Origin of the sequence: Pseudomonas sp. Pseusp3 (assembly GCF_047304225.1) — a bacterium.
GTDB lineage: Bacteria > Pseudomonadota > Gammaproteobacteria > Pseudomonadales > Pseudomonadaceae > Aquipseudomonas > Aquipseudomonas fluorescens_CD.
On sequence record NZ_JBGLYV010000051.1, the window covers coordinates 1 to 48,787 of the forward strand.

Below are 48,787 nucleotides of genomic sequence, written 5' to 3' on the forward strand. Positions count from 1 at the left end.
TCGCCAAGGCCGTCGGCGTCGCCCAAGGCGTGCGCCCGCGGGTGCTGGATGCCACGGCGGGGCTGGGCAAGGACGCGTTCGTGCTGGCCAGCCTCGGTTGCGAGATGAGCCTGATCGAGCGTCAGCCGCTGATTGGCGCCTTGCTGGAGGATGGCCTGGCCCGTGGTGCGGAAGATTTCGACGTGGCGCCGATCGTGGCGCGCATGCGCTTGCTCAAGGGCAATTCGATCGAGGTGATGCGCAACTGGGAGGGTGAACCACCGCAGGTGATCTACCTTGATCCGATGTTCCCGCACCGTGAGAAAACCGCGCTGGTGAAGAAGGAAATGCGTCTGTTCCGGCCGCTGGTCGGCGATGACCCGGATGCACCGGCATTGCTCGAAGCCGCGTTGGCCCTGGCCAGCCACCGGGTGGTGGTCAAGCGTCCGCGCAAGGCGCCGTGCATCGACGGGCCGAAGCCGAGCCATGCGCTGGATGGCAAGTCCAGTCGGTATGACATTTATCCGAAGAAGGCATTAAAGCCCTAAGACCGCAGCGCCTGCTTCGCGAGCAAGCCCGCTCCCACAAGGGGTCTTGTGATCACCATAGATCCAATGTGGAAGCGGGCTTGCTCGCGAAAGCGTCAGTACAATCACTGCAACTTCATCTGCCTCAGTCAGGCCGATAAGCCCGCATAAACAACCCCACCACTTCCCGTACATGGCTCTCCGCCGCCTCGCCAACCGGTGGCTCGCCGCAGCCATACAGCAAGCGGAAATTCCCGGCGCCCTTGAGCAGGCAGAAGAAGTGCTCGGCGGCGTTGTGCGGCTTGTCGATGCGCAGCACACCACTTTCATCGATCTTGCTCAGCAAGCGTTCCATGCCTTGCAGCATGCGCTGCGGCCCGGCCTCGAAGAATATTTGCGCGAGTTTCGGGTCCTGGCTGCCCAGGGTCATCATCAACCGGTGCAGGTTCACCGATTCATCACTGTTGATCAGTTGATGAAAACCGCGCGCGATATTCAGCAGCACGGTTTCCACTGCCACGCCTTCCGGCAATTCGAAGAACAGCGGGGGCAACTGCTCCTCGCACTTGGCCATCACGGCGGCGGAGAACAGTGTCTCCTTGTCGTTGAAGTGGCTATAGACCGTCAGCTTCGACACTCCGGCCTCGGCTGCGACAGCATCCATGCTGGTATTGGCATACCCCTTACTCAGAAACAGCACTTTCGCTGCATCGAGAATTGCCTGGCGCTTGACCAAGTCCTTGGGTCTGCCTGGGCCATTGGGTGCTGAAAGATTGTTTGGCATATTCGTTTTTATTACTGGACTGGTGAGTTTGCTATTAATAACATACTGCTCAGTATAATTATTCAAAGCACCATTAGCGAAAGGTCCTTCACCATGTTCCGCTATGCCTTGCCCCTCGCGTTGCCAGTCACCCTGGCTTTTTTATTGTCTGCGTGTGGTCACGAAGAGGCACCGCAAGTCAGCGTGCGCCCGGCCATGGTGGTCCAGCCAGAGCCCTCGGGGCAGTCCATGGAAAGCTATCCTGGTGAAGTTCGCGCGCGTTACGAGCCGGATCTGGCGTTCCGTATCGGCGGCAAAGTCAGCCGACGACTGGTCGAGGAAGGGCAGCGGGTCAAGGCCGATCAACCCTTGGCGGAGCTCGACCCCCAGGACGTGCGTCTGCAGCTGGAGGCCACCCGGGCCCAGGTTGCCGCCGCTGAAGCGAATCTGAACCTGGTGCGCTCCGAGCGTGATCGCTACAAGACCCTGATGGAGCGTCAACTGGTCAGTCGCTCGCAGTACGACAACGCCGAAAACCTCTACCGCTCCGGTGAAGCCCGCCTCAAGCAAATCAAAGCCGAATTCAACGTTTCCAATAACCAAGCCAGCTACGCCGTGTTGCGTGCGCCGCAGGACGGTGTCGTGGCCAAGCGTCTGGTGGAAGTCGGGCAAGTCGTGGCCGCCGGGCAAACCGTGTTCACCCTGGCCACCGATGGTGAGCGTGAAGTGTCGATCAGCCTGCCGGAGCAGAATTTCGGCCGTTTCAAGGTCGGTGAGCCGGTGTCGGTGGAGCTCTGGACTCAACCCGATCAGCGCTTCGAAGGGCGTATCCGTGAACTGTCGCCGGCGGCTGACCCCAAGTCGCGCACCTTTGCGGCGCGCATCGCGTTCAACGCCGGCAAGGTTCCTGTCGAGCTTGGCCAGAGTGCCCGAGTGTTCGTGCAGGCTGCCGACGCGATCCCTCTGTCCGTTCCGCTCTCAGCGCTGACGGCCGAAAACGGCGTGACCTATGTCTGGGTCGTCAGCGCCAACAACACCTTGAAGAAGACTCCGGTGCGCGTTGGTGCCTTCGGCGAGAAAAGCGTACCGGTGCTTGAAGGGCTCAACGCCAGCGACTGGGTGGTGGCTGCTGGTGTTCATGTGCTTCTCGAAGGGCAGCAGGTACGCCCGGTGGATCGTTCGAACCGCGTGGTCAATCTGGCAAACAAGGAGTAAGCCCCGATGCGCTTCAACGTTTCCGAATGGGCGCTGCGTAATCGCCAGATCGTCCTGTTCCTGATGCTGTTGCTGGCCATTGTCGGCGCACTTTCCTACACCAAGCTCGGCCAGAGCGAAGACCCGCCGTTCACCTTCAAGGCCATGGTGATTCGCACCAACTGGCCGGGAGCGACCGCTCAGGAAGTCTCGCGCCAGGTCACCGAACGCATCGAAAAGAAACTGATGGAAACCGGCGAGTACGAGCGCATCGTGTCGTTCTCCCGACCAGGCGAATCCCAGGTGACCTTCATCGCCCGCGACTCCATGCACTCGGTGGAGATCCCGGAGCTCTGGTATCAGGTACGCAAGAAGATCAGTGATATCCGTCATACCCTGCCGCCGGGAATTCAGGGGCCGTTCTTCAACGATGAATTCGGCACCACGTTCGGCAATATCTACGCCCTGACCGGCGAGGGTTTCGACTACGCGGTGCTCAAGGATTACGCGGACCGCATCCAGATCCAGCTGCAACGGGTCAAGGATGTGGGCAAGGTCGAGCTGCTGGGATTGCAGGACGAGAAAATCTGGATCGAGCTCTCCAACGTCAAGCTCGCCACGCTCGGTTTGCCGCTGGCTGCCGTCCAGCAAGCCCTTGAAGAACAGAACGCGGTGTCCACGGCAGGCTTCTTCGAAACCAGCAGCGAACGATTGCAGCTACGGGTGACAGGGAATTTTCAGACGGTCGACGAGATCAAGAACTTCCCGATCCGCGTCGCTGATCGTACCTTCCGCATTTCCGATGTGGCCGACGTGCGGCGTGGTTTCAATGACCCACCGGCGCCGCGCATGCGCTTCATGGCGCAGGACGCCATCGGCCTGGCGGTGGCGATGAAGGACGGCGGTGACATCCTGGTGCTGGGCAAGGCTCTGGAAATCGAATTCGCCCGCATTCAGAAAAACCTCCCGGCCGGCATGCAGCTGCGCAAGGTCTCCGACCAACCGGCTGCGGTAAAAACCGGTGTTGGCGAGTTTGTGCAAGTGCTGGTCGAGGCGCTGGCCATTGTGTTGCTGGTGAGCTTCTTCTCCCTCGGCGTGCGTACCGGCATGGTGGTGGCCCTGGCGATTCCGCTGGTGTTGGCGATGACCTTCGCCTGCATGTATTACCTGGGCATCGGCCTGCACAAGATCTCCCTCGGCGCGCTGGTACTGGCGTTGGGCTTGCTGGTGGACGACGCGATCATCGCCGTGGAAATGATGGCGATCAAAATGGAGCAGGGCTTCGACCGGGTCAAAGCGGCGAGTTATGCCTGGACCAGTACTGCGTTCCCGATGCTCACCGGTACGCTGATCACCGCGGCCGGCTTCCTGCCGATTGCCACGGCGCAATCGGGCACTGGCGAATACACCCGTTCGATCTTCGAGGTGGTCACCATCGCGCTGCTGGCGTCGTGGGTCGCCGCCGTGGTCTTCGTGCCGTACCTCGGGGAAAAACTCCTGCCGGACCTGGCGAAAATTCATGCAGCCAAGCACGGTGCCGGCCAGCCCGATCCGTATGGCACGCCGTTTTATCAGCGCGTCCGGCGGCTGGTGGAGTGGTGTGTGCGCTGGCGTAAAACCGTGATCGTGGCGACCGTGCTGTTGTTCATCGCCTCCATCGTGCTGTTCCGTTTTGTACCGCAGCAATTCTTCCCGGCATCGGGTCGTCTGGAGTTGATGGTCGATCTGAAACTGGCCGAAGGCGCTTCGCTGAGCAACACCGCGGACGAGGTCAAACGCCTCGAAGCGCTGCTCAAGGACAAGGCGGGGATCGACAATTACGTGGCCTACGTCGGCACCGGTTCGCCGCGTTTTTACCTGCCGCTGGATCAGCAACTACCGGCGGCGAGCTTCGCCCAGTTTGTCGTCCTGGCGAAAACCATCGAGGAACGCGAAGCCCTGCGCACCTGGTTGATCGCAACGCTCAATGAGCAATTCCCGGCCTTGCGTTCGCGGGTCACGCGTCTGGAAAACGGTCCGCCGGTTGGCTACCCGGTACAGTTCCGCGTGACCGGGGAGCACATCGAAGAGGTGCGGGCGCTGGCGCGTAAAGTCGCGGCCAAGGTTCGCGAGAACCCGCATGTGGTCAACGTCCACCTGGATTGGGAAGAGCCGAGCAAGGTGGTGTACCTGAACATCGATCAGGACCGCGCGCGGGCGCTGGGCGTGAGCACGGCGAACCTGTCGAGGTTCCTGCAAAGCTCCCTGACCGGTTCCAGCGTGAGCCAGTACCGTGAAGACAACGAGTTGATCGAGATCCTGTTGCGCGGCACCGTGCATGAGCGCACCGAGTTGTCATTGCTGCCGAGCCTGGCGGTGCCGACCGATAACGGTCGCAGCGTCGCGCTGTCGCAGATCGCGACCCTGGAGTACGGTTTCGAAGAAGGCATCATCTGGCACCGCAACCGTCTGCCCAATGTGACGGTTCGTGCCGACATCTATGGCAAGGAGCAACCTGCGACGCTGGTGCAGCAGATCATGCCGACCCTCGATCCGATCCGCGCCGAACTGCCCGATGGCTACTTGCTGGATGTCGGCGGCACGGTGGAAGACTCCGCGCGCGGACAGAATTCGGTGAAGGCTGGCGTGCCTCTGTTCATCGTGGTGGTGCTGACCTTGCTGATGCTGCAACTGCGAAGTTTCTCGCGCACGGCGATGGTGTTTCTGACGGCGCCGCTGGGGTTGATCGGGGTGACGCTGTTCCTGTTGGTATTCCGTCAGCCGTTCGGTTTCGTGGCCATGCTGGGGACCATCGCCTTGTCCGGGATGATCATGCGCAACTCGGTGATTCTGGTGGATCAGATCGAGCAGGATATCGCGGCGGGGCTCAAGCCTTGGCAGGCGATCATCGAGGCGACGGTGCGGCGGTTCCGGCCGATTGTGTTGACGGCGCTCGCGGCGGTGTTGGCGATGATTCCGCTCTCGCGCAGTGTGTTCTTTGGGCCGATGGCGGTGGCGATCATGGGGGGGTTGATTGTTGCCACGGCGTTGACGCTTTTGTTTTTGCCCGCGTTGTATGCGGCGTGGTTTCGGGTCAGGAAGGAGTCCGTTTGACCGGGGGGGATTCATTTTTTGGGTAATGGCGGCTGGCGGTTTCGCCTTTACGGCGACTCATTTTTTTTACAAGCGCCTAAAAAAAGTAAGCAAAAAAGCGCTCGCCCCGAACGTCCGGCCCCTCGCCAAGGCTCGGGGTTCCTTCGCTCCGGTATTCATCCGGGGGCATTGCCCTCCGGTCGGCTTCGCGCGACCTACATGCAATGAGTTCGACTGCGTCGAACGGCGCTGCGCGCCCATCCCCGGATGAACACCTCCACTCAGCCTCCCGAGGGGGCGGGTGGATCAAGATCAAGAGCGGCAGGCGAGCTAACGCTCGGCCTGTTGAGTGGTGAGGAGCAGAGCGGGTGTTCGCCGATCTGCTTTTGCTCTGCTCTTCTGTGGGAGCGGGCTTGCTCGCGAAGGCTGCTTATCAGTCAAAAGTGTTTATCGCCCAGTAAAACATTCAGACCATTCCCACAAGATTTTCAGGTTGCCCGTCGGAAGGACGATCTCTAGCCTTCGCCCGTCGCTGCCAATTCAGCGGCCGGGACTGCAAGCCCGCCAATTGTTTGTTGGGTGCCAGCTTTGGGAGCTTCGCAATGATTAAAGACAGTCCAGATTCCTTCGCCTCAAAATCCGAAAAACCAATGAGAACCTCCTGCCGCCCCTGCCCAATTTTCACCATCCGCCCAGGCGTCGACTCCGAAACCCTGCTGGTCCATGCCTATGAAACTCTCGCCTCGGCGAATGTGATGGCAACCGAATTGTCATCCATCCTGACCGGCCCCACCTGCAATCTGGCACTCGGCATTCAGCAGATGATCGTATTGGCGCAGCTATCGGTGAATCGCGTGCTGGATAAACTCGACTCACCTCAATAGCACAACGAAAAAGCCCGCTGAACCTGTGACGGTCAGCGGGCTTTCTGGTGTTGCCGTCAGCTAAGAATCACAACGTACCAAACACCTTCTTCGCCAAACTGGTCGCCGCAGCCGCCGGGTTCTGGCGGATGGTTTCTTCCTGTTTGCCGATCATCTCGAACAAGCCGTTCAACGCTTGCTCGGTGACGTAGTTTTCGACGTTGGCGTTTTTCGCATCCACTACGCCCATGGTCGCCGCTTGCCCGGCGAACGAGTTGTACTGCTGGGCCAGGCCAACCTTGTCGGTGGCTTGCTTGACGATGGGCAGGAACTTGGCGCGGATCTGTTCGCGGCTGGTCTTGTTCAGGTATTGGGTGGCCGAGTCGTTGCCGCCGCTGAGGATGCCCTTGGCGTCTTCCACGGTCATTTTCTTCACGGCATCGACGAGGATTGGCTGGGCCTGGGTGACGGCGGTTTCCGCCGCTTTGTTCATGCTGGCTTCCAGCTCATCGACCTGATCACCCATGCCGAACTGTTTCATCTTGCTCGCGACTTTGCCCAGTTTGCCCGGCAGTTCGATTTTCACGTCCGGGTTGTTGCTGAAGCCGCCCGGGGTGCCGAGTTGTTTTACAGCCAGTTGCGCACCCTGGGTCAGGGCGTCCTTGAGGCCGCCGGTGGCGTCTTTCTGCGACAGGTCGCTGAGGGACAGTGCGAGTGCGCTTGCGGAAATCATCAAGCCTGCGCACAGGCCGGCAAAGCGAAGGGTAGGGCGGAGCATGGCAGCTTCCTTGTTAAAAAATGAATTAGCGAGCGGCGTCGACGCGGATTTTCAGTGGCTGCGGATCGCTGCCATCAAGCTGTACAGCGTGGTGTTCGGTGGTGATGAACAGCAACTTGCCGTCAACTTCGATGCGCGCGCTCACCGAGTAGCGATGACCCGGTTTGACCTGGGCCGGATCGTAACTCAGATGGAATGGCAGAGGCACCTGTCCTGTGATCTGGCCCTTCTGTTCGTCAAGGACCAAGGCTGGCGCGTCGGCCACCGATACATCCTGCAAGCTGACACTCAGCGTGGCAGTGGGTGGCAGCGCAATGCGTTGCAAGTAAAAAACATCTCCATCGAGTGATATTTCAGGCGCGGGCGAAGGCGTTTGGCAGGCTGTCAGCAAGGCAAGCGAGGCGAGCAGAGTCAATTTTTTCAAAAGTATTTCCGTGTAGAAAGCGCCAGTAGAGTACTGGCGCCTGTGCGATGACGTAAGCGGCGTTTACGCTAAGCGTCGATCTGTACGTTGAATTCAGCCACCGAAAACCGGGGGCTGAACAATTTCAGGCATTAGTATCAATTTCGCCGGTTTAAGACCCAGCGACAGTCGGTGCTGACGATGGCTCTCGAATGAGCCGGTCAGTGCGTAAAGTTGGCCTGGCTTGATCATGGACGGGTCATATTTCACGTAGATGGGGGTGATTTGCGCGGTCAGGCCTACACCCTCACTAATAGTGATCTCAGCCTGGTCATCAGTAGTCATTTCAATCAACTTAACAAACAGCTTTGAGTCAGCAGGGTAACCAATTCGGGGCATCCAGAACTTTTCCACAGCGATGTAGCCCACAGGGCTCAAGTGAATGTCCGTATCGTGATCGCCTCCCGCCCACCAGAAATTCTGCTCCAGATCCAGGAGCAGTGCGGTCCCTTGATGGGAGATTTTTACATTGATGGAGAAGTGGCTTCCGATTTTGTTCAACTCAGAATCGACCATAACCGGGAAGCTGATCGGACGCGTCGATGGAAGTTGGTTGCTCCCCCACCGGCTGTGAAGTCTGGGCGCATCTATGTTGGTAATGTCTTGTACTCGAATGCTTATTTCGCAGGCCTCCGGTAGTTCAAAGTCTGGAGGAAAGTGCAGGTAGGTATTGATTGTATGTTGGGGCATGATGATTTCCTTATCAATGGACTCGTCGGAAATGACGAGCGCTGAGCTTATCTCCCGAGTATTCGAGCGTTATGTAGGAGGCGTTCGCTAGACGAAAGCGAATTGATGACGGGAAGGGTCGGCAAGCGTCCTTGCTTCTGACATTTTAATGGGTCATGCCCGCTCGACAAGGTCGGCCGCATCTTCACTACGATGCAACGCCACCTGCCGGATCGACAGTCGAATCTCCGCCGGCAACACCCGCTTGGCCGCGCCTTCGGCCAGTTCGCCGAGCAGTTCGTGATAGCCCAGCTTGCCGGCCTCGTCGCGCTTGAGCACCTCGAGGTCGAGCAGGGTCTGGATGAAGTGGCGGAACAGGCTCTTGTCGAAGAATTCCGGGGCGTTCAGGCCATGCAGGATCGACAGGCGCTGGGCCATGACCGTGCACAGGTCTTCCAGCTCTTCGGCGCTGATGCTGTTCTGGCCGCTGTTGAGCAGCAGGGACACGGTCATGTAGAAGCGCTGCAGGGTCTGGGCGATGCTTTTCGACAGCAGCGTCAGCAGCACGAAATGCCGTGAGCTTGGCGCCGGGCGCAGGTACACGGCGTTCTCGAAACGCAGCAGGCCTTGTTCGACGAACGCTTCCAGCCACTGGCCGATCACCGCATCCAGTTCGTCGAGCGTCCAGCGGATGAACAGCTCCGCTTGCAGGTACGGATACAACGCGCGGGTGTAGCGCAGGATCTGTTCGCGGTTCATGCGCGAGGCGCTCTGGAAGAAGCTCGCCAGCAACGCCGGCAGCGCGAAGATGTGCAGCACGTTGTTGCGGTAGTAGGTCATCAGGACCGCGTTCTGCTCGTCCAGATACAGAATCTTGCCAAGGGCGTCGCTCTGCTCGGACAGCAGGTCCATGTCCTTCACGTGCTTGATCAACGCTCGGCCATCACCGTCCGGCAGGGTGGTGTGCGGCGAGTACGGAACCTTGCGCAACAGCGCCAGATACAAGTCGAGGACCCGCGCCATGGCGCGATCGTCCAGTGCCAGACGGCTGGTGGACAGCAGCGCCAGCGCCACCAGGTTGACCGGGTTGATCGCTGCTGCCTCGTTCAGATGCTGCGCGACTTTCTCGCCGAGACGGTTGGTGGTTTCGTTGAGCCAGGCAGGTCTGAATTGCGGGCCGAGTTCCTGTTTGCGCCAGTCGGGCTGTTCGCTGTCGAGGAATTCCGCCAGTTTGATCGGCTCGCCGAAGTTCACCGCCACCTGGCCGAAGCGCTGCTTGAGGGCGCCGATGACTTTGAAGATGTCGAAGATCGACTCTTTCTTCTTGCTCGCGCCGCGCAGTTCGCCGAGGTAGGTGCGGCCTTCCAGCACGCGCTCGTAACCGATGTACACCGGCACGAAGACGATGGGCATGCGCGACGAACGCAGGAAGCTGCGCAGGGTGATCGCCAGCATTCCGGTCTTCGGTTGCAGCATGCGCCCGGTGCGCGAACGGCCGCCTTCGACGAAGTACTCCACCGGGAAACCTTTGGTGAATAGCGTGTGCAGGTATTCGTTGAACACCGAGGTGTACAGCGGGTTGCCCTTGAACGTGCGACGCATGAAAAACGCACCGCCGCGACGCAGCAGGCCGCCAATCCCCGGCATGTTGAGGTTGATCCCGGCGGCGATGTGCGGCGGGGTCAGGCCATTGCGGAACAGCAGGTAGGACAGCAGCAGGTAGTCGATGTGGCTGCGGTGGCAGGGCACGTAGATCACTTCGTAACCCGGGGCGACCTTCTGCACGCCTTCGATGTTGTTGACCTTGATGCCGTCGTAGATCTTGTTCCAGAACCAGCTCAGCACCACTTCCATGAAGCGGATCGCGGTGTAGGTGTAGTCCGAGGCGATTTCGTTGCCGTAGCGCAAGGCCTGGGCCTTGGCTTTTTCCGGGGAGATGTTTTCGCGCTCGGCTTCGTCGAGGATCGCTTGCTTGACCAGCGGCTGGTTGACCAGGCCCTTGACCAGGTTGCGCCGGTGGGAAATGTCCGGGCCGATGACGGCAGCTTTGAGGTTGCGAAAGTGTACCCGCAGGATGCGTTGGGCCATGCGCACGGTGCGTTCGTGGCCCTTGTCGTGCTCGATCAGTTCGCGCAGGTGGATCGGCGCGGAGAACTGCACGCGGGTCTTGCGTCCCAGCACAATGATGCTCAGCAGGCGACGCAGGCGCCCGGTGACCGCCCAGCTATCGGCGAACAGGAGTTTCCAGGGGCTGTTTTCGCTGTCCGGCGACTGGCCCCAGAACACGCTGACCGGAATGATCTGCGCATCTTCGGCGGCATTCTGGCTCAGGGCGCTGACCAGGCGGGTCAACGTCGGCGGCGCGCCGCGTTTGTCCTGGCGGCCGAGCCAGTCCGGGTCCGGCGTCAGGTAGAAGAACGCGGCAGGTTCCAGCAGGTTGCCCACCGATACCGGCAGCACCGGGCGCGGCAGACCGGCCTTGCTGCACTCGGTGTCGACCACGGCGAGGTCGGTCAGCGAAGGGTTTTGCAGGACGTAGAACACCGGACGACTGCGGTCGAGGTTAAGGGTGAACGACGACTGGTTGATCGTCTCCGAGCGAACCCAGAGGTACAACAGTCGGCGCAGGGTGCCAAACACAAGACGGCGGAACGGGGAACGGGTCATACGGCTTCTGCGTGAGTGAATAAAACCAAGCGTTTGCTCGGGCGGACGATAGTGTGCCGGATTCACTGAAAATCGGCAAAAAAGCGGCAATCAAAGTGCTATTGAGAGATTAAATGTCTGACATATACTCGGCGCACTGTCGCCGTTGCCCTCATGGGACCGGTATGCGCAGGCTGACGTTCCCGAGGCTTTCCTGCGAAAAGCCCGATCAATAATAAAAAGGGAGTATGAACAAATGGCAACACGCGAAACCGGCAACGTGAAGTGGTTCAACGACGCCAAGGGCTACGGCTTCATTCAGCGCGAAGACGGGGTGGACGTGTTCGTGCATTACCGCACGATTCGTGGCGAAGGCCATCGTTCGCTGACTGAAGGCCAGCAGGTCGAGTACGCGGTGGTGCAAGGGGAGAAGGGCTTGCAGGCTGAGGATGTGGTGGGGCTGTAAACCCACTCCTCAGTTCACCCAAAAACCACTGTAGGAGCGAGCTTGCTCGCGAAGAACTCAAGGACGCCGCGCTTTCCCGGAGTTGGCGCGTTATCGTTGACAACCATCGCGAGCAAGCTCGCTCCTACAGGGGGCGGTGTTCAGGCTTCAGGCCGTCTTCCAGGTGATTTCTTCTTCACCGTCGGCGCTGATGCGAATCCAGCGATCAGCCGTCTCTTCACCTTCCTCCTCGACCCAGCTACCCGGTGCGCAGCGCACTTCGACGTTGAGCGCGGCAAAGGCTGCACGGGCGCAGGCGATGTCGTCGTCCCATGGGGTCTGGTCGCTTTCCAGGTACAGGCTGTTCCACTTGCCGACCGCTTTTGGCAGCCAGGTCACTGGCACGTTGCCGGCCTTGCACTTGTAGGTCTGGCCCTTCTGGACCCAATCCGTGCAGGGGCCCAATGCCGCACCGAGCCAGGTGGAAATGGCCTTGTGGTCGACGTCGGCGTCTTTCAGGTAAATCTCGATATCGGGCTGGCGCATGGATGTCCTCACTGCGGGTCTGAAAAATCCATTCGCGGATTTAGCCGGTCTTGAGCCGTTGCCCAAGACCAAAAATTAAAGTTGCTCTCTGATGACTACTGCAGAACGAAATAATCGTAGCGCATCGACACGGTGACCTCGAACGGCTCAGCCTGCTCGATCACAGCTGCACGGCGCTCGGCACTGGCGCGCCAGCCGTGAGGCGTCATGGCCAGCAGATTCGCCCGGTCCTGACCGCTTGCCAGCGTCAGTTTGTATTCCAGGGTTTCGCTGTGCTCAAGCACCATGCCTTCGGGCACCAGGGCCAGATGCTTGTCGTCGGTGTATTCGCGAACTTCGTCGTACAGCCGTTCACGCAGTTCCATCAGGTGGCCGCTGGTCGGCCCGACTTTCATCAGGCCGCCGCCGACGCTGAGCAGGCGTTTGGCCTCTTCCCAATCCAGCGGGCTGAAGACGCTCGCCAGGAATTGGCAGCTGCCGGAAGCCAACGGCACCCGCGCCATGCTGGCGATCAACCAGGTGAGCTTCGGGTTGCGTTTGCAGGCGCGCTTGACCGCTTCGCGGGAAATGTCCAGCGCGTAGCCGTCAGCATCCGGCAAGGCCTCGGCGATCTGCGCGGTGTAGTAACCCTCGCCACAACCGATATCGACCCAACGTTGCGGCGCATAACCTGCCGCCAGCTCCGCCAGGCGCCTGGCCACCGGGGCATAGTGCCCGGCGTTGAGGAAGTCGCGGCGGGCTTCGACCATCGCCTGGTTATCCCCAGGGTCGCGGCTGTTCTTGTGTTGCACCGGCAACAGGTTCAAGTAACCCTGGCGCGCACGGTCGAAGCGATGCCCGGCGGGGCAGACCACGCCGTTGTCCACCGCGTTCAGCGGTTCACTGCAGATCGGACACGCCAGCATCAGGCGAGCAACTTGATCAGGGTCTGGTAGTAGATCTCGGTCAACACGTCGAGATCGGCCGCCAGCACACGTTCGTTGACCTGGTGGATGGTCGCGTTGACCGGGCCCAGTTCAACAACCTGGGTGCCCATGGTTGCGATGAAGCGGCCGTCGGAGGTGCCACCGCTGGTGGACGCCTTGGTTTCACGACCGGTGATGTCCTTGATGCTCGACGACACCGCGTCCAGCAGTGCGCCCGGTTCGGTGAGGAACGGCAGGCCGGACAGGGCCCAGTCGATGTGCCAGTCCAGGTCATGCTTGTCGAGGATGTCGGCCACGCGCTTTTGCAGGCCTTCAACGGTGGACTCGGTGGAGAAGCGGAAGTTGAACACCGCCACCAGGTCGCCCGGGATCACGTTGGTCGCCCCGGTGCCGGAGTTGACGTTGGAGATCTGGAAACTGGTCGGCGGGAAGAAGTCGTTACCGTGGTCCCAGTGCTCGGCAGCCAGTTCGGCCAGGGCCGGGGCCGCGAGGTGGATCGGGTTCTTCGCTAGGTGCGGGTAGGCCACGTGGCCTTGCACGCCGCGCACGGTCAGCTTGGCGCCGAGGGAGCCGCGACGGCCGTTCTTGACCACGTCACCCACCAGGGTGGTGCTCGACGGTTCGCCGACGATGCACCAGTCCAGGCGTTCCTTGCGCGCGGCGAGGCGTTCGACCACTGCCTTGGTGCCGTGATGCGCCGGGCCTTCTTCGTCGCTGGTGATCAGGAACGCGACTTTGCCCTTGTGATTTGGGTAGTCGGCGACAAAACGCTCGGAGGCGACGGTCATGGCGGCGAGGCTGCCTTTCATGTCGGCGGCGCCACGGCCGCAGAGCATGCCGTGTTCGTCGATCAGCGCGTTGAACGGTTCGATCTGCCAGGCCGACACCGGGCCGGTCGGAACCACGTCGGTGTGGCCGGCGAAGCACAGCACCGGACCGTCGTCCTGGCCGTGGGTGGCCCAGAAGTTATCCACATCTTCGATGCGCATCGGTTCCAGAGTGAAACCGGCATCGCCCAGGCGTTGCATCATCTGCTTCTGGCAATCGGCGTCGATCGGCGTCACGGACGGACGGCGGATCAGGTCGATGGCGAGTTGAAGGGTCGGCGAAAGGTCGGCGTGGGCCGTCATGGAAAACTCCGGAAATCATGAATGTGGGCGCGGACTAACTGTGGGAGCGGGCTTGCTCGCGAATGCGGTGTGTCAGCAAACATAAATGTTGATTGTTACAACGCATTCGCGAGCAAGCCCGCTCCCACAGGAGATTGACCGTCAATAAGACCGTACATCACGCCAAGCCCCGCAAAATGGCGGTTATCTTAAAGCAAAACGGCGACCATTGGCCGCCGTTTAGTGCATCCGCAGAGATTTAGACGACAGGTGCCGTTTCAGGTTCGGCGATCGGTTTCGGCAGCGACGACAGGAACGCCATGATCAGTGCCGCGACGTACGGCAGCGACTGTACCAGCAACATGGTGACCCAGAAGCGCATGTCGTTGCTCGGCAGGCCCTGCACCAGGAAGATCCCCAGCGCCGCGCCCCACAACAGCAGCATGATGAACATCTCTTCCCGAGCTTCCGAAATCGCTACCCAGAAACCGTGGTTATCGGCGTTTTTCGGCGTGCGGAAGAACGGAATGCTGCTGGTGAAGAAACCGTACAGCACCGCTTTGGCGATGGTATGGGACAACGCCAGACCGGCCAGTGCCGCGCAGAAGGCATCCTTCAGGTTGACCCCGACCGCACGACGGTAGAGGAAGATGATTTTGGCGACCTTGAACACAAACAGTGCCAACGGCGGGATCGCGAAAATCAGCAGCGGTGGATCGACCCGGTGCGGCACGATGATCATGGCCGCCGACCACAACAGTGCGCCGACGGTGAAGAAGATGTTCATGCCGTCCGCCACCCACGGCAACCAGCCCGCGAGGAAGTGATAACGCTGGCCACGGGTCAGCTCGGTGTCCTTGCCGCGCAGCAGGGCGGCGGTATGGCGCTTGATGATCTGAATCGCTCCGTAGGCCCAGCGGAAACGCTGTTTCTTGAAGTCGATAAAGGTATCGGGCATCAGGCCCTTGCCGTAGCTGGAGTGGTAATACGCCGCCGACAGGCCTTTCTCGAATACCCGCAGTCCCAGTTCGGCGTCTTCACAGATGCACCAGTCGGCCCAGCCCAGTTCCTCGAGCACCGAGCGGCGGGTCATGGTCATGGTGCCGTGCTGGATGATCGCGTCGCGGTCGTTGCGGGTGACCATGCCGATATGGAAGAAGCCTTTGTATTCTGCGTAGCAGAGCTTCTTGAAGGTGCTTTCGTTCTGGTCGCGGTAATCCTGCGGCGACTGCACCACGGCGATTTTCGGGTCGGCGAAGTGCGGCACCATGTGCTTGAGCCAGTTGCGGTCGACGCAGTAGTCCGAGTCGATCACGGCAATGACTTCGGCATCCTTGGCGGTGTGCGGAATCAGGTAGTTCAGCGCGCCGCCCTTGAAGCCGGCCAGCGGTGCCACGTGGAAGAACTTGAAACGCGGGCCGAGGGTTGCGCAGTAGTCACGCACCGGTTCCCACACCGCCGGGTCCTTGGTGTTGTTGTCGATGATCAGGACTTCGAAGTCCGGATAGTCGAGGTTGGCCAGGGCGTTGAGGGTCTGTTTGACCATCTCCGGCGGCTCGTTGTAGCAGGGAACGTGAATCGACACTTTCGGGCGATAGCTGGAATCGCCCACCACCGGCAGGAATTCACGACGACGCTTGTGCACCCACACGGCTTCAGCCAGTTCGTGGGCTTCGGTCAGCAGCACGATAAACACCCCGAGCGCACCGAGGGCGAGCAAGAAGCCCACCGTCAAGCTGAACCAGGTGCTGTATTGCTGGCTGTAGTCGTAACCGATCCACACCAGCACCGAACCGCACAGGAACGCGATGAAGGTCAGGAAGGTACGGCCACGCTGACGCAGGGCCGAGCCGTCGATCATCAGCAGGGTCAGCGACAACAGCGCCAATACCACCGAACCAATGGCCAATACGCGCCACTGCGGAATCGCCACTACCGGGCCTTCGAAGTTGAACTTCTGCTGGCGTGCGGCGTTGAACACACCCCAGTAGGCGCCGACGGAACCTTCGTCACTGGCTTTCCACGGCTGGTCGAACGCTTCGATCACGAAGTAGTTGAAGCCCTGGCGGTTGAGCTTGTTGACCAGGGTTCGCAGGTAAATCGCCTGGTCCGCCGGTGAGGCATCGGCGCCACCGCGCATGCGGCCGTTGCTCGGCCAGCCCACTTCGGACAGCAGCAGCGGCTTTTTCGGGAACATCTTTTTCAGATCGCGGGCGCGGTCGAGGACGAACTGTCCGGCCTTGTCCATCGGGATGAATTCCCAGTAAGGCAGGATGTGCGCGGCGATCAGGTCGACGTGTTTGGCCAGTTCCGGGTGTTCTTCCCAGACGTGCCACTGCTCGGACGTCGTCACTGGCACTTTCACGGCGGCGCGCACGCGATCCAGCATGACGCTGAGTTCCTTGGCGGTAATTTCCTTGCGGAAGATCGCTTCGTTGCCGACCACCACACGAACCACGCTGCGTGAGGAGTTGGCGATTTCGATGGCACGGGTAATTTCCCGTTCGTTGCGTTCCTGGTCCGGGCTGATCCAGATCCCCAGGGTCACCCGCAAGCCGAATTCTTCCGCCAGTTTCGGGATGTCTTGCAGGGTGCCATCGACCGAGTAGATGCGGATGTTGTCCGTCAGCTTGCTCATGATTTCCAGGTCGCGACGCATCTCATCGTCGGTCGGATACTGTTCCTTCTGTGGGAATTGTCCTTGCTGGAACGGTGAGTAGGAGAAACCGGAGATCTGCTCCGGCCAGTTGGGGGCGGTGACCGGGCGATTGATCAGCGCCCAGAAGCCGGTAAACAAGGCTGCGATGGCGAGCACCACGACCAGGTTGAGTCCAAATTTACGCGATGACATGGTTATTTCGGGTTCCAAAGGCTGTGGAACGAGGGGACGGTCGGCGGCCGTAAAGGGGCGCGCATCCTACACCGGCAGTTCACTGAACGTATATCGGACAGGGAAATGCCTGACGTTGGGCAGTTAACTTTCACATAAGTTCTTACACTTGTAGCTTGAAGCTTAAAACTTAGTGCTGCGAAGCCCTATACTGCGCGCCGGTTTTTGGGGTAATGGTCATGAGTACAGAAGATCCGCGGTTTGCAGGCATCGCCCGTTTGTATGGCATCGAAGGCCTTGAGCGCCTGCGTGCGGCCCATGTGGCGATCGTTGGCGTCGGTGGTGTCGGTTCCTGGGCGGCGGAAGCCATGGCGCGCTGTGGCGTGGGCGAGATTTCGCTGTTCGACCTGGACGACGTCTGCGTCAGCAACGCCAACCGTCAACTGCATGCGCTGGACAGCACGGTGGGCAAGCCCAAGGTCGAGGTGATGGCCGAGCGTCTGCGTGGGATCAACCCGGACTGTACGGTGCACGCGGTGCCTGACTTCGTTACCCGCGACACCATGGCCGAGTACATCACGCCGAACATCGACTGCGTGATCGACTGCATCGATAGCGTCAACGCCAAGGCTGCGCTGATCGCCTGGTGCAAACGTCGCAAGATCCAGATCATCACCACTGGCGGCGCGGGCGGGCAGATCGACCCGACGTTGATCCAGGTCTGCGACCTGAACCGCACGTTCAACGACCCGCTGGCGTCGAAAGTGCGCTCCACGCTACGCCGTGATTACGGCTTCTCCCGCACCGTGACCCGCCACTACAGCGTGCCGTGCGTGTTTTCCACCGAGCAACTGCGCTACCCGAAACCGGACGGCAGCATTTGCCTGCAGAAGAGTTTTGTCGGCGATGGCGTGAAACTCGACTGCGCGGGCGGGTTTGGCGCAGTGATGATGGTGACGGCGACCTTCGGCATGGTCGCGGCAACCAAGGCGGTGGACAAGATCGTGGCCGGCGTGCGGCGGCCAGCGGATCGGGTCAAGCCTCAGGTTTGAGTGTTGCTGTTGATGGCCCCTTCGCGAGCAAGCCCGCTCCCACATTGGATTTCGGTCGTACACAAAAACTGTATTCACTGAAGATCAAATGTGGGAGCGGGCTTGCTCGCGAAGGCGATCAACCTGCCAGCTCATTCATCCGCTGAAGCACCGCATTCAAGCCATTGCTGCGGGATTCGGACAACTGGCGCCCCAACCCCAACTGATTGAACCAGTCCGCCAGATCCACCTGCTGCAACTCAGCCGCCGACAGCCCGTTGACCCGCGCCAGCAGCAACGCCACCAACCCGCGAATCAGGCGTGCATCGCTGTTGGCGCTGAATTGCCAATGGCCATCACGCAATTCGCCCACCAGCCACACCTGGCTTTCACAGCCGTGCACCCGGTTGGCGTCGCACATCTGCGCGTCACTCAACGCTGGCAGACGCTCGCCCCATTGCATCAGCAGGCGTGCGCGTTGTTCCCAGCCGGCGGCTTTCTGAAAGGTGTCGAGTGCCGTCACGGCATCGGCAGGCAGGTTCATCGCAGCAACTCCAGTGCCTGATCCAGGGCTTCAAAGAACCGCTCAATGTCTTCGGAATCGTTGTACAGCGCTAACGACACCCGAATCGCCCCGGCCAGTTCGAAGCGTTTGAGCAGCGGCATCGCGCAGTGATGGCCGGCGCGCACCGCGATCCCTTGTTCGGTCAGCAAATGCGCGAGATCGGAGTTATGCACACCCTCGACGGTAAAACTGGCCAGTGCCACTTGCGGCCTGGCCAACAGGCGAATGCCATTGCGCGCCTCAAGGCCCTTGAGCAGGCAGGCATGCAGCGCCGCTTCATGGGCGGACACGGCGTCCTGATCGAGCCCGGCGAGGTAATCCAGGGTCGCTCCGAGGCCGATCACACTGGCGATCGGTGGCGTCCCGGCCTCGAAACCCAGCGGTGCCGGGCGAAAACGAGCGTCGTGATAATTGGCATCCAGCACCATTTCGCCGCCGAACTGCCAGGGGCGCAGCTGTTGCAGCGCTGTATGACGCCCGAACAGCACGCCCAGGCCATCGGGGCCGTAGAGCTTGTGGCTGGAGAACACATAAAAATCGCAGCCCAGCGCTTGTACGTCGTGGCGGCCATGGACCACGCCCTGGGCGCCGTCGATCACGGTCAGTGCGTTGTGCGCCTTGGCCAGCGCCAGCAATTGCGGCAGCGGCTGCCACGCGCCAATCACGTTGGACAGTTGACTGACCGCCAACAGCCGTGTGCGCGAGCCGATCAGGCCAGCAGCGGCTTCAAGGTCGATCACACCGTCGACATCCAGCGGCAGGATCACCAGTTTCAGGTCGCGGCGGTGCGCCAGTTGCTGCCAGGGCAAGAGGTTGGCGTGATGCTCCAGGGCGCTGACGACAATCTCGTCGCCCGGATTGAAAAGATGTTCCAGGCCGTAGGCCAGGAGATTCAGCGCGGACGTCGCACCGTGGGTAAAGATGATCTGACCGCAATCGCCCGTATTGAGCCATTGCGCGACTTTGCGGCGGCTGTCCTCGAAGGCCTGGGTGGCGTGAGCGCCGGGCAAGTGCTGCGCCCGATGCACGTTGGCCGCGCCGTTGGCGTAGTAATGCGCCAGGGCATCCAGCAGGGCTTGGGGTTTTTGCGTGGTGGCGGCGTTGTCCAGATAGGTCTGGCCTTGCCGTTGCAGGGCGGCGATGGCCGGAAAATCGGCACGCCAGGGAGAGAGAATCATCATGTTGTTCGCCTGTACGCCTGACCCCTGTAGGAGCGAGCTTGCTCGCGATGGACGCCTGGACGACACGGGCTGTCTGATGCCGCGCGTTATCGTTGACGTCCATCGCGAGCAAGCTCGCTCCTACAGAGGTGCGGGTGGTCGTGTGGCTTAGTTGTGAGCGTGCAGCGCTTCGTTCAGTTCGATGGCCGATTTGTGGGTTTTGCATTCCACGGCGCCGGTCTCCGAATTGCGACGGAACAGCAGGTCTGGCTGGCCGGCCAGTTCACGGGCCTTGACCACTTTGACCAGCTGATTGTTTTCGTCCAGCAGCGCCACTTTGGTGCCGGCGGTCACGTACAGGCCCGACTCGACGGTGTTGCGGTCGCCCAACGGGATACCGATACCGGCGTTGGCGCCGATCAGGCAGCCTTCGCCGACCTTGATCACGATGTTGCCGCCACCCGACAGGGTGCCCATGGTCGAGCAGCCGCCGCCCAGGTCCGAACCCTTGCCGACGAATACGCCGGCGGATACGCGGCCTTCGATCATGCCAGGGCCTTCGGTGCCAGCGTTGAAGTTGATGAAACCTTCGTGCATCACGGTGGTGCCTTCACCCACGTAAGCGCCCAGGCGCAGACGCGCGGCGTCAGCGATACGCACGCCGGCCGGAACCACGTAGTCGGTCATTTTCGGGAACTTGTCCACCGAGAACACTTCCAGCAGCTCGCCGCGCAGGCGGGCTTCGAGTTGCAGCTCGGCCAGTTCGCTCAGGTCGACGGCGCCCTGGCTGGTCCAGGCCACGTTTGGCAGCAGCGGGAAGATCCCGGCCAGGTTCAGGCCGTGCGGCTTGACCAGGCGATGGCTCAGCAGGTGCAGCTTGAGGTAGGCCTCCGGGGTGGACGACAACTGGGCGTCTTCAGCCAGCAAGGTGGCAACCAGCGGCTTGTGGCTTTCGGCCAGACGGGTCAGCAGCTTGCCTTGTACCGCGTCGATGCCTTTCACGGCTTCAGCCAGTTGCGCGGCCTGCGCGGTGGTGAAGGTGATGGCCTGGTTGCCTTCGCTGTAACCGAGGATCGGCGCAATGGCAGCGACCAGTTCGGCGGACGGGTTGAGCAGCGGCTGGGCGTAGAACACTTCCAGCCACGCGCCTTGACGGTTTTGAGTGCCGACACCAAAGGCCAGGCTGAACAGGGTCGTAGACATGTTGATACCTCTAGCAAATTGAAACGGGCTGCTTACTTGAGCGCGGCCGCGTAGATATCTGGCTTGAAGCCAATCAGGGTTCGTTCACCGAGATCAAGCACCGGGCGCTTGATCATCGAGGGTTGTGCGAGCATCAGTTCGATGGCTTTCGTCTGGTCGAGATCGGCTTTGCGTTCGTCGTCGAGCTTGCGAAAGGTCGTGCCTGCACGGTTCAACACCACTTCCCAGCCGTGCTCGTTGCACCATTGGGTCAGGTGTTCACGGTCGATACCGACCGCTTTGTAATCATGAAAGTCATAACTGACAGCGTGTTCATCGAGCCAGGTGCGCGCCTTTTTCATGGTGTCGCAGGCTTTGATGCCGAAAAGGTGCAACGTTTTGCTTGAAACGGTCAAGGAATTGCCCCCTTTGCAGGTGCCGTAAATAAAAGGTGACGGATTATGCCATGGCCGGACGGTTTCGCGGCGGCTGTGGTCGGGTTTGTATTTGTGTCATGCCATTAAACCTTTGTAGGAGCGAGCTCGCTCGCGATGGTCGTTAACGATATCGCTAAGTACCTGTCACCCCGCGTTGCTCTCGGGTTCATCGCGAGCAAGCTCGCTCCTACAGGGATTGTGGTGTTTCTGGATGTTCAGGCGTGCGACATTGGTGCAAGGGTCAGCAGACAGTCTAAGCGTCTAATATGGCACTTCAATGCTGTCGACTGTCCGGGAACCACGCTTTATGCAAACCGCTTACACCGTCCTGATTCTGTTGATGCTGGTCGGCGTTTCGCGCCTGATTGGACGGGTGATTCCGCTGCCATTGCCTTTGGTGCAAATTGCCGCGGGGGCCTTGCTTGCCTGGCCAACGCTCGGGCTGCATGTGGCGCTGGACCCCGAACTGTTCCTGTTCCTGTTCCTGCCGCCGCTGTTGTTCTCCGACGGCTGGCGCATGCCCAAGCGCGAATTCTGGCGTCTGCGCGGACCGATCCTGACCCTGGCGGTGGGGCTGGTGCTGTTTACCGTGGTCGGCGCCGGGTATTTCATTCACTGGCTGCTGCCCGGTGTGCCGTTGCCGGTGGCGTTTGCCCTGGCGGCCGTGCTGTCGCCGACAGATGCGGTGGCGGTGTCGGCCATCTCCCGCAACAGACTGCCCACACCCTTGATGCACATCTTGCAGGGTGAGGCGCTGATGAACGATGCCTCGGGCCTGGTGACGTTCAAGTTTGCGCTGGTGGCAGCGGTGACCGGTGTGTTCTCGCTGGCCAATGCCAGCCTGACATTCATGCTGGTCGCCGTCGGTGGTCTGGCCGTCGGGGTGGCCTTGAGCTGGCTGGTCGGCCGCCTGCGGGCGTGGATGATCGCGCGCGGCTGGGATGATCCGGCGACGCACGTGGTGTTCATGTTGCTGCTGCCGTTTGCGGCCTACGTGCTGGCCGAGCGCATGGAAGTGTCGGGCATCCTGTCGGCGGTGGCGGCGGGGATGATGCAGAGCTGGCTCGATCTGCTGCCGCGCCAGACCAACACCCGCTTGCTCAATCGCAGCGTCTGGTCATTGCTGGAGTTTGCCTTTAATGGCTTGATTTTTCTGCTGTTGGGCCTGCAGTTGCCGGATATCATCAAGGCTGTGGCCAGTCACGAACCTTCGTTGTGGCCGACACTGCTCTATCGCTGCTTCGACGTTCTGGCGATTTTTCTGGTGCTGCTGGTGTTGCGGTTTGTCTGGGTACAAAGCATCTGGCGTCTGTCCATTTTTGTGCGGCGCTGGCGCGGCAAGGATGAAATAACACGGGTGCCGAGCGCGCGTTCATGCTGGCTGCTGACTGTCGCAGGCGTGCGTGGCGCCGTGACCTTGGCCGGTGTGATGTCGGTACCGATGCTCATGGGGGGCAGCGCCTTTCCCGAACGCGACCTGCTGATATTCATTGCCGCCGGGGTGATTTTGTTGTCGTTGATTGCCGCGTGCATTGCCTTGCCGTTGCTGCTGCGTGGTATCGAGAAAAGCCCGGACGACAAACGCCGCAATGAAGTGCGCGACGCCTGGCGCAAGACCGCCGAAGCGGCCATTCATGCGCTCGAGGCAGAAGAGGCCAACCCACAGGACGCCGCCCAATCCGCGCTGGCCGCCGAACTCAAGGCGCGGATCATGTCGGAGTACAGGCATCAGCTGGAGGTGTTCAACGATTCTGCTGAAGCCCAGGCCCTGGCCTTTCAGATGGACTTGCTGGAGCGGCGTTTGCGCTTGAAGGCGCTGCGGGCGCAGCGCCTGGAGTTGTATAGCCTCAGTCGTCAGCACCAGATAGGTGATGACGTGTTGCGTGAAGTGCTGGGTGAGCTTGATTTGAGTGAGGCCAAGCTGGGCCAGGTGAAGTAAACCTGGCCGTCACCGGACGGGGGGTTATTTGCGGCGCTGGATGAAATCGCGAATCCGCTCGGCGGCTTCAACGCACTCCGCCAACGGCGCAACCAATGCCATCCGCACACGCCCGGCCCCCGGATTGACGCCATCGACATCACGCGAGAGGTAAGAGCCCGGCACCACGGTCACATGCTCCTGTTCGAACAGATCGCGGCAGAACGCTGCGTCGTCACCGGCCACATTCGGCCACAGGTAGAAGCTGCCATCCGGACGCTGCACGTCCAGCACCGGGCTGAGGATCTCCAGTACTGCATCGAACTTCTCTCGGTACAACGCACGGTTGGCGCGCACATGCACTTCGTCGTTCCACGCGGCAACACTGGCCAGTTGCGTCTGAACCGGCATCGCGCAGCCGTGGTAGGTGCGATAGAGCAGGAAGCCCTTGAGGATGTCGGCGTCACCGGCGACAAAACCCGAACGCAGGCCTGGCAGGTTCGAACGCTTGGACAGGCTGTGGAACACCACGCAGCGCTTGAAGTCCTTGCGGCCCAGCTCCGCGCAGGCGCTGAGCAGGCCTGGTGGCGGGGTTTGCTCGTCGAAGTAGAGTTCGCTGTAGCACTCATCGGCGGCGATCACGAAGTCGTACTCGTCGGCCAGTGCGATCAGCTTTTTCAGGGTTTCCACCGGAATCAATGCGCCGGTCGGGTTGCCTGGCGAGCAAAGGAACAGGATCTGGCAGCGTTTCCAGATGTCCGGCGACACGGCGTCGAAATCCGGGTTGAAACCGTTTTCGTCCAGGCACGGCAGATAGTGCGGCTTGGCGCCGGCGAGGAACGCCGCGCCTTCGTAGATCTGGTAGAACGGGTTCGGGCTGACCACCAGAGCGTCATCGCCACGGTTGACCACGGTCTGGGTAAAGGCGAACAGCGCTTCGCGGGTGCCGTTGACCGGCAGCACGTTGCGCGCCGGGTCGATCCAGCCTTTGGGGACATCGAAGCGCCGCTCGCACCATGCCGCGATGGCTTCACGCAGGGCCGGAATGCCGAGGGTGGTCGGGTACACCGCCATCTGATCCAGGTTGCTGGCCAGGGCTTCGGCGACGAAGCTTGGCGAACGGTGTTTCGGCTCGCCGATGGACAGGGCGATAGGGCGTTTGTCCGGATTGGGCGTGACACTGCCGAGCAGGGCGCGGAGTTTCTCGAACGGGTAGGGCTGCAGCTGGGTCAGAGCGTTGTTCATCGATAAATCTCGTTCGGTGTTGGAGCGGCGCTGGTCCCTGTAGGAGCGAGCTTGCTCGCGATGGTCGTCAACGATAACGCGTTCTTGCCAGGATAACGCGGTGTATTTGAGTTCATCGCGGGCAGGCTCGCCCCTACATAAGGGCGGGCCGTTGTTGATTCAGATGCTGATGCGCGACAGTTTGATATCCGGTTCCTGGTTGACGCTCAGTTGTTCGACGATCGCATCCTGCAGGCGGCTACACAGCAGCGGGTCGGACAACGGCAGATTGTTGGCGTCGGTGATGAAGAACACGTCTTCCACGCGCTCGCCGAGGGTGGCGATCTTGGCATTTTGCAGTGACAGATCGAACTCCAGGAAAATCGTCCCAATCCGCGCCAGCAGGCCCGGGCGGTCAGGCGCCGTGAGTTCCAGCACCGTCACCTGGCGCTGGGCGTCGTTGTGGATCGTCACTTGTGGCGCAAAGGCGAAATGCTTGAGCTGACGGGGCACCCGGCGCTGGATGATGGTCGGGTAGTCGTCCGGGTTGCGCAGGGCTTCGGTCAGGCCGTCGCGGATTTGCTTGATCCGTGCCGGGTTATCGCCAATCGAGTCGCCGTCGGTGTCGAGCACGATATAGGTGTCGAGGGTGAACTGGCTGCTGGAGGTGATGACCCGGGCGTCGTGAATGTTCAGGTTGAGCTGGTCCATCGCAGCCACGGTCACGGCAAAGAAGTCGTGCTGGTCGGGGGCGTAGATGAAGATCTGTGTTCCGCCTTCGAACTCGCGCTGGGTGGTTTCCTTGATCAGTACCAGTGGCCCGCCGTCGGCCGGTTGCTGGAGGATCGCGTCGCTGTGCCAGGCCACATCGCCGGCGGTGTGACGCAGGAAATAGTCGTCACCCAATTGCGCCCACAGTTGCTCGACATCGTCCGGGTCGGTGCCGCCGCGCACCAGGATATCCAGGGCCGCGCTTTGGGTCTGGCGGATCTGCTCTTCGCGATCCACCGGGTTCTCCAGGCCACGACGCAGCGCGCGCTTGGTCTCGGTGTAGAGCTGGCGCAGCAGGCTGGCGCGCCAGGAGTTCCACAGCGTCGGGTTGGTGGCGTTGATGTCGGCGACGGTCAGCACATACAGGTAGTCGAGGCGGGTTTCGTCGCCGACGATCTGTGCGAAATCGTGGATCACCTGCGGGTCGGACAGGTCCTTGCGCTGGGCAGTTGTCGACATCACAAGGTGGTTTTGCACCAGCCACACGATCAGGCGGCTGTCCCATGTGGGCAGTTGATGGCGCTGGCAAAAGGCCTCGGCATCCACGGCGCCGATGTCCGAGTGATCGCCATGCCGGCCCTTGCCGATGTCGTGGTACAGGCCGGCCATGTAAATCAGCTCTGGCTTGGGCAGCTTGCCCATGAGCTTGCTGGCCAGCGGGAATTTTTCCGACACCTTGGTGTACTGCAACTTACGCAGGTGCTTGATCAGGTTCAGGGTGTGGGCATCGACCGTATAGATGTGGAACAGGTCATGTTGCATTTGTCCGACGATAAAGCCGAATTCGGGCAGGTAACGCCCAAGGATGCCGTAACGGTTCATCCGCCGCAGATTGCGGTGGATGCCGATCTTGCACTTGAACAGCTCGATGAACAGGCTGGTGTTGCGAATATCGTTGCGGAAGTCGTCGTCGATCAGGTGGCGGTTTTCCCGCAGCAGACGAATGGTGTCGGCGCGCACGCCCTTGATTTCCGGCTGCTGGGCCATCAGCACGAATATTTCGAGCATGGCGAACGGCGTGCGGCGGAAGACGTTGTCGTTGCGTGCTTCGATGTAGCCGTCATGCAACTGGAAGCGCGAGTTGATCGGTTGTGGTGGCGCTTCGTCTTCCGGTGCGAGGATGACTTCCTCGAAGTGCTGGATGATCAGGTCGCTGAGCTGGGCGATGCTCATCACCACCCGGTAATACTGCTGCATGAAGTTTTCGACGGCTTGCTTGGCGTCGTCGCCCTTGAAGCCCAGCAGCCCGGCAATGGTGCGCTGGTGATCGAACAGCAGGCGGTCTTCGGCACGACCGGCGAGCATGTGCAGGGCATAACGAACCTTCCACAGGAACTCCTGGGAAGAGGCGAGCAGGGCGTTTTCACTCTCGACCAGGAATCCTTCACCAGCCAGTGCCCGCAGGTTCAGGGTGCCGTACTCGCGACGGGCCACCCAGAGAATCGTCTGGATATCCCGCAAGCCGCCGGGAGAGCCTTTGACGTTGGGTTCCAGGTTGTATTCGGTGTCGTTGTACTTGTGGTGGCGGGCCTTTTGTTCGGCACGCTTGGCCAGGAAGAAGTCCTTGCTCGGCCACATGTGCGCGGTGCTGGTGACGTCCAGCATGCGCTGGCGCAAATGCTCGGGGCCGGCGATGGTGCGGCTTTCCATCAGGTTGGTGACGACCGTCAGGTCGGCGCGGGCCTCGACGGCGCACTCGTCGACCGAGCGAACGCTCTGGCCGACCTCCAGGCCGATGTCCCACAACAGCGTCAGAAAACGCTCTATGGAATCGCGGAAAACTTCGTGGTCGGCGCTGTCCAGCAGGATCAGCAAGTCGATATCGGAATAAGGGTGCAATTCGCCGCGGCCGTAGCCACCGACCGCGACCAGTGCAATGCCGGCTTCGGAACTCAAGCTGAACTGGTTCCACGCCTTTTGCAGGATGTTATCGACAAACCAGGCGCGATCCTCAATCAGCCGGCGAATGTCCCGGCCGCTGCGAAAACGCTCGTCGAGCACCTCGCGGGCCTGGCGGATCGCCTTCTTGAAGGCCGCGATCGGGCTTGCCTTCAGGGCCAGTTCAGCTTGGAACTGGCCGCGATCGAAGAGTTCGGGATCCACCTGCGGCATCGATTGGCTTTCCTTTCTATAGGCGATGTACGGTAACGGGATCAGGCCGAAACGCGAGGGATGGTGTCATCGCTGCGCAGGGTGAAGATCTCGTAACCGGTTTCGGTCACCAGCAGGGTGTGTTCCCACTGTGCCGAGAGCTTGCGGTCCTTGGTGATCGCGGTCCAGCCGTCGCCCAGTACCTTGGTGTCGGCCTTGCCCTGGTTGATCATCGGCTCGATGGTGAAGGTCATGCCGGCCTTGAGTTCCATGCCGGTGCCAGCGCGGCCGTAGTGCAGGATCTGCGGCTCTTCGTGGAACACCTTGCCGATGCCGTGACCGCAGAATTCGCGAACCACCGAGAAACCGTTCTTTTCAGCGTGCTTCTGGATGATTTCGCCGATGTCGCCCAGGCGGCAGCCAGGCTTGACGATTTCAATCGCCTTGTACATGCATTCCTGGGTCACCTGGGACAGGCGCTCGGCCCAGACCGGCACGTTGCCGACATGGAACATGCGGCTGGTATCGCCGTGGTAGCCGTCCTTGATGACGGTGACGTCGATGTTCAGGGTGTCGCCATCCTTCAACGGCTTGTCGTTCGGGATGCCGTGGCAGACCACATGGTTGATCGACGTGCAGATCGACTTTGGATAGCCCTTGTAGTTGAGCGGGGCAGGGATGGCTTTCTGCTCATTGACGATATAGTCGTGACAGATCTGGTTCAGTTGATCGGTGGTAACGCCCGGCTTGACATATTCGGCAATCATTTCCAGCACATCGGCGGCCAGTTTGCCGGCGATACGCATCTTGGCGATATCCTCGGGGGTTTTGAGGGTGACGGTCATACAGGCTCTCTCTGCGCTCGATGGCGCTTTCCAAACGAAAAGGGCATTGCGCGATCGATCTTCGCAGCCCTGAAAAATGCGATTCTACCAGACGATCAGCGCAAATCTGCGCCTGTGTGCATCGCTTCTCTTTATAGAATGGTGCATTCTTGGCGGATTCCAAGGGGTGGAGCAAAGTGCCCGCCAGGATTTCAGAATCCGGGTTCCGTTTTGCCCTGCCTTGTGGTATAAAATGCGCCGCTTTCCGGGGATGTCCCGAAAAGCCTAAATCCACACACGTGTCGACACGATGACCTGGGTGCCTTCAGCTGATGCTGCTGGTTGGTCATTGGGATACGTGGAGGCCAAACCCGACTTATTAAGGAACTATCATGTCCCAAGTCAACATGCGCGATATGCTGAAGGCCGGTGTGCACTTCGGTCACCAGACCCGTTACTGGAACCCGAAAATGGGCAAGTACATTTTCGGCGCGCGTAACAAGATCCACATCATCAACCTTGAAAAAACCCTGCCAATGTTCAACGAAGCTCTGACTTTCGTAGAGCGTCTGGCCCAGGGCAAAAACAAGATTCTGTTCGTCGGCACCAAGCGTTCCGCTGGCAAGATCGTTGCTGAAGAAGCAGCACGTTGCGGTTCGCCGTACGTCGATCACCGCTGGTTGGGCGGCATGCTGACCAACTTCAAAACCATCCGTGCTTCCATCAAGCGTCTGCGTGACCTTGAAGTTCAAGCCGAAGACGGTACTTTCGCCAAGCTGACCAAGAAAGAAGCGCTGATGCGCACTCGTGACCTGGAAAAGCTGGATCGTTCCCTGGGTGGTATCAAGGACATGGGCGGTCTGCCAGACGCTCTGTTCGTTATCGACGTTGATCACGAGCGCATCGCGATCACCGAAGCCAACAAGCTGGGCATCCCGGTTATCGGCGTAGTCGATACCAACAGCAGCCCGGAAGGCGTTGACTACATCATCCCAGGCAACGATGACGCAATCCGCGCTATCCAGCTGTACATGGGTTCGATGGCTGACGCTGTAATCCGCGGTCGCAACAACGTTGCCGGCGGCACCGAAGTATTCGTTGACGAAGCTCCGGTAGCAGCAGCTGAGTAATTGACGCCTTGGCGTTGACTCAGTAAGCAAAAAGGGGGCTTGGCCCCCTTTTTGCCACCTCGAAAACCATTTGTCGGCGCCCACTGCTCTATCTGTAACGTGCGGCAGCTAACAAGGGTGGTTCGGGAAGAATTGATCGCCCGTTCGATCGGGTGGAATGGTTGAAAACCTATCCAAGAGGATTTTGAAATGGCAGAGATTACTGCAGCGTTGGTCAAAGAACTGCGCGAGCGTACCGGCGAAGGCATGATGGACTGCAAAAAGGCCTTGACCAAGGCTGGCGGCGACATCGAGAAAGCCATTGATGACATGCGTGCTTCGGGCGCCATCAAGGCTGCCAAGAAAGCCGGCAACGTTGCCGCTGAAGGCGCAATCGCCATCAAGGCCGACGACAAGTCCGCCGTACTGCTGGAAGTGAACTCGCAGACCGACTTCCTGGCCCTGCAAGACGACTTCAAAAACTTCGTAGCTGAAAGCGTTGAGCAAGCCTTCGCCGAGAAGCTGACTGACGCAGCTCCGCTGATCGCTTCTCGTGAATCGGCTCGTGAAGCCCTGGTGGCCAAAGTTGGCGAAAACGTCAACATCCGTCGCCTGGTTCGCGTTGAAGGTGACGTCGTTGGTACCTACCTGCACGGTAACAAGATCGGCGTTGCTGTTGTCCTGAAGGGCGGCGACGTCCAACTGGCCAAAGAAATCGCCATGCACGTAGCAGCCAGCAACCCTGAGTTCCTGCTGCCATCGCAGGTTTCTGCCGAAGCCATCGAGCGCGAGAAAGCTGTATTCCTGCAGCTGAACGAAGACAAGATGAAAGGCAAGCCTGCTGAAATCGTCGAGAAGATGATTGCCGGCCGTATCACCAAGTTCCTGGCTGAAGCCAGCCTGGTTGAGCAAGCTTTCGTGATGAACCCGGAACTCACCGTGGGTGCCCTGGCCAAGAAAGCCGGCGCTGAAATCGTTTCCTTCACCTACTTCAAAGTCGGCGAAGGCATCGAGAAGCCAGTGGACAACTTCGCAGAAGAAGTTGCTGCCCAGCTGGCTGCCGCCAAGCAATAAGACGGTTTTTAACTGTCGCCCAGAAGAGGCTGCCCGCTCACGCGCGCAGCCTCTTTTCAGATGGGGCACCAATTTTTAATTGGTTTCCTTTTGGAACTGGCTTACAAAGCCATGTTCCGATGGCGCTGAAGCAGCGCCAAGCTAGATTGAACAGCCAGCTGTAAACAGCTCGCAAAGAATTTTTAAAATACGCCGCAGGAGAGATTCGCAATGGCTCAGCAGGGCAGTGGTTATCAGGCTCGCTATAAACGCATTCTACTCAAGCTTAGCGGCGAGGCCCTGATGGGCTCGGAGGAGTTCGGGATCGACCCGAAAGTTCTGGATCGCATGGCATTGGAAGTTGGCCAGCTGGTCGGCATCGGTGTTCAGGTCGGTCTGGTTATCGGTGGTGGCAACCTGTTCCGCGGTGAAGCGCTGAGCAAGGCTGGCATGGACCGGGTCACGGGCGACCACATGGGCATGCTGGCCACTGTGATGAATGCCCTGGCCATGCGCGACGCCCTTGAGCGCGCCAACATCTCGGCCATCGTGATGTCCGCTATTTCCATGGTTGGCGTGACCGATCACTATGATCGCCGCAAGGCCATGCGCCACTTGAACTCCAAGGACGTGGTGATTTTCGCGGCCGGTACCGGCAACCCGTTCTTTACGACGGATTCGGCTGCCTGCCTGCGTGCAATCGAAATCGATGCCGATGTCGTGCTCAAGGCGACCAAGGTCGATGGCGTCTACACCGCTGACCCATTCAAAGACCCGCATGCCGAGAAGTTCGATCATCTGACCTACGATGAAGTGCTGGATCGCAAGCTGGGTGTGATGGATCTGACGGCCATTTGCCTGTGCCGCGACCATAAAATGCCGCTACGCGTATTTAACATGAACAAGCCCGGCGCCCTGCTGAACATCGTGCATGGCGGCGCTGAAGGAACCCTGATCGAGGAAGGCGAACAATGATCAACGAAATCAAGAAAGACGCTAAAGAGCGCATGCAGAAGTCTGTGGAGTCCCTGTCGCACAACTTCGGCCGCATTCGTACCGGCCAGGCGCACCCGAGCATCCTGGAAGGCGTGATGGTGCCGTACTACGGCGCTGACACCCCGATCAAGCAAGTGGCCAACATCACCGTCAAGGACGCCCGTACCCTGCAAGTCGTTGCCTTCGAGCGCAACATGCTCGGCGCAGTCGACAAGGCTATCGGCAGTGCGGGTCTGAACTTGAACCCGACCAACCTCGGCGAGCTGCTGTTGATCAGCATGCCGGCCCTGACCGAAGAAACCCGCCGTGGTTTCACCAAGCAGGCCCGTGACGTGGCAGAAGACGCTCGTGTTGCCGTGCGCAACATCCGTCGCGATGCCAACAGCTCGTTGAAAGATCTGGTCAAGGAAAAAGAGATCAGTGAAGACGAAGAGCGTCGCGCCACTGGCGAGATCGACGATCTGACCAAGAAGTTCGTGGCTGAAATCGACGCGAAGCTGGCAGAGAAAGAAAAAGACCTGATGGCCGTATAAGGGTCGCGTTTTCATGGAAAAGACTAAGCAGACTGCACCGTCCGCGGTGCCGCGCCATGTCGCGATCATCATGGATGGTAACAATCGCTGGGCGAAAAAGCGCTTTATGCCGGGTGTCGCCGGGCATAAAGCGGGTGTGGATGCGGTACGTGCGGTCATTGAAGTCTGCGCCGAGGCCAAGGTCGAAGTGCTGACCCTGTTCGCCTTTTCCAGCGAGAACTGGCAGCGTCCGGCCGATGAGGTCAGCGCCTTGATGGATCTGTTCTTCAAGGCGCTACGTCGTGAGGCCAAGCGCCTCAACGACAACAACATCAGCCTGCGCATCATTGGTGACCGCTCGCGCTTTCATCCCGAGCTGCAGGCTGCCATGCGCGAAGCTGAAGCCATGACCGTTGGCGCCAATCGTTTTATCCTGCAGATCGCCGCCAATTACGGCGGTCAGTGGGATATCGCACAAGCTGCGCAACGACTGGCGCGAGAGGTTCAGGCCGGACACTTGCGTCCGGAAGACATCACGCCTGATCTGCTGCAGACCTGCCTGGTCACGGGTGACCTGCCGCTGCCGGACCTGTGTATCCGTACCGGTGGCGAGCACCGCATCAGCAACTTCCTGCTCTGGCAGCTGGCCTATGCCGAGTTGTATTTCTCCGACCTGTTCTGGCCGGACTTCAAACACGATGCCATGCGCAATGCGCTGGCTGATTTCGCTTCCCGCCAGCGCCGCTTCGGTAAAACGAGCGAGCAGGTCGAGGCTGGAGCCCGGGTTTAATGCTTAAACAACGAATCATCACCGCGCTGATCCTGCTGCCGATTGCCCTGTGCGGGTTTTTCCTGCTTGAAGGTTCCGGTTTTGCACTGTTCATCGGGCTGGTCGTAACCCTTGGTGCCTGGGAATGGGCTCGACTGGCGGGTTTCGCCGGTCAAGCGTTCCGCGTTGGCTATGCCGCCGTGGTCGCTTTGATGCTGTTCCTCATGTACATCCTGCCCGGCCTCGCGCCTTGGGTGTTGGGTGCTTCGGTATTGTGGTGGGCGGTGGCGACGTATCTGGTGCTGACCTATCCGCGTTCGAGCGAGCATTGGTCCAACGCGGCGACCAGGCTGGTGATCGGCCTGTTGATTCTCCTGCCGGCGTGGCAAGGTCTGGTGCAGATCAAGCAATACCCGCTGGGTAACTTGCTGATCCTGGCGGTGATGGTGTTGGTCTGGGGTGCCGATATTGGTGCCTACTTCTCCGGTCGTGCTTTCGGCAAGCGCAAGCTCGCACCGCAGGTCAGTCCGGGCAAAAGCTGGGAAGGCGTGTACGGTGGGCTGGCGCTGAGTCTGGTCATTACCACATTCGTTGGCCTGGTGCGCGACTGGACGGTGGCCGAACTGTTCAAAGGGCTGATCGGTGCCGCGCTGATCGTGTTCATTTCGGTGGTGGGCGATCTCACTGAAAGCATGTTCAAGCGCCAGTCCGGGATCAAGGACAGCAGCAGCCTGCTTCCGGGTCACGGTGGCGTGCTGGATCGTATCGACAGCCTGACGGCAGCGATTCCGGTGTTCGCCGTACTGTTGTGGATGGCGGCACCATGAGCCGCCCGCAACAGATTACCGTTCTGGGTGCGACCGGCTCGATTGGCTTGAGTACGCTCGACGTCATCGCTCGCCATCCTGATCGTTATCAGGTCTTTGCATTGAGTGGCTTCACTCGCTTGAGTGAGTTGCTGGCGCTCTGCGTGCGCCATGTCCCGCGGTTCGCTGTCGTGCCTGAGGTCGCTGCTGCCCGCACCTTGCAGGATGATTTGCGCGCGGCGGGTCTTTCGACCCGTGTTCTGGTGGGTGAGGAGGGTTTGTGTCAGGTCGCTTCCGATCCGGAAGTCGATACGGTCATGGCGGCCATCGTCGGTGCAGCGGGGTTGCGCCCGACACTGGCGGCAGTCGAGGCTGGCAAAAAGATCCTCCTGGCCAACAAGGAAGCGTTGGTCATGTCCGGCGCACTGTTCATGCAGGCGGTGCGCAAAAGTGGGTCGGTGTTGCTGCCGATCGATAGCGAGCACAACGCGATTTTCCAGTGCATGCCGCTCGATTATGCCCGTGGCCTTGAGGCGGTCGGTGTGCGTCGGATCTTGCTCACGGCTTCCGGAGGTCCGTTCCGGCAGACGCCAATGGCTGAACTGGCGCATGTTTCACCTGATCAGGCGTGCGCGCATCCGAACTGGTCCATGGGGCGAAAAATCTCCGTTGACTCGGCCAGCATGATGAACAAGGGGCTTGAGTTGATCGAAGCCTGCTGGCTGTTCGATGCCAGGCCGGCGCAGGTCGAGGTGGTGATTCACCCGCAAAGTGTGATCCATTCGTTGGTCGACTATGTCGATGGTTCTGTCCTCGCGCAGCTGGGTAATCCGGACATGCGCACGCCCATCGCCAATGCCCTGGCCTGGCCGGAGCGGATCGACTCGGGTGTGGCGCCTCTGGATCTGTTTGCCATTGCACGGCTGGACTTCGAGGCGCCCGATGAAGAGCGTTTCCCTTGCCTGCGCCTGGCCCGTCAGGCGGCCGAGGCGGGTAACAGCGCACCGGCGATGCTTAATGCGGCGAATGAAGTGGCAGTGGCGGCATTTCTCGACGAGCGGGTTCGATATCCGGAAATCGCGAGTATCATCGAGGAAGTACTGAATCTTGAGCCCGTAGTGGCAGTGGACGATCTCGATGCAGTGTTCACGGCAGACGCAAAGGCGCGATTGCTGGCCGGACAATGGTTGAGCCGGCACGGGCGGTAAATGCTGCGGATAGTTGACCCAGGCAGCAGCGGACAGGTTTGCGGAGAAAGTAGATGAGCGCGCTCTATATGATTGTCGGCACCCTGGTCGCACTGGGTGTGCTGGTTACCTTCCACGAGTTCGGCCATTTTTGGGTCGCACGTCGCTGTGGGGTCAAGGTACTGCGCTTCTCCGTTGGCTTCGGCATGCCGTTGCTGCGCTGGCACGACAGGCAAGGCACCGAATTTGTCGTTGCTGCCATCCCGTTGGGTGGCTACGTGAAAATGCTCGACGAGCGCGAAGGTGAAGTGCCGCTCGATAAGCTTGATCAAGCCTTCAATCGCAAATCCGTTCGTCAGCGCATTGCCATCGTAGCGGCGGGGCCGATTGCCAACTTCCTGCTGGCACTGTTTTTTTTCTGGGGATTGGCAATGCTCGGCAGCGAGCAGGTGCGTCCGGTCATCGGGGCTGTGGAGTCTGGCAGTATTGCGGCCAAGGCGGGTTTGAACCCGGGTGAGGAGATCGTGGCCATTGATGGCGAAGCGACTTCCGGCTGGGCGGAGGTGAATCTGCAACTGGTTCGTCGTCTGGGCGAAAGCGGCTCGTTGCAGGTAATGGTTCGCGAACAAGGCTCCACGACCGATTCTCCTCGAGAACTTGCGCTGGACAAATGGCTCAAAGGGGCTAACGAGCCTGACCCTATCCGTTCGTTGGGGATTCGCCCGTGGCGTCCGGCGTTGCCGCCTGTGCTGGCCGAAATCGATCCAAAGGGGCCAGCTCAGGCTGCCGGCCTGAAGACCGGCGACCGGTTACTGGCGCTCGATGGTCATACGCTGGATGACTGGCAGCAGGTCGTCGATACCGTGCGTATGCATCCTGATACCAAAATCATGCTGCGGGTCGAGCGTGACGGTGCTCAAATCGACGTCCCGGTGACGCTGGCCGCTCGCGGCGAGAGCAAGTCACCCAGCGGTTACCTGGGGGCAGGGGTGAAGGCTGTCGATTGGCCACCGGAAATGATCCGCGAGGTCAGTTATGGGCCATTGGCAGCGATTGGCGAGGGTGCCCGACGCACCTGGACCATGAGCGTGCTGACCCTCGATTCACTGAAGAAAATGTTGTTCGGTGAGCTCTCGGTAAAAAACTTGAGTGGACCGATAACCATTGCTAAAGTGGCGGGCGCTTCGGCCCAGTCGGGTGTTGCTGATTTCCTGAATTTCCTTGCTTATCTGAGTATTAGCCTGGGGGTTCTGAATTTGCTGCCCATTCCTGTGCTGGATGGGGGGCATTTGTTGTTTTATCTGATCGAGTGGGCGCGTGGTCGCCCCTTGTCGGATCGGGTGCAAGGTTGGGGGATACAGATCGGTATCAGTTTGGTGATCGGAGTGATGTTGCTTGCTCTGGTCAATGATCTGGGTCGTCTGTAACGTCGCTGAATTGCGAATCTGCCGCATTTTGCGGCAGTTTGTTTATTGCCAGTTGGAATAAGAAAGGACTTCATGAAACGTCTGCTGCTAACTGCGGTTCTCACCGTATTGATGATCGCCGAAGTTCACGCCGAGTCCTTCACTATCTCTGATATTCGCGTCAATGGCCTCCAGCGGGTCTCCGCGGGTAGCGTCTTTGGTGCTTTGCCGTTGAACGTCGGTGAACAGGCGGATGATCGACGCCTGGTGGAATCCACTCGTGCGTTGTTCAAAACCGGTTTCTTTCAAGATATCCAGCTGGGCCGCGATGGCAACGTCCTGGTCATCACTGTAGTCGAACGTCCGTCTGTCGCCAGTATCGAGATCGAAGGCAACAAGGCGATCTCTACCGAAGACCTGATGAAAGGCCTCAAGCAATCCGGTCTGGCCGAAGGCGAGATCTTCCAGCGTGCCACCCTTGAAGGTGTACGTAACGAACTGCAGCGCCAGTACGTCGCCCAGGGTCGCTACTCGGCCACCGTCGATACCGAAGTGGTGCCGCAGCCGCGTAACCGGGTTGGCCTGAAGGTCAATATCAACGAAGGTACCGTTGCAGCCATCCAGCACATCAACGTGGTGGGCAACACGGTTTTCCCCGATGAAGACCTGATCGACCTGTTCGAACTCAAGACCACCAACTGGTTGTCGTTCTTCAAGAACGACGACAAGTACGCCCGTGAAAAACTCTCCGGTGACCTGGAGCGCCTGCGTTCCTACTACCTGGACCGTGGCTATATCAACATGGATATCGCTTCGACCCAGGTTTCCATTACGCCGGACAAGAAACACGTCTACATCACCGTCAACGTCAACGAGGGCGAGAAATACACCGTTCGTGACGTCAAGCTCAGCGGCGACCTGAAAGTCCCTGAAGACCAGGTCAAGTCCCTGCTGCTGGTGCAAAAAGGCCAGGTGTTCTCGCGCAAGCTGATGACCACCACCTCCGAACTGATCACCCGTCGTCTGGGTAACGAAGGTTATACCTTCGCCAACGTCAACGGCGTGCCTCAACCGCACGATGAAGATCACACCGTAGACATCCTGTTCGCGGTCGATCCGGGCAAGCGTGCTTACGTGAACCGCATCAACTTCCGTGGCAACACCAAGTCCGAAGACGAAGTGCTGCGCCGTGAGATGCGTCAGATGGAAGGCGGCTGGGCTTCGACCTACCTGATCGACCAATCCAAGACCCGTCTGGAGCGTCTGGGCTTCTTCAAGGAAGTCAACGTCGAGACTCCGGCGGTGCCGGGTGTCGATGACCAGGTTGATGTCAACTACAGCGTTGAAGAACAAGCCTCCGGTTCGATCACCGCCAGCGTCGGTTTCGCCCAGAGCGCCGGCCTGATCCTCGGTGGTTCGATCACCCAGAACAACTTCCTGGGTACCGGTAACAAGGTCAGCATCGGCTTGACCAAAAGCCAATACCAGACGCGTTACAACTTCGGTTTTGTCGACCCCTACTGGACCGCCGATGGCGTGAGCCTGGGTTACAACGCCTTCTACCGCACCACCGACTACAACGACCTCGACGTCGATGTGGCGAGCTATGCCGTTGACAGCATGGGTGCTGGCGTGAGCGTCGGTTACCCGATCAGCGAGACTTCACGCCTGACCTTCGGCCTGACTGCGCAACAGGACAAGATCAAGACCGGTCAATACACCGTCGACGAGATTTTCGACTTCGTTAACCGTGAAGGCGATCAGTACCTGAACTTCAAGGCTTCGGCCGGCTGGTCCGAATCCACCCTGAACAAAGGCGTATTGGCGACCCGTGGCCATTCTCAAAGCTTGACGGCGGAAGCCACCGTACCGGGTAGCGACCTGTCGTTCTTCAAACTCGATTACCGTGGCCAGTTGTTCCAGCCACTGTCTGAAAACTACACCATGCGCCTGCACACTGAATTGGGTTATGGCGACGGTTATGGTTCGACCGACGGCTTGCCATTCTATGAAAACTACTATGCTGGTGGTTTCAACTCGGTTCGTGGCTTCAAGGACAGTACATTGGGGCCGCGCAGTACTCCGAGCCGTGGCGCAGGCAGTACTGGCAACCCGGGCACTCTTGCTGACCCGGATCAGGATCCACTGCCGTTCGGTGGTAACGTCCTGATTCAAGGTGGTGCAGAGGTTCTGTTCCCGATGCCGTTCGTCAAGGATCAGCGATCCCTGCGTACCTCGGTTTTCTGGGATGTGGGTAACGTATTCGACTCCAAGTGCCAGCAGACGACCAACACCAACCCTGCGTCGAAGTCCAATACGCAGTGTAACGATGTCAGCCTCAGCAACCTGGCCAGTTCCGTGGGTGTAGGTGTGACGTGGGTAACTGCGCTGGGTCCTCTGAGCTTCGCGTTGGCCATGCCGGTCAAGAAACCGGATAACGCTGAGACTCAAGTGTTCCAATTTTCCCTCGGCCAGACGTTCTAAGCGTCTGACCCAAGATAACGACAATGAATTTTGTAGGAGTGCATCGTGCGTAAGTTGACTCAATTGGTTCTCCTGGCCAGCGTACTGGTCGCTGGTCCGGCATTTGCCGACATGAAAATTGCCGTTCTGAACTATCAGATGGCTCTGTTGGAGTCTGACGCGGCCAAGAAGTACGCCGTGGATGCCGAGAAGAAGTTCGGCCCTCAGCTGACCAAGCTCAAGACGCTGGAAAGCAGCGCCAAGGGTATTCAGGACCGCCTGATGGCCGGTGGCGACAAAATGCAGCAAGGCGAGCGCGAGCGTCTGGAGCTTGAATTCAAGCAAAAGGCCCGTGACTTCCAGTTCCAGTCCAAGGAACTGAACGAAGCCAAAGCCGTTGCCGACCGTGAAATGCTGAAGCAGCTCAAGCCGAAACTGGACAGCGCTGTGGAAGAAGTCATCAAGAAAGGTGCTTATGACCTGGTCTTCGAGCGTGGCGCAGTGATTGATGTCAAGCCTCAGTACGACATCACTCGCCAGGTTATCGAGCGCATGAATCAGCTGAAGTAATCCATGACCGTGACCATTAAGCTCGGCCAGCTGGCCGAGTTCCTCGGCGCCACGCTACGTGGCGACCCCGAGAAAGCAATTACTGGGCTAGCCACCTTGCAGGAGGCTGGCCCAGCTCAGTTGAGCTTTCTTGCAAACCCCCAATACCGTAAATACCTGGCAGGCAGTCAGGCGGCAGCCCTGTTGCTGAAAGCCGCTGACGCCGAAGGTCATTCCGGGGATGTGCTGGTGGTGCCGGATCCTTACGCGGCCTACGCACGTGTTTCCCACCTGTTCGATCCAAAGCCCAAGGCCGCCGCCGGCATACATCCAACGGCGGTGATCGCCGCGGATGCAGTGGTCGATCCTGCGGCGAGTATCGGTGCGTTTGTGGTGATCGAAAGTGGTGCGCAGGTTGCAGCCGGTACGACTGTCGGCGCGCATTGCTTCATCGGCGCTCGCAGCGTGGTGGGTGAGGGTGGCTGGCTCGCGCCGCGTGTGACCTTGTATCACGACGTTCGCGTCGGCAAGCGGGTTGTCATTCAGTCCGGTGCAGTGCTCGGCGGCGAAGGCTTCGGTTTTGCCAATGAAAAAGGCATCTGGCAGAAAATTGCCCAGATTGGTGGTGTGCTGATCGGCGATGATGTGGAAATTGGCGTGAACACCGCTATAGACCGCGGCGCGTTGGCCGATACCATCATTGGCAATGGCGTGAAACTCGATAACCAGATTCAGATTGCCCACAACGTTCAGGTCGGTGATCACACCGCCATGGCGGCGTGCGTCGGGATCTCCGGCAGCACCAAAATCGGCAAGCATTGCATGCTCGCCGGTGGTGTAGGCCTGGTGGGCCATATTGAAATTTGCGACAACGTTTTCCTCACCGGGATGACCATGGTGACCCACTCGATTACCGAGCCAGGCGCCTATTCTTCCGGTACGGCCATGCAGCCGGCAGCCGAGTGGCGCAAAAGCGCGGCACGCATTCGTCAGCTAGATGACATCGCGCGGCGTCTGCGTCAGCTGGAAAAGCAAGTAGGGGAAGTGACCCCTGACGGTAATGCTTCATCAGATGGCTGATACCATTTCCATATCAAGTGTGCACAGCCGCTAGACTGCCTCCTTGATTTGCTAGCGGAACGTGCGTCAGTCGCGCGCTCCCAATCTTTACATAGGCTTCCCCCCGAAATGATGGACATCAACGAGATTCGCGAATACCTGCCTCACCGTTACCCGTTCCTGCTGGTGGACCGGGTAGTGGAGCTGGATGTTGAAGGCAAGCGCATTCGCGCCTACAAGAATGTCAGCATCAACGAGCCGTTCTTCAATGGTCACTTCCCTGCGCATCCAATCATGCCGGGCGTATTGATCATCGAGGCCATGGCTCAGGCTGCCGGGATCCTTGGTTTCAAAATGCTCGACGTGAAACCGGCCGACGGCACTCTTTATTACTTCGTCGGCTCCGACAAGCTGCGCTTCCGCCAGCCGGTTCTGCCAGGCGATCAACTGATCCTTGAAGCCAAGTTCATCAGCTGCAAGCGTCAGATCTGGAAGTTCGAATGCCAGGCTTCGGTCGATGGCAAGCCTGTCTGCTCCGCTGAAATCATCTGTGCGGAACGCAAGCTATGAGTTTGATTGACCCTCGTGCAATCATCGATCCGACAGCCGTTCTGGCTGAGGGCGTCGAGGTCGGCCCGTGGTCGATCGTCGGCGCAGGTGTGGAAATCGGCGAGGGGACAGTCATCGGGCCACACGTAATCCTCAAGGGCCCGACCCGAATCGGTAAGCACAATCGCATCTACCAGTTTTCCTCGGTGGGTGAAGACACACCTGACCTGAAGTACAAGGGCGAGGAAACCCGCCTGGTGATTGGTGATCACAACGTCATCCGTGAAGGCGTGACGATTCACCGTGGCACCATCCAGGACCGTTCGGAAACGACCCTGGGCGACCACAACCTGATCATGGCGTATGCCCACATCGGCCACGACAGCGTAATCGGCAACCACTGCATCCTGGTGAACAACACCGCATTGGCGGGCCATGTGCACGTGGAAGACTGGGCGATCCTCTCCGGCTTCACCCTGGTTCATCAGTATTGCCACATTGGCGCCCACAGCTTCTCAGGCATGGGGACGGCGATCGGCAAGGATGTTCCTGCGTATGTCACGGTGTTCGGCAACCCGGCCGAAGCCCGCAGCATGAACTTCGAGGGCATGCGCCGTCGGGGTTTCAGCGAAGATGCAATCCACGCACTGCGTCGTGCCTACAAGGTGGTGTACCGCCAGGGCCTGACCGTGGAGCAGGCGCTCGCCGAGCTGGCAGAGCCGTCGGCCCAGTATCCGGAAGTGGCGGTGTTCCGTGACTCCATCCAGTCTTCGACTCGCGGCATTACCCGCTAATCATGGCCAATCTGTGTATTGCGCTGGTAGCGGGTGAGGCTTCCGGTGACATTCTGGGTGCAGGCCTCATGCGCGCGCTCAAGGCTCGTCACCCAGCCGTCGAATTCATCGGTGTTGGCGGTCCGCTGATGCAGGCCGAGGGCCTGACCCCGTACTTCCCGATGGAGCGTCTGTCGGTGATGGGGCTGGTGGAAGTCCTGGGTCGCCTGCGCGAGTTGCTGGCGCGGCGCAAAAAGCTGGTCGCCGACCTGATCGCCGCGAAGCCGGACGTGTTCATCGGTATCGATGCACCCGACTTCAACCTCAATATCGAACTCAAGCTGCGCCAGGCCGGGATCAAGACCGTGCACTACGTCAGCCCGTCGGTCTGGGCCTGGCGGCAGAAACGCGTGCTGAAGATTCGCGAAGGCTGCGACCTGATGCTCACGCTGTTCCCGTTCGAAGCCAGATTCTACGAAGAGAAAGGCGTGCCGGTGCGGTTCGTCGGCCATACCCTGGCCGATGCCATTCCACTCGAAGCCGATCGCGCTGCTGCACGGGCCGAACTCGGTTTGCCCGACGGGCCGCTGGTGGCGTTGATGCCCGGCAGCCGGGGTGGTGAAGTTGGCCGGCTCGGTGCGTTGTTTCTCGATACCGCGCAGCGCCTGCGGGCGTTGCGCCCGGGGGTGCGGTTTGTCATGCCATGCGCCAGCCCACAGCGTCGCGCACAGCTCGAAGAGCTTTTGGCCGGTCGAGATTTGCCGCTGACCCTGCTCGATGGACAGTCTCATCTCGCCCTGGCAGCGTGCGATGCGGTGTTGATTGCTTCCGGCACAGCAACGCTTGAAGCATTGCTGTACAAGCGGCCGATGGTGGTCGCCTATCGCCTGGCGCCGCTGACGTTCTGGATTCTCAAGCGCATGGTGAAAAGCCCTTACATTTCGTTGCCGAATTTGTTGGCCCAGCGTCTGTTGGTGCCCGAGTTGTTGCAGGACGATGCCACGGTCGAAACGCTGGCCCAGACGTTGTCACCATTGATCGAGGGTGGGGAAGAGCAGACCCGCGGTTTCGATGAGATTCACCGGACCCTGCGTCTGGATGCCTCCAACCAGGCTGCTGATGCAGTGCTGAACCTGATCGGCCAAGTGAAATGAGTAAAACGAACATGCAGATGGGGCTGGATTTCACCTTGGTGGCGGAAGTCGAAGAACTGGTTGCCGGAGTCGATGAAGTCGGTCGCGGCCCACTCTGTGGTGCAGTAGTGACGGCGGCGGTGATTCTTGATCCGAACCGCCCGATCCTCGGCCTGAACGACTCGAAGAAACTCACTGAGGCCCGCCGCGAAAAGCTCTACGACGAAATCTGCGAAAAAGCCCTGAGCTGGTGCATCGCTCGTGCCGAAGTCGAAGAAATCGACGAACTGAATATCCTGCACGCCACCATGTTGGCCATGCAGCGTGCGGTCGCGGGGCTGCACATTCAACCGAAACTGGCGATGATCGACGGCAACCGTTGCCCTAAGCTGCCGATGCGTTCCGAGGCGGTGGTCAAGGGCGACAGCAAGGTGCCGGCCATCGCGGCGGCTTCGATTCTGGCCAAAGTCAGCCGTGATCGGGAAATGGCCGCGTTCGAACTGATTTATCCGGGTTACGGCATCGGCGGGCATAAAGGCTACCCGACACCCGTTCATCTGGAAGCGCTCACCCGTCTTGGCCCGACCCCGATTCACCGGCGTTCGTTTGCCCCGGTGCGGCTGGCGTATGAGGCGCGGGAAGGTCTCATCGAGAGTTAGTCGCGAGGCTGATTTTTTTTAGCAGGGCCCGGTACAATCCGGGCCTTGTTGTTTTCAAGTTCACAGACAGGATCACTATGCCGGCTTCATTCGTTCACCTACGCCTGCACACTGAATACTCCCTGGTCGACGGTCTGGTGCGGATCAAGCCGCTGGTCAAGACCCTGGTCGGCATGAACATGCCTGCCGTAGCGGTCACCGACCAGAACAACATGTGTTCCCTGGTCAAATTCTATAAAAACGCCATGGGTGCCGGGATCAAGCCGATCTGCGGTGCCGACCTGTGGCTGTCGAACAAGGATCCGGACAACCCGCTGAGCCGGATCAGCCTGCTGGTGATGAACGCCGAAGGTTATCGCAACCTCACCGAGCTGATTTCCCGCGGCTTTATCGATGGTCAGCGCAATGGCGCGATCATCATCGAGCGCGAATGGGTCGCCGAAGCCAACGCTGGCTTGATCATGTTGTCGGCGGCCAAGGAAGGCGAGATTGGCCAGGCCATGCTCAGCGGCAACCCCGCCGAGGCCGAAACCCTGGCCCGCGAATGGATGGAAGTGTTTCCGGATCGTTTCTACCTGGAAATCCAGCGCACCAACCGCCCCAACGATGAAGAGCAACTGCACGGCGCCGTGGCCCTGGCCGAGAAGCTCGGCGCGCCGCTGGTGGCGACCAATGACGTGCGCTTCATCAAGCAGGAAGACTTCGCCGCCCACGAAACCCGCGTTTGCATCGGTGAGGGCCGTGCCCTCGACGATCCGCGGCGTTCGAAGAATTACAGCGATCAGCAGTACCTCAAAAGCGCCGGGGAAATGGCCGAGCTGTTCAGCGACATTCCCGAGGCGCTGGAAAACACCGTCGAGATCGCCAAGCGCTGCAACATCGAAGTGAAGCTGGGTACGCACTTCCTGCCCAACTTCCCGATCCCCGATGGCATGACCATCGACGAATACTTCCGCAAGGTCTCGTTCGAAGGTCTGGAGGAGCGGCTGTCGGTACTGCTGCCCAAAGACACCACCGAAGACTACGAGGCCAAGCGTCAGGTCTATGTCGACCGGCTGAATTTCGAGCTGGATATCATCATCCAGATGGGCTTCCCCGGTTACTTCCTGATCGTGATGGACTTTATCCAGTGGGCCAAGAACAACGGCGTGCCGGTAGGTCCTGGCCGTGGATCGGGTGCGGGATCGCTGGTGGCCTATGTGCAGAAGATCACCGACCTTGACCCGCTGGAATACGACCTGCTGTTCGAACGTTTCCTCAACCCGGAACGGGTATCGATGCCCGACTTCGACGTCGACTTCTGCATGGACGGTCGTGACCGGGTGATCGACTATGTGGCCGAGAAGTACGGCCGCAACGCGGTAAGCCAGATCATCACCTTCGGTTCCATGGCCGCCAAGGCTGTGGTCCGCGACGTGGCGCGGGTGCAGGGCAAGTCCTATGGCCTGGCGGACCGTCTGTCGAAGATGATTCCGTTCGAAGTCGGCATGACCCTGGAAAAGGCCTACGAGCAGGAGGAGATCCTGCGCGACTTCATCAAGGTCGATGAAGAAGCCGCGGAAATCTGGGAAATGGCCCGCAAGCTCGAAGGCGTTGTACGTAACGTCGGCAAGCACGCCGGTGGTGTGGTTATCGCGCCAACCAAGCTGACCGACTTCTCGCCGATTTATTGCGACGAGGCCGGCGACGGTCTGGTAACCCAGTTCGACAAGGACGACGTCGAGGCGGCCGGCCTGGTGAAGTTCGACTTCCTCGGCCTGCGGACCCTGACGATCATCGACTGGGCGCTGAAAACCATCAACCGCGACCGCGCCAAGGTCAACGAGCCGCCGCTGGACATCGCGTTCATCCCGCTGGACGACAAGCCGACCTACACCTTGCTGCAAAAGGCCGAAACCACGGCCGTGTTCCAGCTTGAATCCCGGGGCATGAAAGAGCTGATCAAAAAGCTCAAGCCCGACTGCCTGGAAGACTTGATCGCACTGGTGGCGCTGTTCCGTCCGGGCCCGCTGCAATCGGGCATGGTGGACGACTTCATCAACCGTAAGCACGGTCGCGCGGAACTCGCGTACCCGCACTCGGATTACCAGTACGAAGGCCTCAAGCCAGTACTGGCACCGACTTACGGCATCATCCTGTATCAGGAACAGGTGATGCAGATTGCCCAGGTCATGGCCGGTTACACCCTCGGTGGTGCAGACATGCTGCGTCGAGCCATGGGCAAGAAAAAGCCCGAGGAAATGGCCAAGCAGCGCGGTGGCTTCATTGAAGGTTGCGCCACCAACAATATCGACGCGGACCTTGCCGGTAACATTTTCGACCTGGTAGAAAAATTCGCCGGTTACGGCTTCAACAAATCCCACTCCGCTGCCTATGGCCTGGTGTCGTACCAGACCGCGTGGCTGAAGGCCCACTACCCGGCGCCGTTCATGGCCGCGGTACTGTCGGCGGATATGCACAACACCGACAAGGTCGTGACCTTGATCGAAGAAGTGCGGACCATGAAGCTGCGTCTCGACGCGCCGGACGTGAACACTTCCGAATTCAAGTTCACGGTGAACGACGAAGGCCGGATCATCTACGGCCTGGGTGCAATCAAGGGCGTGGGTGAGGGGCCGGTCGAGGCGATTACCGAAGCGCGTCTGGCCGGTCCGTTCAAGGATCTGTTCGATTTCTGCGCGCGGGTCGACCTCAAGCGCATCAACAAGCGCACCCTCGACGGATTGATCCGCAGCGGTGCCCTGGATCGCCTCGGGCCGTATTTCCACGATGAGCAGAAAGCCTACCAGGCCAACATCGACCGCAATCGCGCGGTGCTGCTGACGGCCATGGAAGAAGCGATCAAGGCGGCCGAACAGACCGCGCGCACCCAGGACAGTGGTCACTCCGACCTGTTTGGCGGCCTGTTTGTCGAAGAAGACGCCGACGTCTATGCCAATCACCGCAAGGCCAAGGAACTGACCCTCAAGGAACGCCTGAAAGGGGAGAAAGATACCCTCGGCCTGTACCTGACCGGTCACCCGATCGACGAATACGAAGGTGAAATCCGTCGCTTCGCCCGTCAACGCATCATCGATCTGAAACCTGCACGTGATACCCAGACAGTCGCCGGGATGATCATCGCCTTGCGGGTGATGAAGAACAAAAAGGGCGACAAGATGGGGTTCATCACCCTCGACGACCGCTCCGGGCGGATCGAGGCCTCGCTGTTTTCCGAAGCGTTCCATGCTGCGCAATCACTGTTGCAGACCGACGCGATGGTGGTGGTCGAAGGTGAGGTCAGCAACGACGACTTCTCCGGTGGCCTGAAGTTGCGGGTCAAGCGGGTGATGAGCATGGAAGATGCGCGCACCAATCTGGCCGAAAGCTTGCGCCTGAAGCTGCATGCCAGGGACCTCAAGGGCGATCAGCTACGCTGGTTGGGCGAACTGTTGAAGCGTCACCGCGGTGCATGCCCGATCACCATGGACTACACCAGCCCTGATGCGAAGGCGTTGTTGCAGTTCGGCGAAGGCTGGCGGATCGATCCGGCGGATGCGTTGATTCAAGCCCTGCGTGACCAGTTCGGGCGAGACAACGTCTTCCTCCAATACCGTTGACGGTCAGTGCTATCAGATTGCCCTGACCTTGACCTGAATTTTTAATCTCGACCTCAGCGCGCCTGTCCCTTAAGGTAGGGCGCGAATAGACAACCGGCCGGCCCAAGATCACTTGGGACTCGACCCAAGACGGACGCCTATGAACCCGAATTTTCTAGATTTCGAACAGCCGATCGCCGACCTGCAAGCCAAGATCGAAGAGTTGCGCTTGGTCGGTAACGACAATTCGCTGAATATCGGCGATGAGATCTCCCGCCTGCAGGACAAGAGCAAAACGCTGACCGAAGACATCTTCGGCAAGCTGACCAGCTGGCAGATCGCACGTCTGGCGCGTCACCCGAAACGTCCGTATACCCTGGACTACATCGAACACATCTTCACCGAATTCGACGAACTGCACGGTGACCGTCACTTCTCCGACGACGCTGCGATCGTTGGCGGTATTGCCCGTCTGGATGACAAGCCGGTGATGGTTATCGGTCACCAGAAAGGCCGTGAAGTGCGCGAGAAGGTTCGCCGCAACTTCGGCATGCCGCGTCCGGAAGGCTACCGCAAGGCTTGCCGCCTGATGGAAATGGCCGAACGTTTCAAAATGCCGATCCTGACCTTCATCGATACCCCGGGCGCTTACCCTGGCATCGACGCTGAAGAGCGCAACCAGAGCGAAGCGATTGCCTGGAACCTGCGGGTGATGGCGCGCCTGAAAACCCCAATCATCGCCACCGTGATCGGTGAGGGTGGTTCCGGTGGTGCACTGGCGATCGGTGTCTGCGACCAGTTGAACATGCTGCAATACTCGACCTACGCGGTGATTTCGCCGGAAGGTTGCGCTTCGATTCTGTGGAAAACCGCCGAGAAAGCACCGGATGCCGCAGAAGCGATGGGCATCACCGCCGAGCGCCTCAAAGGCCTGGGTATCGTCGACAAGGTGATTGGCGAGCCATTGGGTGGCGCGCACCGTGACCCGGCCGCTGCAGCCGCATCGATCCGCGCCGAGCTGAGCTCGCAACTGGCGATGCTGAAGAAGTTCGACAACGACGCGCTGCTGGCCCGTCGCTACGAGCGTCTGATGAGCTACGGTCTCTGATCTGACCTCGGCTTGAATGTGGGAGCGGGCTTGCTCGCGAAAGCGGTATAACAGTCGACCTATGTGTTGAATGTTGAACCGCTTTCGCGAGCAAGCCCGCTCCCACATTTGATTTGCGTGAAGTGATCGATATGAATTTGCCTGCCAAGCTTTTACTGAACCTGAAACCTTGGCGCAATGCTGCGACCTGGCACATCGCCTACTCGGGAGGCCTGGACTCCACCGTCCTGCTGCACCTCCTTGCACACCTTGCAAAAACCGAATCCCTGCCGGCGCTGAGCGCCATCCATGTTCATCACGGCCTTCAAGCTGTGGCCGATGCGTGGCCGGAGCATTGTCGTTCGGTGTGCGCTGCGCTGGGCGTCCCGTTGCAGATTGTTCGTGTACAGGTGCAGCCCGGCGCCAGTCTGGAGCGAGCGGCCCGGGACGCGCGTTATCACGCGTTCAGCGAAGTGATTCGGCCTGGTGAAGTGCTGCTGACAGCCCAACACCGTGACGATCAGGCGGAAACCTTGCTGTTCCGCTTGCTGCGTGGAGCCGGAGTGAGAGGTCTGTCGGGCATGCCACGGCAGCGCCCACTGGGTAAAGGGCACCTGCTGCGGCCTTTGCTCGATGCGACCCGCGCCGAACTGGAAGCCTATGCGGCGGCGCATCAATTGCGCTGGATTGAGGACCCTTCCAATCAGGATCGACAATTCTCGCGCAATTTCCTGCGTCATCAGGTGTTCCCGGTGTTGACCACGCGCTGGCCACAGGCGATGGCGACCATGGCTCGCAGTGCTGCGCATTTGAGTGAAGCCCAAGGGCTGCTTGATGAGCTGGCACAGATTGACTTGAACCAGGCGCGCACCGCCAATGAATTCGATTGGCTGGGGCTGCCGTCGCTGGAACTGGCTTCACTGGAGAAACTCTCCGCCGCGCGTCAGCGCAATGCGCTCAGTCATTGGCTCGAACCGCTGACTCGCCTGCCGGACACCGACCATTGGTCGGGTTGGGAGGATTTGCGCGACGCCACCGGCGATGCCTGCCCGGTGTGGCGGCTGGCCGAGGGCGAACTGCATCGGG

Annotated in this window: 41 protein-coding genes; 25 read left to right on the top strand and 16 right to left on the bottom strand. The window is 59.9% G+C overall.

Annotation, left to right across the window (positions count from 1 at the left end):
* Positions 1-527, top strand: a 527-nt coding sequence (locus ACCD00_RS18115) for a class I SAM-dependent methyltransferase (protein WP_413426529.1), incomplete at its 5' end; no start/stop codon positions are given.
* Between the two features lie 124 nt (positions 528-651).
* Here the strand turns inward: ACCD00_RS18115 and ACCD00_RS18120 are convergent.
* Positions 652-1,290, bottom strand: a complete 639-nt coding sequence (locus ACCD00_RS18120; RefSeq protein ID WP_413426531.1) for a TetR/AcrR family transcriptional regulator — start codon at positions 1,288-1,290, stop codon at positions 652-654.
* Between the two features lie 93 nt (positions 1,291-1,383).
* Here ACCD00_RS18120 and ACCD00_RS18125 point away from each other — a divergent pair, with 93 nt between their 5' ends.
* The 3 genes from ACCD00_RS18125 (at position 1,384) to ACCD00_RS18135 (ending at position 6,419) form a co-directional block, all read left to right on the top strand.
* A complete protein-coding gene (locus ACCD00_RS18125; RefSeq protein WP_413426533.1) occupies positions 1,384-2,484 on the top strand; it encodes an efflux RND transporter periplasmic adaptor subunit in 1,101 nt (366 codons plus the stop codon).
* Positions 2,485-2,490: 6 nt separating this feature from the next.
* Positions 2,491-5,556: an efflux RND transporter permease subunit gene (locus tag ACCD00_RS18130; protein WP_111281321.1), complete on the top strand. Its 3,066-nt coding sequence runs from the start codon at positions 2,491-2,493 to the stop codon at positions 5,554-5,556.
* Positions 5,557-6,137: 581 nt separating this feature from the next.
* Positions 6,138-6,419: a DUF6124 family protein gene (locus tag ACCD00_RS18135; protein ID WP_413426535.1), complete on the top strand. Its 282-nt coding sequence runs from the start codon at positions 6,138-6,140 to the stop codon at positions 6,417-6,419.
* A gap of 67 nt (positions 6,420-6,486) precedes the next feature.
* On the opposite strand, the gene ACCD00_RS18140 is transcribed toward ACCD00_RS18135, so the two are convergent.
* From ACCD00_RS18140 to plsB, 4 genes are all read right to left on the bottom strand, one after another.
* A complete protein-coding gene (locus tag ACCD00_RS18140) occupies positions 6,487-7,176 on the bottom strand; it encodes a DUF4197 domain-containing protein (protein WP_007990313.1) in 690 nt (229 codons plus the stop codon).
* Positions 7,177-7,201: 25 nt separating this feature from the next.
* Positions 7,202-7,600 carry a YbaY family lipoprotein gene (locus ACCD00_RS18145; protein ID WP_413426537.1) on the bottom strand — a complete coding sequence of 133 codons (399 nt, stop codon included), beginning with the start codon at positions 7,598-7,600 and terminating at the stop codon, positions 7,202-7,204.
* 93 nt (positions 7,601-7,693) lie between these two features.
* Positions 7,694-8,329, bottom strand: coding sequence for a hypothetical protein (locus ACCD00_RS18150; protein ID WP_413426539.1), 636 nt, complete (start codon positions 8,327-8,329; stop codon positions 7,694-7,696).
* Between the two features lie 153 nt (positions 8,330-8,482).
* Positions 8,483-10,975, bottom strand: coding sequence for a glycerol-3-phosphate 1-O-acyltransferase PlsB (gene plsB, locus ACCD00_RS18155; protein ID WP_413426540.1), 2,493 nt, complete (start codon positions 10,973-10,975; stop codon positions 8,483-8,485).
* 235 nt (positions 10,976-11,210) lie between these two features.
* Between plsB and ACCD00_RS18160 the strand changes: the two genes are divergently transcribed.
* Positions 11,211-11,420, top strand: a complete 210-nt coding sequence (locus ACCD00_RS18160; protein ID WP_413426542.1) for a cold-shock protein — start codon at positions 11,211-11,213, stop codon at positions 11,418-11,420.
* A gap of 147 nt (positions 11,421-11,567) precedes the next feature.
* Here the strand turns inward: ACCD00_RS18160 and ACCD00_RS18165 are convergent, their stop codons facing one another.
* The 4 genes from ACCD00_RS18165 to ACCD00_RS18180 all read right to left on the bottom strand — a co-directional run bounded on the left by ACCD00_RS18165 (position 11,568) and on the right by ACCD00_RS18180 (position 16,831).
* Complete coding sequence (locus ACCD00_RS18165) at positions 11,568-11,945, bottom strand: hypothetical protein (protein WP_008019569.1); 378 nt, start codon at positions 11,943-11,945, stop codon at positions 11,568-11,570.
* A 95-nt stretch (positions 11,946-12,040) separates the two neighbouring features.
* Positions 12,041-12,850 carry a putative RNA methyltransferase gene (locus tag ACCD00_RS18170; protein ID WP_413426544.1) on the bottom strand — a complete coding sequence of 270 codons (810 nt, stop codon included), beginning with the start codon at positions 12,848-12,850 and terminating at the stop codon, positions 12,041-12,043.
* Positions 12,850-14,001 (bottom strand): succinyl-diaminopimelate desuccinylase, encoded by a 1,152-nt coding sequence (gene dapE, locus ACCD00_RS18175; RefSeq protein ID WP_413426546.1) that lies wholly within the window; start codon positions 13,999-14,001, stop codon positions 12,850-12,852. The genes ACCD00_RS18170 and dapE overlap by 1 nt, the downstream gene beginning before the upstream one ends.
* Positions 14,002-14,239: 238 nt before the next feature.
* Positions 14,240-16,831, bottom strand: a complete 2,592-nt coding sequence (locus tag ACCD00_RS18180) for a glycosyltransferase (protein WP_413426548.1) — start codon at positions 16,829-16,831, stop codon at positions 14,240-14,242.
* Positions 16,832-17,043: 212 nt separating this feature from the next.
* On the opposite strand from ACCD00_RS18180, the gene tcdA reads away from it, so the two are divergent.
* A complete protein-coding gene (gene tcdA / locus ACCD00_RS18185) occupies positions 17,044-17,862 on the top strand; it encodes a tRNA cyclic N6-threonylcarbamoyladenosine(37) synthase TcdA (protein WP_413426550.1) in 819 nt (272 codons plus the stop codon).
* Between the two features lie 118 nt (positions 17,863-17,980).
* Here the strand turns inward: tcdA and ACCD00_RS18190 are convergent, their stop codons facing one another.
* The 4 genes from ACCD00_RS18190 to ACCD00_RS18205 form a co-directional block, all read right to left on the bottom strand.
* Positions 17,981-18,385 carry a SufE family protein gene (locus tag ACCD00_RS18190; protein WP_413426552.1) on the bottom strand — a complete coding sequence of 135 codons (405 nt, stop codon included), beginning with the start codon at positions 18,383-18,385 and terminating at the stop codon, positions 17,981-17,983.
* Complete coding sequence (locus tag ACCD00_RS18195; protein ID WP_413426554.1) at positions 18,382-19,587, bottom strand: aminotransferase class V-fold PLP-dependent enzyme; 1,206 nt, start codon at positions 19,585-19,587, stop codon at positions 18,382-18,384. Before ACCD00_RS18195 ends, ACCD00_RS18190 begins: the two co-directional genes overlap by 4 nt.
* A gap of 147 nt (positions 19,588-19,734) precedes the next feature.
* The gene (dapD, locus tag ACCD00_RS18200) at positions 19,735-20,769 is read right to left on the bottom strand and encodes a 2,3,4,5-tetrahydropyridine-2,6-dicarboxylate N-succinyltransferase (RefSeq protein WP_008019559.1); all 1,035 of its coding nucleotides are present in this window, start codon (positions 20,767-20,769) and stop codon (positions 19,735-19,737) included.
* A 32-nt stretch (positions 20,770-20,801) separates the two neighbouring features.
* Positions 20,802-21,164 carry an ArsC family reductase gene (locus tag ACCD00_RS18205; protein ID WP_413426556.1) on the bottom strand — a complete coding sequence of 121 codons (363 nt, stop codon included), beginning with the start codon at positions 21,162-21,164 and terminating at the stop codon, positions 20,802-20,804.
* Between the two features lie 328 nt (positions 21,165-21,492).
* On the opposite strand from ACCD00_RS18205, the gene ACCD00_RS18210 reads away from it, so the two are divergent.
* A complete protein-coding gene (locus ACCD00_RS18210) occupies positions 21,493-23,124 on the top strand; it encodes a Na+/H+ antiporter (protein WP_413426558.1) in 1,632 nt (543 codons plus the stop codon).
* 24 nt (positions 23,125-23,148) lie between these two features.
* Here the strand turns inward: ACCD00_RS18210 and dapC are convergent, their stop codons facing one another.
* The 3 genes from dapC to map all read right to left on the bottom strand — a co-directional run bounded on the left by dapC (position 23,149) and on the right by map (position 28,034).
* On the bottom strand, positions 23,149-24,348 hold the full coding sequence (gene dapC / locus ACCD00_RS18215) for a succinyldiaminopimelate transaminase (RefSeq protein ID WP_413426560.1): 1,200 nt from the start codon (positions 24,346-24,348) through the stop codon (positions 23,149-23,151).
* 159 nt (positions 24,349-24,507) lie between these two features.
* A complete protein-coding gene (locus ACCD00_RS18220) occupies positions 24,508-27,210 on the bottom strand; it encodes a [protein-PII] uridylyltransferase (RefSeq protein WP_413426562.1) in 2,703 nt (900 codons plus the stop codon).
* 41 nt (positions 27,211-27,251) lie between these two features.
* Positions 27,252-28,034, bottom strand: coding sequence for a type I methionyl aminopeptidase (gene map, locus ACCD00_RS18225; protein WP_008000050.1), 783 nt, complete (start codon positions 28,032-28,034; stop codon positions 27,252-27,254).
* 371 nt (positions 28,035-28,405) lie between these two features.
* Between map and rpsB the strand changes: the two genes are divergently transcribed.
* The 18 genes from rpsB to tilS all read left to right on the top strand — a co-directional run.
* Complete coding sequence (rpsB, locus tag ACCD00_RS18230; RefSeq protein ID WP_008019554.1) at positions 28,406-29,143, top strand: 30S ribosomal protein S2; 738 nt, start codon at positions 28,406-28,408, stop codon at positions 29,141-29,143.
* A 189-nt stretch (positions 29,144-29,332) separates the two neighbouring features.
* A complete protein-coding gene (gene tsf, locus ACCD00_RS18235; protein WP_413426564.1) occupies positions 29,333-30,196 on the top strand; it encodes a translation elongation factor Ts in 864 nt (287 codons plus the stop codon).
* 210 nt (positions 30,197-30,406) lie between these two features.
* Positions 30,407-31,150, top strand: a complete 744-nt coding sequence (pyrH, locus tag ACCD00_RS18240) for a UMP kinase (RefSeq protein ID WP_008000043.1) — start codon at positions 30,407-30,409, stop codon at positions 31,148-31,150.
* A complete protein-coding gene (gene frr / locus ACCD00_RS18245) occupies positions 31,147-31,704 on the top strand; it encodes a ribosome recycling factor (RefSeq protein WP_008019552.1) in 558 nt (185 codons plus the stop codon). The genes pyrH and frr overlap by 4 nt, the downstream gene beginning before the upstream one ends.
* A 13-nt stretch (positions 31,705-31,717) precedes the next feature.
* The gene (gene uppS / locus ACCD00_RS18250; protein ID WP_413426567.1) at positions 31,718-32,473 is read left to right on the top strand and encodes a polyprenyl diphosphate synthase; all 756 of its coding nucleotides are present in this window, start codon (positions 31,718-31,720) and stop codon (positions 32,471-32,473) included.
* On the top strand, positions 32,473-33,279 hold the full coding sequence (locus ACCD00_RS18255; protein WP_413426569.1) for a phosphatidate cytidylyltransferase: 807 nt from the start codon (positions 32,473-32,475) through the stop codon (positions 33,277-33,279). The genes uppS and ACCD00_RS18255 overlap by 1 nt, the downstream gene beginning before the upstream one ends.
* Positions 33,276-34,466, top strand: a complete 1,191-nt coding sequence (ispC, locus tag ACCD00_RS18260; protein ID WP_413426571.1) for a 1-deoxy-D-xylulose-5-phosphate reductoisomerase — start codon at positions 33,276-33,278, stop codon at positions 34,464-34,466. The genes ACCD00_RS18255 and ispC overlap by 4 nt, the downstream gene beginning before the upstream one ends.
* A gap of 53 nt (positions 34,467-34,519) precedes the next feature.
* Entirely contained in the window at positions 34,520-35,872 is a 1,353-nt protein-coding gene (gene rseP, locus ACCD00_RS18265; RefSeq protein ID WP_413426573.1) for a sigma E protease regulator RseP, read from the top strand.
* A gap of 72 nt (positions 35,873-35,944) precedes the next feature.
* A complete protein-coding gene (bamA, locus tag ACCD00_RS18270) occupies positions 35,945-38,335 on the top strand; it encodes an outer membrane protein assembly factor BamA (protein WP_413426575.1) in 2,391 nt (796 codons plus the stop codon).
* Positions 38,336-38,380: 45 nt separating this feature from the next.
* On the top strand, positions 38,381-38,884 hold the full coding sequence (locus ACCD00_RS18275; RefSeq protein ID WP_008000031.1) for an OmpH family outer membrane protein: 504 nt from the start codon (positions 38,381-38,383) through the stop codon (positions 38,882-38,884).
* Positions 38,885-38,887: 3 nt separating this feature from the next.
* Positions 38,888-39,943 (top strand): UDP-3-O-(3-hydroxymyristoyl)glucosamine N-acyltransferase, encoded by a 1,056-nt coding sequence (lpxD, locus tag ACCD00_RS18280; RefSeq protein WP_413426577.1) that lies wholly within the window; start codon positions 38,888-38,890, stop codon positions 39,941-39,943.
* Positions 39,944-40,051: 108 nt separating this feature from the next.
* A complete protein-coding gene (gene fabZ, locus ACCD00_RS18285; protein WP_007978374.1) occupies positions 40,052-40,492 on the top strand; it encodes a 3-hydroxyacyl-ACP dehydratase FabZ in 441 nt (146 codons plus the stop codon).
* Positions 40,489-41,265 carry an acyl-ACP--UDP-N-acetylglucosamine O-acyltransferase gene (lpxA, locus tag ACCD00_RS18290; protein WP_008019545.1) on the top strand — a complete coding sequence of 259 codons (777 nt, stop codon included), beginning with the start codon at positions 40,489-40,491 and terminating at the stop codon, positions 41,263-41,265. The genes fabZ and lpxA overlap by 4 nt, the downstream gene beginning before the upstream one ends.
* Before the next feature lie 2 nt (positions 41,266-41,267).
* Positions 41,268-42,398, top strand: coding sequence for a lipid-A-disaccharide synthase (gene lpxB / locus ACCD00_RS18295; protein WP_413426580.1), 1,131 nt, complete (start codon positions 41,268-41,270; stop codon positions 42,396-42,398).
* Between the two features lie 11 nt (positions 42,399-42,409).
* A complete protein-coding gene (rnhB, locus tag ACCD00_RS18300) occupies positions 42,410-43,036 on the top strand; it encodes a ribonuclease HII (RefSeq protein WP_057400877.1) in 627 nt (208 codons plus the stop codon).
* Between the two features lie 77 nt (positions 43,037-43,113).
* The gene (gene dnaE, locus ACCD00_RS18305) at positions 43,114-46,635 is read left to right on the top strand and encodes a DNA polymerase III subunit alpha (RefSeq protein WP_413426582.1); all 3,522 of its coding nucleotides are present in this window, start codon (positions 43,114-43,116) and stop codon (positions 46,633-46,635) included.
* Between the two features lie 139 nt (positions 46,636-46,774).
* The gene (locus ACCD00_RS18310; RefSeq protein WP_057400875.1) at positions 46,775-47,722 is read left to right on the top strand and encodes an acetyl-CoA carboxylase carboxyltransferase subunit alpha; all 948 of its coding nucleotides are present in this window, start codon (positions 46,775-46,777) and stop codon (positions 47,720-47,722) included.
* 131 nt (positions 47,723-47,853) lie between these two features.
* Positions 47,854-48,787, top strand: a 934-nt coding sequence (tilS, locus tag ACCD00_RS18315; protein WP_413426584.1) for a tRNA lysidine(34) synthetase TilS, incomplete at its 3' end; no start/stop codon positions are given.

Bases quoted from the DNA above. Each gene is read 5' to 3' on its own strand.
- map (WP_008000050.1), bottom strand. From the start codon at position 28,034: ATGACCGTCACCCTCAAAACCCCCGAGGATATCGCCAAGATGCGTATC.
- dapC (WP_413426560.1), bottom strand. From the start codon at position 24,348: ATGAACAACGCTCTGACCCAGCTGCAGCCCTACCCGTTCGAGAAACTC.
- plsB (WP_413426540.1), bottom strand. From the start codon at position 10,975: ATGACCCGTTCCCCGTTCCGCCGTCTTGTGTTTGGCACCCTGCGCCGA.
- pyrH (WP_008000043.1), top strand. From the start codon at position 30,407: ATGGCTCAGCAGGGCAGTGGTTATCAGGCTCGCTATAAACGCATTCTA.
- ACCD00_RS18130 (WP_111281321.1), top strand. From the start codon at position 2,491: ATGCGCTTCAACGTTTCCGAATGGGCGCTGCGTAATCGCCAGATCGTC.
- frr (WP_008019552.1), top strand. From the start codon at position 31,147: ATGATCAACGAAATCAAGAAAGACGCTAAAGAGCGCATGCAGAAGTCT.
- bamA (WP_413426575.1), top strand. From the start codon at position 35,945: ATGAAACGTCTGCTGCTAACTGCGGTTCTCACCGTATTGATGATCGCC.
- rnhB (WP_057400877.1), top strand. From the start codon at position 42,410: ATGCAGATGGGGCTGGATTTCACCTTGGTGGCGGAAGTCGAAGAACTG.
- tcdA (WP_413426550.1), top strand. From the start codon at position 17,044: ATGGTCATGAGTACAGAAGATCCGCGGTTTGCAGGCATCGCCCGTTTG.
- dapD (WP_008019559.1), bottom strand. From the start codon at position 20,769: ATGTCTACGACCCTGTTCAGCCTGGCCTTTGGTGTCGGCACTCAAAAC.
- ACCD00_RS18190 (WP_413426552.1), bottom strand. From the start codon at position 18,385: ATGAACCTGCCTGCCGATGCCGTGACGGCACTCGACACCTTTCAGAAA.
- tsf (WP_413426564.1), top strand. From the start codon at position 29,333: ATGGCAGAGATTACTGCAGCGTTGGTCAAAGAACTGCGCGAGCGTACC.
- lpxD (WP_413426577.1), top strand. From the start codon at position 38,888: ATGACCGTGACCATTAAGCTCGGCCAGCTGGCCGAGTTCCTCGGCGCC.
- ACCD00_RS18170 (WP_413426544.1), bottom strand. From the start codon at position 12,850: ATGCTGGCGTGTCCGATCTGCAGTGAACCGCTGAACGCGGTGGACAAC.
- lpxB (WP_413426580.1), top strand. From the start codon at position 41,268: ATGGCCAATCTGTGTATTGCGCTGGTAGCGGGTGAGGCTTCCGGTGAC.
- uppS (WP_413426567.1), top strand. From the start codon at position 31,718: ATGGAAAAGACTAAGCAGACTGCACCGTCCGCGGTGCCGCGCCATGTC.
- ACCD00_RS18135 (WP_413426535.1), top strand. From the start codon at position 6,138: ATGATTAAAGACAGTCCAGATTCCTTCGCCTCAAAATCCGAAAAACCA.
- ACCD00_RS18165 (WP_008019569.1), bottom strand. From the start codon at position 11,945: ATGCGCCAGCCCGATATCGAGATTTACCTGAAAGACGCCGACGTCGAC.
- ACCD00_RS18160 (WP_413426542.1), top strand. From the start codon at position 11,211: ATGGCAACACGCGAAACCGGCAACGTGAAGTGGTTCAACGACGCCAAG.
- ACCD00_RS18125 (WP_413426533.1), top strand. From the start codon at position 1,384: ATGTTCCGCTATGCCTTGCCCCTCGCGTTGCCAGTCACCCTGGCTTTT.
- lpxA (WP_008019545.1), top strand. From the start codon at position 40,489: ATGAGTTTGATTGACCCTCGTGCAATCATCGATCCGACAGCCGTTCTG.
- ispC (WP_413426571.1), top strand. From the start codon at position 33,276: ATGAGCCGCCCGCAACAGATTACCGTTCTGGGTGCGACCGGCTCGATT.
- ACCD00_RS18195 (WP_413426554.1), bottom strand. From the start codon at position 19,587: ATGATGATTCTCTCTCCCTGGCGTGCCGATTTTCCGGCCATCGCCGCC.
- ACCD00_RS18150 (WP_413426539.1), bottom strand. From the start codon at position 8,329: ATGCCCCAACATACAATCAATACCTACCTGCACTTTCCTCCAGACTTT.
- ACCD00_RS18255 (WP_413426569.1), top strand. From the start codon at position 32,473: ATGCTTAAACAACGAATCATCACCGCGCTGATCCTGCTGCCGATTGCC.
- ACCD00_RS18310 (WP_057400875.1), top strand. From the start codon at position 46,775: ATGAACCCGAATTTTCTAGATTTCGAACAGCCGATCGCCGACCTGCAA.
- fabZ (WP_007978374.1), top strand. From the start codon at position 40,052: ATGATGGACATCAACGAGATTCGCGAATACCTGCCTCACCGTTACCCG.
- dapE (WP_413426546.1), bottom strand. From the start codon at position 14,001: ATGACGGCCCACGCCGACCTTTCGCCGACCCTTCAACTCGCCATCGAC.
- dnaE (WP_413426582.1), top strand. From the start codon at position 43,114: ATGCCGGCTTCATTCGTTCACCTACGCCTGCACACTGAATACTCCCTG.
- ACCD00_RS18120 (WP_413426531.1), bottom strand. From the start codon at position 1,290: ATGCCAAACAATCTTTCAGCACCCAATGGCCCAGGCAGACCCAAGGAC.
- rpsB (WP_008019554.1), top strand. From the start codon at position 28,406: ATGTCCCAAGTCAACATGCGCGATATGCTGAAGGCCGGTGTGCACTTC.
- rseP (WP_413426573.1), top strand. From the start codon at position 34,520: ATGAGCGCGCTCTATATGATTGTCGGCACCCTGGTCGCACTGGGTGTG.
- ACCD00_RS18180 (WP_413426548.1), bottom strand. From the start codon at position 16,831: ATGTCATCGCGTAAATTTGGACTCAACCTGGTCGTGGTGCTCGCCATC.
- ACCD00_RS18220 (WP_413426562.1), bottom strand. From the start codon at position 27,210: ATGCCGCAGGTGGATCCCGAACTCTTCGATCGCGGCCAGTTCCAAGCT.
- ACCD00_RS18140 (WP_007990313.1), bottom strand. From the start codon at position 7,176: ATGCTCCGCCCTACCCTTCGCTTTGCCGGCCTGTGCGCAGGCTTGATG.
- ACCD00_RS18210 (WP_413426558.1), top strand. From the start codon at position 21,493: ATGCAAACCGCTTACACCGTCCTGATTCTGTTGATGCTGGTCGGCGTT.